General features: G+C 58.2%; 39 protein-coding genes (1 of these 39 running past the window's edge). 8 read left to right on the top strand and 31 right to left on the bottom strand.

Going from position 1 to position 57,671, the window contains the following annotated elements; genetic code table 11:
• The 3 genes from A6A03_RS20715 to A6A03_RS01000 all read right to left on the bottom strand — a co-directional run.
• A partial coding sequence (locus A6A03_RS20715; RefSeq protein WP_216636335.1) for a hypothetical protein occupies positions 1 to 248 on the bottom strand: 248 nt, incomplete at its 3' end.
• A 616-nt stretch (positions 249 to 864) separates the two neighbouring features.
• A complete protein-coding gene (locus tag A6A03_RS00995) occupies positions 865 to 1,689 on the bottom strand; it encodes an alpha/beta hydrolase (protein WP_066782704.1) in 825 nt (274 codons plus the stop codon).
• A complete protein-coding gene (locus tag A6A03_RS01000) occupies positions 1,643 to 3,403 on the bottom strand; it encodes an outer membrane protein assembly factor BamB family protein (protein WP_066782705.1) in 1,761 nt (586 codons plus the stop codon). Before A6A03_RS01000 ends, A6A03_RS00995 begins: the two co-directional genes overlap by 47 nt.
• Before the next feature lie 346 nt (positions 3,404 to 3,749).
• On the opposite strand from A6A03_RS01000, the gene A6A03_RS01005 reads away from it, so the two are divergent.
• Complete coding sequence (locus A6A03_RS01005; RefSeq protein ID WP_066782706.1) at positions 3,750 to 5,273, top strand: ArnT family glycosyltransferase; 1,524 nt, start codon at positions 3,750 to 3,752, stop codon at positions 5,271 to 5,273.
• A gap of 4 nt (positions 5,274 to 5,277) precedes the next feature.
• Here A6A03_RS01005 and A6A03_RS01010 read toward each other — a convergent pair whose 3' ends face one another.
• The 16 genes from A6A03_RS01010 to gmhB all read right to left on the bottom strand — a co-directional run bounded on the left by A6A03_RS01010 (position 5,278) and on the right by gmhB (position 29,135).
• Positions 5,278 to 6,948 carry a glycosyltransferase family protein gene (locus tag A6A03_RS01010; protein WP_066782707.1) on the bottom strand — a complete coding sequence of 557 codons (1,671 nt, stop codon included), beginning with the start codon at positions 6,946 to 6,948 and terminating at the stop codon, positions 5,278 to 5,280.
• Positions 6,949 to 6,969: 21 nt separating this feature from the next.
• Complete coding sequence (locus A6A03_RS01015; RefSeq protein ID WP_066782709.1) at positions 6,970 to 8,619, bottom strand: sialidase family protein; 1,650 nt, start codon at positions 8,617 to 8,619, stop codon at positions 6,970 to 6,972.
• The gene (locus A6A03_RS01020) at positions 8,616 to 10,028 is read right to left on the bottom strand and encodes an O-antigen ligase family protein (RefSeq protein ID WP_066782711.1); all 1,413 of its coding nucleotides are present in this window, start codon (positions 10,026 to 10,028) and stop codon (positions 8,616 to 8,618) included. Before A6A03_RS01020 ends, A6A03_RS01015 begins: the two co-directional genes overlap by 4 nt.
• A 725-nt stretch (positions 10,029 to 10,753) precedes the next feature.
• Positions 10,754 to 11,695: a glycosyltransferase family 2 protein gene (locus A6A03_RS01025; protein WP_066782713.1), complete on the bottom strand. Its 942-nt coding sequence runs from the start codon at positions 11,693 to 11,695 to the stop codon at positions 10,754 to 10,756.
• Complete coding sequence (locus A6A03_RS01030; protein WP_066782714.1) at positions 11,676 to 12,893, bottom strand: glycosyltransferase family 4 protein; 1,218 nt, start codon at positions 12,891 to 12,893, stop codon at positions 11,676 to 11,678. The genes A6A03_RS01025 and A6A03_RS01030 overlap by 20 nt, the downstream gene beginning before the upstream one ends.
• Positions 12,894 to 12,910: 17 nt before the next feature.
• The gene (locus tag A6A03_RS01035; RefSeq protein WP_066782715.1) at positions 12,911 to 14,098 is read right to left on the bottom strand and encodes a glycosyltransferase family 4 protein; all 1,188 of its coding nucleotides are present in this window, start codon (positions 14,096 to 14,098) and stop codon (positions 12,911 to 12,913) included.
• A gap of 106 nt (positions 14,099 to 14,204) precedes the next feature.
• Positions 14,205 to 15,122 carry a glycosyltransferase family 2 protein gene (locus A6A03_RS01040; protein WP_066782716.1) on the bottom strand — a complete coding sequence of 306 codons (918 nt, stop codon included), beginning with the start codon at positions 15,120 to 15,122 and terminating at the stop codon, positions 14,205 to 14,207.
• A complete protein-coding gene (locus A6A03_RS01045) occupies positions 15,122 to 16,444 on the bottom strand; it encodes a glycosyltransferase family 4 protein (protein WP_066782719.1) in 1,323 nt (440 codons plus the stop codon). Before A6A03_RS01045 ends, A6A03_RS01040 begins: the two co-directional genes overlap by 1 nt.
• Before the next feature lie 12 nt (positions 16,445 to 16,456).
• Positions 16,457 to 17,902, bottom strand: a complete 1,446-nt coding sequence (locus A6A03_RS01050) for a flippase (RefSeq protein WP_066782721.1) — start codon at positions 17,900 to 17,902, stop codon at positions 16,457 to 16,459.
• A 6-nt stretch (positions 17,903 to 17,908) separates the two neighbouring features.
• Positions 17,909 to 19,009, bottom strand: a complete 1,101-nt coding sequence (locus A6A03_RS01055) for a glycosyltransferase family 4 protein (RefSeq protein WP_066782722.1) — start codon at positions 19,007 to 19,009, stop codon at positions 17,909 to 17,911.
• Between the two features lie 226 nt (positions 19,010 to 19,235).
• Positions 19,236 to 20,402, bottom strand: coding sequence for an acetyltransferase domain-containing protein (locus tag A6A03_RS01060; protein ID WP_066782723.1), 1,167 nt, complete (start codon positions 20,400 to 20,402; stop codon positions 19,236 to 19,238).
• A gap of 104 nt (positions 20,403 to 20,506) precedes the next feature.
• A complete protein-coding gene (locus A6A03_RS01065; protein ID WP_066782725.1) occupies positions 20,507 to 22,990 on the bottom strand; it encodes a spermidine synthase family protein in 2,484 nt (827 codons plus the stop codon).
• 28 nt (positions 22,991 to 23,018) lie between these two features.
• On the bottom strand, positions 23,019 to 24,971 hold the full coding sequence (locus A6A03_RS01070) for a hypothetical protein (protein ID WP_066782730.1): 1,953 nt from the start codon (positions 24,969 to 24,971) through the stop codon (positions 23,019 to 23,021).
• A gap of 6 nt (positions 24,972 to 24,977) precedes the next feature.
• Positions 24,978 to 26,939 carry a tyrosine-protein kinase domain-containing protein gene (locus tag A6A03_RS01075; protein ID WP_066782731.1) on the bottom strand — a complete coding sequence of 654 codons (1,962 nt, stop codon included), beginning with the start codon at positions 26,937 to 26,939 and terminating at the stop codon, positions 24,978 to 24,980.
• A gap of 15 nt (positions 26,940 to 26,954) precedes the next feature.
• Positions 26,955 to 28,523 (bottom strand): RND family efflux transporter, encoded by a 1,569-nt coding sequence (locus A6A03_RS01080; RefSeq protein ID WP_066782734.1) that lies wholly within the window; start codon positions 28,521 to 28,523, stop codon positions 26,955 to 26,957.
• A gap of 9 nt (positions 28,524 to 28,532) precedes the next feature.
• Complete coding sequence (gene gmhB, locus A6A03_RS01085) at positions 28,533 to 29,135, bottom strand: D-glycero-beta-D-manno-heptose 1,7-bisphosphate 7-phosphatase (RefSeq protein ID WP_066782736.1); 603 nt, start codon at positions 29,133 to 29,135, stop codon at positions 28,533 to 28,535.
• Between the two features lie 828 nt (positions 29,136 to 29,963).
• Here gmhB and A6A03_RS01090 point away from each other — a divergent pair.
• Positions 29,964 to 32,288, top strand: a complete 2,325-nt coding sequence (locus A6A03_RS01090) for a DUF7402 domain-containing protein (protein ID WP_066782738.1) — start codon at positions 29,964 to 29,966, stop codon at positions 32,286 to 32,288.
• Positions 32,289 to 32,389: 101 nt separating this feature from the next.
• On the opposite strand, the gene A6A03_RS01095 is transcribed toward A6A03_RS01090, so the two are convergent.
• Genes A6A03_RS01095 through A6A03_RS01105 form a run of 3 tightly spaced genes read right to left on the bottom strand, consistent with a single transcriptional unit; the run spans position 32,390 to position 36,179 of the window.
• Positions 32,390 to 33,727, bottom strand: coding sequence for a glycosyltransferase family 87 protein (locus A6A03_RS01095; RefSeq protein ID WP_066782740.1), 1,338 nt, complete (start codon positions 33,725 to 33,727; stop codon positions 32,390 to 32,392).
• Positions 33,728 to 33,780: 53 nt separating this feature from the next.
• On the bottom strand, positions 33,781 to 35,379 hold the full coding sequence (locus A6A03_RS01100) for a hypothetical protein (RefSeq protein WP_066782742.1): 1,599 nt from the start codon (positions 35,377 to 35,379) through the stop codon (positions 33,781 to 33,783).
• Complete coding sequence (locus tag A6A03_RS01105; RefSeq protein ID WP_066782744.1) at positions 35,376 to 36,179, bottom strand: dolichyl-phosphate beta-glucosyltransferase; 804 nt, start codon at positions 36,177 to 36,179, stop codon at positions 35,376 to 35,378. Before A6A03_RS01105 ends, A6A03_RS01100 begins: the two co-directional genes overlap by 4 nt.
• A gap of 701 nt (positions 36,180 to 36,880) precedes the next feature.
• Here A6A03_RS01105 and A6A03_RS01110 point away from each other — a divergent pair.
• Positions 36,881 to 37,867: a GHMP family kinase ATP-binding protein gene (locus tag A6A03_RS01110; protein WP_066782745.1), complete on the top strand. Its 987-nt coding sequence runs from the start codon at positions 36,881 to 36,883 to the stop codon at positions 37,865 to 37,867.
• A gap of 477 nt (positions 37,868 to 38,344) precedes the next feature.
• Here A6A03_RS01110 and A6A03_RS01115 read toward each other — a convergent pair whose 3' ends face one another.
• From A6A03_RS01115 to A6A03_RS01140, 6 genes are read right to left on the bottom strand one after another with little or no spacing between them, the layout of a single operon-like run.
• A complete protein-coding gene (locus A6A03_RS01115) occupies positions 38,345 to 38,659 on the bottom strand; it encodes a DUF2470 domain-containing protein (protein ID WP_066782746.1) in 315 nt (104 codons plus the stop codon).
• A complete protein-coding gene (locus A6A03_RS01120) occupies positions 38,656 to 40,578 on the bottom strand; it encodes an iron-siderophore ABC transporter substrate-binding protein (protein ID WP_066782748.1) in 1,923 nt (640 codons plus the stop codon). Before A6A03_RS01120 ends, A6A03_RS01115 begins: the two co-directional genes overlap by 4 nt.
• A gap of 46 nt (positions 40,579 to 40,624) precedes the next feature.
• Positions 40,625 to 41,695 (bottom strand): iron-siderophore ABC transporter substrate-binding protein, encoded by a 1,071-nt coding sequence (locus A6A03_RS01125; RefSeq protein WP_066782750.1) that lies wholly within the window; start codon positions 41,693 to 41,695, stop codon positions 40,625 to 40,627.
• A gap of 54 nt (positions 41,696 to 41,749) precedes the next feature.
• Positions 41,750 to 42,817, bottom strand: coding sequence for a FecCD family ABC transporter permease (locus A6A03_RS01130; protein ID WP_066782751.1), 1,068 nt, complete (start codon positions 42,815 to 42,817; stop codon positions 41,750 to 41,752).
• Positions 42,814 to 43,680: a (2Fe-2S)-binding protein gene (locus A6A03_RS01135; RefSeq protein WP_245668748.1), complete on the bottom strand. Its 867-nt coding sequence runs from the start codon at positions 43,678 to 43,680 to the stop codon at positions 42,814 to 42,816. Before A6A03_RS01135 ends, A6A03_RS01130 begins: the two co-directional genes overlap by 4 nt.
• A gap of 21 nt (positions 43,681 to 43,701) precedes the next feature.
• Positions 43,702 to 44,745: a FecCD family ABC transporter permease gene (locus tag A6A03_RS01140; RefSeq protein WP_066782753.1), complete on the bottom strand. Its 1,044-nt coding sequence runs from the start codon at positions 44,743 to 44,745 to the stop codon at positions 43,702 to 43,704.
• Between the two features lie 787 nt (positions 44,746 to 45,532).
• Between A6A03_RS01140 and A6A03_RS01145 the strand changes: the two genes are divergently transcribed.
• Positions 45,533 to 47,002 carry a DNRLRE domain-containing protein gene (locus A6A03_RS01145; RefSeq protein WP_245668750.1) on the top strand — a complete coding sequence of 490 codons (1,470 nt, stop codon included), beginning with the start codon at positions 45,533 to 45,535 and terminating at the stop codon, positions 47,000 to 47,002.
• A gap of 8 nt (positions 47,003 to 47,010) precedes the next feature.
• Here the strand turns inward: A6A03_RS01145 and A6A03_RS01150 are convergent, their stop codons facing one another.
• Positions 47,011 to 49,419 carry a penicillin acylase family protein gene (locus A6A03_RS01150; RefSeq protein WP_066782755.1) on the bottom strand — a complete coding sequence of 803 codons (2,409 nt, stop codon included), beginning with the start codon at positions 49,417 to 49,419 and terminating at the stop codon, positions 47,011 to 47,013.
• Between the two features lie 850 nt (positions 49,420 to 50,269).
• Between A6A03_RS01150 and A6A03_RS01155 the strand changes: the two genes are divergently transcribed.
• Positions 50,270 to 51,394 carry a sensor domain-containing diguanylate cyclase gene (locus A6A03_RS01155; RefSeq protein ID WP_245668751.1) on the top strand — a complete coding sequence of 375 codons (1,125 nt, stop codon included), beginning with the start codon at positions 50,270 to 50,272 and terminating at the stop codon, positions 51,392 to 51,394.
• A gap of 48 nt (positions 51,395 to 51,442) precedes the next feature.
• On the opposite strand, the gene trhA is transcribed toward A6A03_RS01155, so the two are convergent.
• The gene (gene trhA, locus A6A03_RS01160; RefSeq protein ID WP_066782759.1) at positions 51,443 to 52,090 is read right to left on the bottom strand and encodes a PAQR family membrane homeostasis protein TrhA; all 648 of its coding nucleotides are present in this window, start codon (positions 52,088 to 52,090) and stop codon (positions 51,443 to 51,445) included.
• A gap of 1,425 nt (positions 52,091 to 53,515) precedes the next feature.
• A complete protein-coding gene (locus A6A03_RS01165) occupies positions 53,516 to 55,309 on the bottom strand; it encodes a S8 family peptidase (RefSeq protein ID WP_066782760.1) in 1,794 nt (597 codons plus the stop codon).
• Between the two features lie 142 nt (positions 55,310 to 55,451).
• Here A6A03_RS01165 and A6A03_RS01170 point away from each other — a divergent pair, with 142 nt between their 5' ends.
• The 3 genes in view from A6A03_RS01170 to A6A03_RS01180 are tightly spaced (at most 9 nt apart) and all read left to right on the top strand, a layout consistent with a single transcriptional unit that may run on beyond the window.
• A complete protein-coding gene (locus A6A03_RS01170) occupies positions 55,452 to 56,471 on the top strand; it encodes a lysylphosphatidylglycerol synthase transmembrane domain-containing protein (protein ID WP_066782762.1) in 1,020 nt (339 codons plus the stop codon).
• Complete coding sequence (locus A6A03_RS01175) at positions 56,468 to 56,875, top strand: HIT family protein (RefSeq protein WP_066782765.1); 408 nt, start codon at positions 56,468 to 56,470, stop codon at positions 56,873 to 56,875. Before A6A03_RS01170 ends, A6A03_RS01175 begins: the two co-directional genes overlap by 4 nt.
• Positions 56,876 to 56,884: 9 nt before the next feature.
• A protein-coding gene (locus A6A03_RS01180) for a hypothetical protein (RefSeq protein WP_066782768.1) crosses the window boundary here: on the top strand, positions 56,885 to 57,671 show its 5' portion. 77 nt of this gene lie beyond the right edge of the window; 787 of the gene's 864 nt are visible here — the first part of the coding sequence; its start codon is at positions 56,885 to 56,887; its stop codon lies off the right edge, out of view.

Genomic DNA, 57,671 nt, shown 5'->3' on the forward strand with positions numbered 1-57,671 from the left:
CCGTAGACTTGGGTGGTGTCAAAGCCGGTGCCGCTACCACCGCAGCTATCGCCGGCAAGGCCGAACACGGCCCCCTCGAGCGCCGCGGGACACGTGCCCGGTTGATGTACCCACGGCTGCCGGTTGGGAATCGTAGCTGAAACTGAGGTAGGCGGAACCAAACTGCCGATCAGCCAAAGAAGCACGATTGTGCTTACCAGCGAACCAGCGATCCGGCCAAGTTGCGGAGAGATATATTTTAACTGCACGGATGATCCCCTCCCCTTGCGTGAGTGACGCATGTAGTGTAAGGGAGGGAGTTTAACAGCTTTTGAATCTTTTCCAAACTCTGGTTAAGATTATGTCATTGTTAAGCGCTTGGTCATGGTTGATTCGGCGCTAAGGCTACAATCGCGCCATCAACCCTGCGCCAGTACAACACGCCATCATGGAAGATGGGGCCGCGCACCGGGGGATGCCAGAATTGATCGGAGACGTTTCGGTTGTGATAGTACAAATAGAATCCCGGTTCTAGCAGATAGCTGTCCTCTGGCGCTTGATGGTCTTCCGGGCAATAGCGCAGCACGCTGTTACGAGTTGGGCAGCGCCCTTGCAAAGCTCTTGGTCATTAACAGGTATTCAGTGGTGGAAATTGGATTGGTAAACGTGTCGCCGCCAATCGTGTGGTCGGTCATCCGTAGTGTGGTGAGGGCCATCCAATGTGATTGGAACAGGATCCCATTCCAAATCCAGCGGATGCTCCAGTCTTGATACAGCGCGCCCCGCCGTGGGGTAAGGCGGCTTCGACGTATCCGGTGCGTTGTGGATCGCCGCCAAGCTGATTCCAGCCGCTAGTGCGCGCCGGGCTAAACATGATAGCTAGGATCAGCACGGTGTCTGATCCAGCCACTCCAACAAACTTGCCATCGCCCCCCGATGATAGCGTTGCACCCAGTTCGGGTTGCTCCAGTCGATCGGGCCATCACGAATATCGAAGAGGGTATGCTCGGCGCCTTCGGCAATATAGAGACTCGCGCCGTCAGGCCAGCGCGCGTTGTGTGCGGCGACGGCATCGGGGCCAATCCGTTGCAGATCAGGCTCGCTATCGGCGACAATGACGTGGACTGGCGCGGCAATTGCGACAATCTCATCCGGGCCGAGCAAATTTGAGAGCAGCGCCACTCCGCATGGCGGCGTCGCAGCGACATACTCAGCAAATGAGGCTGCGACATAGCGCGTGCCAATACTCTGCGCCACAATAAACACCCGCCGCTGGTTGATGCCGGGTTGGGCCACAGCCGCGCGATAGGCGGCCAGCGCATCTGCCGCTTCACAACAGCCATAGGCGCCGCCGCTCTGACCCGTGCCGCGTTTATCGAACCGAAAGACGGCATAGCCGCGCGCGACCAGCAGTTCGGCCAGATAGCCGTAAGCGTCGCGATCAACCGGCCCGGAATGGTGGATGATCACCGCCAAGGGTGGCACAGCAGGTTGGCGCGGCAGCGTCAACTCGCCGGCAAGGGTTACGCCATCATCGGCGGTAAACAACACTGTGCGCCGCTCGGCGCTGATCGGGTCGAGGTTAGGAGTAGGCCGCGCCTCTGGGAGGCCGGTGGGGGCGCAGCCGGCAACGATCAGCAGTGCGATCAGCCACCATGCAGCGCTACGGAACCGTTGCGCTCTGCGGCTCCAACGCAATAATCGCACCATCAACGCTCTTCCAATAGACAACGCCATTCTCATCGATGGCCGGGCCGAAGACGGGTGGAGTGAAGAACCGATCATAAACGTTTTGACTAGCATAATAGATGTAGAATCCCGGCCCAAGCTGATAACTATCGTCGTTCGCGAAGTGGCTGGTTGGGCAATAGTGTTGGGTGCTATCACGTTGATCGCACGTTCCCGGACGGATGGTATTGGAAACAGCGATCAATTTACTGGTGAGAATCGGATTGCTTACACTGCTGCCGCGGCTGGGCGACCGATCGGTGATTTTGACCGCAGCCATTCCCATCCAGTGCGAGTAGAAGAGGGCATCGCTGGCCATGGTCATCGAGCCAAGTTCATCGACTGGTATGCGCCATTGCCAGCCGTTTTTATCGACGTCGATGAAGCGAATATCGCCATTACTTATGTTCATCTCGCCGACCGCGCCTTCTTCTCGGTTATCGCAATTGCTTGGCGAGAGACAAGATTGGCTGTTGCGCCACGTGACATAGGCAACCTCACTCCCGTCGCTCAAGCGCCGGATGACCGCTTGCGGCGGGGTTGAATAGTAGTCGCCGCCATTGCCGATGCCACCCCCTAAGACTGGCGCAACGTAACGTGGCTGGCCGTTGGCAAGATCAAGCACGAAGAACGACTGGTAGGTTGGATTCTGGGTGAGGAACTGGCGAATTTCGGCCAGCGTATCGGTTTGGCTGATTGGCGGCGCCCATGTCAGATCCCACATAAAGTAGGAACGGATCATCGCAACGCCATTCACCTCTGATATGGCCGGATAGGTATCAGGGAAAGCAACGCACTTACGCCGTGGGTCACGTCCTGCGTTAACCGTCCGGCTCCAGACGAGCGAACCGTTGCTCGCGCGCAGCGCGCGCACCGTTTTATCTTCGGCTGCAATGATCACCATACCGCCATTGGCGGCAGTGTACGCTGGCGAGGCAAGGATGCCGGCGCCGGGGTTGTATTGCCAGCGCAGCGTCAGATCGGCTGCATTGAGTGCAACGAACTGGCCGCTCGTTGCGCGATAGTTGGCGCAATCTTGGTTGTTGTTTGTGATAGATCCTACGTACACAACATCATCTACCAACAACGGCGACATCTCGATTGGGCCGCCCACGTCATACGAACCAATGATCGTTCCGTCAGTGGCATTCAGGCTATAGATGCGCCCGTTGGTCGAACCAACAAACACGCGCCGCAGGCCGGGATGATACGCGACAGTGCCGAGCACCTGCCCGCCAACCGAACGGCTCCACGCTAATGTGCCGTTGCTGGTGCGCAGCGCGCGCACAATCCCATCGCTATGGCCAACAAAGACCAGACCGTTGCCGATCACCGGCTGTACCCCTTTTGGCAAGGTCAGATGATCGCTGGCCGGGCCGGCGTCGCCGCCACCGGCTGGTCCGTTCCAAATCCAGCGAAACCGGTACGGGCCTTGGACGATGACCGGGGTGTAACTGGTGCGTTGGGGATTGCCGGCGAGTTGGTACCAGCCTATCGGTGATGGCGGCGGCGGGCCGATGATGAGAGGGAGAAAGGCGCGCGGTATGGTTTGCGAAAGGGTGCTGCCAGTGGTTGTAGGGGTTGGTGATATTTCTTGGTTGGTTGGCGAAATCACCGCAATGCTTGGCGTGTATGCGCATGCGGCTAATATGCTGATGAGGCATAGACCAGCAACAAGGCGAAGCAAGGCTTGCATTGGCGTCCCCTTGTATGAAGTGGCTGCTAGATCGTATGAAGCTTATTGGGTGGAGATGCAGGCTGGAAACACCTTTATTGTAATTGAATGACAGGATAACTGATTTAGTACTATAGTACCTGTTTGATCTTGGAATTATTATTTTCTTGTATAATCTCTAATATTCTTTTTATTTATATAGTGCTTGACATGTTAATCTTTTTGTACGATGATCAATGAAGAGTAATTGATAGGTATAATCCAAAATATTTATAAAATATTATTTTTACTTAGAATAGTGTTTGATGAAATAGTTTTCTTTGATTACAACATATACTAGAGTGCAGAGTTCAGCAAGGAGGGGGGTATGAACGACGCACTTTGTACTCGTAGGCGGCTCTCTATTCCGCTTCTCGTACTGTGTATATTAGTGCTATTTCTTGCCTTCCATAATCTAGCCGGTTATCCAGCCTTTACGGCTCTTGATGAGGGAATTCGGCTCTATTTTATCAGAAACGTGGTACAACACGGACGCTGGGCAATATTGACTCAAGAAGGATTTCAAGCATATTGGCGTGATTCGACCGGCCCAGTGGTCTTATTGCCGATTATGGCGCTGTTTCAGGTGTTTGGCCCTTCTCTGCTGCTGGCCCGTTCACTCATGGCGGCATTGTTGATCTTAAGCGCCGGAGCTGCCTATCTCTATACGACCTATTGGTATGGTCATCGTGTTGCGTTGTTAGCCACGCTGCTGTTTCTGATTGGCGGCCCGGAATGGTTAAACAGTGTCACGATGGGACGGTGGGTGTATGGTGAGGTGCCTGCACTGGGTCTCTTTCTTTTGGGATGTTGGCAATGGTCACAGGCATTGGCTGGAAGACGGGAGGCGTTAGCTCTTGCCAGCGGTGCGTTTGCGCTAGCTGTGCTAGCGAAAGATTTGATCGCGCCAATGATCATCATAGCGCTGCTTGTACTCTATGGTGCAAGCGTTGTTCGCGCTGTTGATCGGCTCTCATTTCGCGATGTGTTGTGGCCATCGCTGGCGTGCCTGATGGCATTCATTGCTTGGAGTTTGTTTCAAGCGTATGCAAGCTCTGTTCATGCGGCTATCAGCGGGCAGCAGAGCGATCTAGCGCAACTGTCGTTGAGCCGGATTGTGGTGTTATCGCTGCATAACTGTGTGCAGAATATTAAATTTCTGCGGGATAACGATGTTTTGTTGTTGCTGCCAGTTGTCGTGTATGTAGCATTTCTTCGCCAGCAGAGCGATAAACCCGGGCGATTAATCGTGCCAGTGTTTGTGCTGGTTTGGTCGTTCTGGTATGTCTTTTTCTCAATTGGCTGGCCTCGGTATGCGTATCCCATTTGGGCCTTGAGCAGCATGCTGCTGGCAGTTGCTTTGGCAGATCTATGGAAGTGGATTCAGCGTTGGATGGCGACGCAACATTTCGTTCATCAGGCTGCCAGTATCATGTTTATCGCTCTCCTCTTTGGGTTCATGATTATGTGGCCGTTTCAGAACACCATTCGTCGTTTGTTTGAGCCGGCTGATGATACGGCGCGTATTATGGCCTTGTACATTGATACCTATATTCCACCCAATGATCGGATTGTTTCCGGGCAGTGGGAGGTTCATTTTTATGGGAAGCATCTCTTCGTGCCAATCCCTGACGAGTATTACAATGCAAAAATTGCTGCTCAGACGCGCCGTTCGTTCCAAGTATCAAATTTTCGTACCATGCATGATTTAAATGCAATGTATATCCTTGATGGATCCGAGAATAGAGTAACGGAGATGGTATCGCCAGCCGAATTAATGCGTGACTATGACATAGTATTTGCTACTGGCGAATACTGTTTATACCGGGTACGTTCGCAACGGGGGCCATAATTTTTCATTCCTCCTTGCGTACCCGATACACCGAGACCGTCGCATTTTCATATACGATCTCTAATTCAGCGGCTCCTTGCTGACTGAGCTCGGCTCGCGCTCCGTCGCGATCGCGCATCACCACATACGAAACACTAAACTCATCCAACAGGCGCCGGCGTTGGCTGGCTGGCGTCGTTGGATCCAGCACTATCCGCGCATTCTCTCGTTTGGTGAAGAAGTCAAGTGTCCCTGCCCAGTGGGCAATATATGCCCGCGCATCGCTCCATACCGGCACAAACTGGCCAAATTCGATATCCGCCAGTACCACATCAGTGCTGGTCGTATGTTCTTGCAGCCATTGCAGGGCGGCGATTTCATCGTTGGTTAGGTAGTGCGGTTGTTCGTAGCGGGAGAGGTAGACGAAGCGCCAGCCTTGGATGTACACGCTAGTCACGATGCTCAAGCCAAAGACGGCGGCGAGCCCAAGCGCCAGCGCATACCGGCCTCGCCGGCGCAACGCCGGGATAAGCTGTTCGTCGATGAACCGGGTGGCGAGCAATACCATCGGCACTTGCAAGCCAAGCAGCATGTGAATTTGGAACTTGAGCGGCAGGTACATCAAGAGAAAGTGAACCACGAACCACGATGCAATCAAGATGTCGCGATCGTCGGTGCTGCGAAACATACGCCAGCGGAGACCGGCAAGGGCCAGCAAGAGCGGCACGCCGAGCAATATCACCAGCAATGCAGGGTTGGGGGTAAACACGCCAGCATTGTCAAATTGTTCCAGCTTGCGCCCCCACGTCGGTTCGTTGGCGACCATGTAGGCCAAATAGAGCGCCCCCGGCGCCGAAAAGACCGCCAGTATCACCCCTTGCCGGAAGAGCAGGCTGGGGAAGCGCCGGTCGCGCCACCAGATCAGCAGGCCAAATAGGCCCAAGGCGCTGTAGACAATGAGCAGATCATAGGCATGTTGCAACGCCAACAGCGCCCCCACGATCCCAGCGGCGACGGCGTAGCGCAACTGTTGCTTGCGCCACCCCAGCCACATCAGGCTGAAAATCGCGATGATCAAGGCTAGTGCCATCGTGAAGTGTGGAAAGGCTTGCATGATCATCAGCGTGTTTGGTTCCACGGTGTAGATGCTGATGGGGAATGGTGCGTCTGGCAAGTTGGCGATATATTTGACGACGACCCAGATCACGCCGAGGCCGCTGCTGGTGCAGATCAGCCAGAAGGCGATCTGGCGTTGGCGCGGTTGATCCACCATGAGCTGCAAAAAGATGAGCAAGCTGCCCAAGAGTGACAGGATCGCCACTAGACGCAAGATGGTGTAAGCTGTGATGTATGATACGCCGGTGATGACGCTAAATCGAGCCGTGACCCACCACAGCAAGTTGAAAAACGCTGGTTCGTTTGCTTCCGGTGTCAGCCGGTTCGCAGCGAGATCGGCCTGCGTAAAGCTGCGCATCCACGCGAAGTATTGGTTATGGTCGGCGATGCCGTCAACTACCCCCATAAATTGGCGATCGGGCGGCGCTGTCACAAAGGCAAACACAATCGGCGCCCAGATTACGATCATCAGACCTAACATGACGATCCCGTAGAAGCGCCATTCAGCGGTATCGATCAGCCACCGCCGTTGGGTTTGCTGGCCTGTGGCAGTTAACGGGTTTGGTTGGGTAATAGCCATGCTAGTTCTCCTGCGCGCTTCTTACTGGCGTGATCGCACAATCATAATTAGGCCGCCAATGATGCCGATGCCGGTCATAGTCAGTGCTAATGCTATCCCTATCGCCTGTAATCCCTTCAACTCCCAGTGCATCGGCTCTTGCAAAGCCGGCGCATTGCGTGCTTCGTCCGGTAACGCTATCGGGGTGGCGACGGGCGCAATGGCAATGCCGGCTGCTGCGGTTGGGGTGGCTGGGAGTGGGGTGGGGGTAAAGAGCGGTAAGCCGGGCCGGGCCGGCAGATTGAGTTGGGCCGTGCTGTACCAGATTTGGTGGATTGGTCGCTCGTTATCCCGGTTGCTCTCAAACAATTGCGACCGGGTAAACCAAACAGCATGGAGTTGGTTGCCGTTGTAGATGACCAACCGCGGCAATTCTGGATACAGTTCGTTTTGCATGATAATCCGCGGCGGGAGCCAGCGCGTGCCGTCAAACGTCATGTGGATCAGCGCCGGTGGATTGTCGATGTTGGCTACTCCCGTAAATCCAACCATCAGCAAATGGACATTATCGGCGCTATCGGTTGCTATACTGTAATAGTCAAGGTTGTTGTCATTGATGTTACGAGCGCGCACGTAGGGAATCTCGGTTGCCGGCAGCCATGTATTGCCGCCGTCCAGCGATCGTTGGAAGTACACCCGATCGTTGCGTACGCCGCGATAGACGACTGATGGATTCCCGGCTGAATCGACGGCAATGGCTGTTTGTTGCACTGCTTCAAGCGGCGGCCCATTCGATTCGCCATTGGTGCGCAGTTCGTTGCCTAGCTGCTGGCGGATAGCCTGCACCGCGGCGGGAGGCAACCTGAATTTGACCGGATCCGTCCATGTGACGCCGCCGTCGTCTGATCGGCGGTAGACGCCATAGTGCGGTTGGCCCTGCCCGGCGTACCAGTCGGCTCCTTCATCCCAGACAATATGAATCCGGTTAAAGGCATCGAGGCGCACCTGTGGCCGGTTTTCGCCATCGTCACTCTGCGAGAGATTTACCACTGGCGACCAAGTGGCGCCATTATCGGTTGAGCGACGGTAAAAGAGTTCACCGCACCCAAAGCAGCGTGGGTTTGTGTTGTCAGTGACAACATCGCTCCAAAAGGCGTGGAGGCCGCCGGTCTGATCGGCTGCTAGCGCGAGGTAGTAGCCGGTGTCACTGATTATTCGCCCCTCAGACCACGCTTGCGGTTTGCGAGCGTCGTTCCAGTTGGCGTGAGTATAGATAATGCCGGTGCCGGCCCGGTAGAGCAGGTGGAGATTGCCATCACGTCCGAGGGCGATCGCGGTTCGTACCGTATAACCACCGGTTCCCGGTGCAATCAGTTCACGGGCTGGTTCCCATGTGCCGTCAGCATTACGGCGCCAGTACATCAGCAAGTCAATCGTGCCGCCTTCCCGTTGGTCAACGATCAAGCCGCCGTACCAGACTACATGAACGCTGCCATCGGGGCCGAGGGTCATATCAGGCAGCCACGACCATCCATAGCGGCGTTCGAGCTGTTCGAGCGGCACTTGGCCGTATTGCAGCGGCGAGATTTCAATTGGAGTTGACCATAATCCTTGCCCGTAGGTAGAAGTTTGCGCGCTGGCTATGAACAGGATTGAGCACATCGCAACGAGCAAAACCAGTCGTGCCTTCATCGTGCCTGATCCCTCTGCGCTAATTGGTGAACGCTGATCAACAACCCTACAAATACCCAGCTATACATCGTATATTTATAGCCAGCTACCGTTTGGTTGTAGAGGAATGGGAGTATCCAGTCTCCCAGCATCATTGAGGATTGGGCGGCAATCCAGCCGGAGGTGGCCACAATCGCGGTCGTGCGCAAGATGCCCGGCGGTGCGAGTTGAATCGTGCGCCAACCGTACCAGAGGCTGGTGATGGCGAACCAGATCCAGATGCCGAAGCCGACCACGCCAAATTGCGCCAAAATGTCGAAGTAATTGTTGTGGGTCGAGCGCGCATCTTCGCGGAAGTAGGTCATATTATAGGGCGCATAGCCAGCGACGCCGGTACCGAACAACCAATGCTGCTGCGCAACCCACAGGTTGCGTTGCCAGATTTCTAGGCGTCCTAATCCTCCTTCTTCGATGTTGTCATTGACTACCTGATCGATGTAGACACGTCCCGGTCCGATTGCTAGGTTCAAGACAACAATCACTGTCAAAATAAAGAAGACACGGCGCGAGGCGAAGAAGGCCATCGCTAACAAGCCCACAATTGCCGGCAACCAACCTGAAATCCAGAGCGAATTACGCACTGCTGCCAGCCAGAGGTGCCAGACTAAGAAGGCGCTGCCGGCCAATCGCCATCCCCAATGCACGTTTGGCTGCAAATAGATTATCCCGGCGAGCGATAAACTAAACCATAGTCCCCACAATCCAGCGTCGGTGAGGAAGACGTGATTGATGTTGAACGTTTGGGCGATGGTCATCAAGCCGCCGCAGATAATAAACATGCCCAAATAGGCTTTGATCTGCCATTCATGCTGGATAAACCGCCCAACTAAGAGCGGTATGCTCAAGAGACCAAGAAAGGATAACAATGACGCAATCTGGGCAAAGCGAAAGTTGCCCATAACCCGCCAGTTGAGAATGGGGTCGGCCCACAAGATGCCCCAAGGTACTGAGAAGATGCAGATAAACATGAATGCCAGCAACGGTTTGTTGAGCGGCGACGGTACGAGTTGCCACGTCCGCCGTTTGAGCATGGCTAAGATCCAGATCCCGCTGAGGGCTAGCGTCAGCAACATGCTGATCGGCAGCTCACTGCCGTTGCCTGCCGGCACAGCGATTGGCCGCATAGCGAGGCCGGTGAGCGGTAAGATCAACACAAACCACTCAAACCGGTAGAGGAGCAAGGTGAAGCCGATCAGTCCAAGCGGCAACGCTAGCAGCGCCAACCCGATCAGTTGCCGATCGGTGCCGAACATCGCGCCGATGGCGAGGCTGTACAGCGCCAACCCGCCCACCACGCCGCCGATGATCAACGGGCGCGGCAGGCGTTCGAGCCAAGGCGGGGTTTCGATGTGGCGCAGAAAAGAAAGCATAGCCGTTACTACCTGAGTTTACCTATCGTTCTTGCGTGCGATCGCTGTGCGATGCCTCAACGCTCGCCTCTCCACTCCCCTCTCCCGCGCCAGTGGGAGAGGGACTGGGGGTGAGGGCCAGCAGCCCGCGCAGCGGGCTTCGTAATCCTAGCCCGGCCCTTCAGGGCCGGGTACCAGACAGATGTTCTGTCCGCCCCTGAACCCGCGCTAGTGGGGGTGAGGGCCAGCAGCCCGCGCAGCGGGCTTCGTACTCCTAGCCCGGCCCTTCAGGGCCGGGTGCCCGATCGGATGTTCTGGCCGCCCTTGAACCCAGCGGGGGAGGGTGTCAAACCTCCCCCAGCGGGTTGAGGGAGACAGAAATTTGGTTGCGTACAACTGTTGCTCACTGTGCGATGCCTCAACGCTCGCCTCTCCACTCCCCTCTCCCGCGCCAGTGGGAGAGGGACTGGGGGTGAGGGCCAGCAGCCCGCGCAGCGGGCTTCGTAATCCTAGCCCGGCCCTTCAGGGCCGGGTACCAGACAGATGTTCTGTCCGCCCCTGAACCCGCGCTAGTGCGGGTGAGGGCCAGCAGCTCGCGCAGCGGGCTTCGTACCCCTAGCCCGGCCCTTCAGGGCCGGGTGCCCGATCGGATGTTCTGGCCGCCCTTGAACCCAACGGGGGCGGTTTTACTCCCTCCTCCAGCGGGGGAGGGCTGGGGTGGGGGCTAATACATGACCTTGCTATCCTTAAAACCGCTCCGGCGCTACCGGTTGCTGTACCCGCCGTCCAATCGCTGCCCACAGCAGGCCGCCATCGCGCACAAATTGCTCGCCGGTGGGATGGTGACCGCCGCCGGCAGCTACCAAGAGGCTGCCAATCGTGACCTTGCCAAAAAAGATGATTTGCAATCCTATCCCTAACAGCAAGGCCGCAGCTTGGCCGTAGTGCTTGGCGAAGAAGCGCAGTTTGCTGAAGTATAGCTCAGCCTTCATGCGCGTGACCGCTTGTTTGCTGCTCTGGCCGCCGAAATGGATGATCGAGGATGAAGGCAGGTAGCAGATCTGCCAGCCGGCCCGCTTGATCCGGTAGCACCAGTCTACCTCCTCAGTATACATAAAGTAGGCTTCATCCAGCAAGCCGACTTGTTTCACGACCTCGCGCCGCAGGAGCATAGCCGCGCCATCGAGCCAGTCGGTTGCGTATGCTGTTGTGCCGTCTTTGGTTGGGTACCGCCGCCGCCACCGGATCTTTTTGCCGGTCAGTTCGGTCAGCAGGTTAGGGAACATTGCCCATGACGGCTGCAACGAGCCATCAGCGTTGAGTAATTGCGGCCCAACGACGCCAACTTCGGGGTGCGCGTCGAGGAAGCGCACCAGCCGGGTGATCGATTCAGGTTGGGCAATGGTGTCGCTGTTGAGCAGGAAGACGTATCGCCCGCTGCTGGCCCGGATAGCTTGATTGTTGGCAGTGGCAAAACCGCGGTTGTCAGGGTTGGCAATGATGAAGACATCGGGAAAGGCCGCGGCCACCGCCGCGACGCTGCCGTCGCGCGAGCCGTTGTCAACCACCCAGACCTCGGTCTCGATGCCGGCGGTAGCCGCCGGTAGCGCCGCTAGACAATCGAGCAGGAGTTGGCGGGTGTTCCAGTTGACAATAATAATGCTTACATCAGGCGCGGGCCATGTCATAGCGGAGCTTCCTTGGTTGGGCAACTTCTTCCAGTACGTCGTTTAAGCGTGGCACAATCACGCGCCAGTCGTAGCGCGCGGCCACCGCGTGCCGTCCGGCTTCACCGAGCCGGCGAGCGAGTGGCGGGTCGGTGAGCAAACGGCTGGTAGCGCGGGCAAAATCCATCGGTGTATCGGCCAACAGCAAGTGTTTGCCGTCAATCAGCTCTAGCCCTTCTGCCCCTTTGCTGGTGCTGACCACTGGCACCCCTAACGCGAGCGCTTCGAGGATCTTCAGCCGCGTACCGCCACCCTCTCGAATCGGCGTTACTTCCACCGCGTGGCGCGCAATCACGTCACGAATGTCGTCTACGTAGCCGGTATACTCAACCCCCGGCACGTCTGGCAGCGCTGCGCGTTGTTCATCGGTGACTCTCCCGGTGATGCGGAAGCGTGCTTGCGGATGGCGGGCACGGATCAATGGCCAGATAGTGCGCAGGAAGTAATCGACGGCGTCGAAATTGGCGCTGTACGAGAGCGCACCGGGGTAGATCAGTGTATCGGGTTCGGGCCGGTAGCCGTAAGCGGCGCAAGCGGCGCTATCAACCCCGTTGGGAATGACCGTAATCACCGGGGGAGGGGAACCAGCGATCTGGCGAGCAAGTTCCGCTTCCCGTTCGGAAACGGTAGTAACAGCCGCAAATGCCGGCAAGATTGTTGATATGTAGCGGCGATGCTGAGTAGCCGTCAGCAGGCTTCGCAACCGGCGTAAGCCGGATTGGTGGCGATAATCTTCGAGGATGGAAGCGAGCTCCAATTCCTCCAATACCAGTGGCGTATCGCGCACGAGGCAGGCATACGCGGCGACATCAATCTGCATTGCAAGCACCACATCCGGTTTCCAGCGGGTGGCCGCCGCCACTACTGCTTCGGCAAAGGCGTTGCTCCAGCGCACCCGCACCGACGCCGGCTTCGAGCTGGTGATGCTGCCTAGCCGGTCGCTCAAGGTCAGTGGCCGATCGGGCCGCTCAAAGGCTTGCCACGTGCGGCAGAGCCGGCTGATCTCGCTGGCTTGCACCGCCGTAGCCGGCCCTTGGCTGAAGGCCAGCAGGTGTAGTTCGTGCCGGGCCGCTAAGCCGCGCAGAATCGCCATTGCTCGTAAGCGCGAGCCGTTGTCGTCGGGTTCAGGCCACCACGTTGAGAGGATGAGGATGCGCATGGCGGTAGTCCTGTAGTCTAGTGTGATTCAATCGATGCCATCGTTTGTTTGTGTCGCTCAATCGCAGCGTAGTAGGCCGCGAGCGTCTGCTGTGCGGCCCGCTGCCATGAAAATTGTTGCGCGCGCTGCCAACCTGCTTGCCGTAGCCGTTCGACTGCAATAGGGTCGCTCAGCACTGTTGTGAGATGACGGGCCAAGGCTTGTTCATCTTCCGCGTCACCGATCAGACCGGCATCGCCTACGACTTCCGGGATAGCGCCGCGATCAGACGCAATCACTGGCGCACCGCAGATCATCGCTTCAAGGATCGGGATCCCAAACCCCTCAAACCATGATGGAAACACAAACGCTGCTGCCATACTAAATAGCGCGATGAGATCATGCCGTGGCGGGCGCAAGAGCAGACGAGCATACCCCGCCGCTACCGCCTCGCGCACGGCCGGCCACGGTTCACGGCGAGCGAAAAAGACAATTTCATACCGCTGCCGCAGCGATTCCGGCAAGAGTGGCCATGCGCGTGCAAGTACTGCCGGGTTTTTTAACCCATCGGCCAGTACAAATGGGCGTGTCAGTCCATACCGTTCCCGCACTTCAGCTAAGACCTGCTCATCGGTAATCCGGCGGACATCGGGTGGGGGACCATGCGGAATAACGCTGATCGCATCGGCATCATACCGGCAATAACGTAGAATATCGCGTTTCGCATGCTGCGAAACGGTCAACAAGCCGTGCGATCGGCTCACTGCACGCCGTGTCATCAGATGAAGATACGTCATCATCGTGATTGAACGCGGGTCTTTGTTGTGACCGGCAATAATCTCATGCCACGGCATGACGTTAATTGCATCGTGCAGGGTAATGATGGTGACAGCGTGACGCGGTCCAAACCCATAGTTGGCCGGAAAGTGAGCAACATCGATCTGGTCGGTAGCCATTGCGCGGCGTAGACCAACCATGTCATTCTCGATACTCGATAGGGCGTTGCGGTATGGCAAGGTACGGATCGTCACATTGGCCGGCAGATCGCTTAGCTCAAACGGCGCTTTGCGGTCGGCGTACAACACAAATTGCTCATTGCTGCCGGCAACAAACAGTGCCGGCAACAGATGCTTGAGATAGGTGTGAATGCCGCCGACTAACCCATGCGAGAGGTAGCGGGCGTCAATTCCAATCCGTAAGGTTTGTTTGCGTGTTGGCTGCTCCATATCTACCGGCTTTCATTCACACCAATCCGTGTCTTACTTAGACCGTGCCAATCCGTCGCCCCCGCGCCAATCCGTGTCCTGTTCCCCGCCTCTCGGCCAACGATACCTATCTTCCCATTACTACACCCGGCGCCGGCCCAAACCGTCCCCGCCAGAAATCGAACCACCCCAACCCCATCCCGATCCGGCCTTTGCGTGTCCGCCACTTGGGACGCAGCCACAAACTGAGGTACGTACGCAGGTCTTGCAGAACGAGCGCATCGAGCCATGTGCGCCAGTTGGCCCGCGTGGCCCGCAAGAAGAGCAGCCGGTTGCGCGTCATATAGTAGGCGAGATATTCACGGTCAAAGCGGGCGTTGAGCGGGATCTTATGCCAGACCTTGGCTGCCGGGGTAAAGTAGCAAGAGTACCCGGCCCGCTTGGCCCGCACACACCATTCGGTCTCTTCAAAGTACATAAAGAAGCGTTCGTCGAGCAGGCCAACCTTCCCCAGCGCCGCCACCCGGATCAACATCGCGCAGCCGGTGATGAAATCAACCACGCGGGCCGGATACTGGCCGTGATCCTCCGTTTCGCCGGCCATGCGGCAAATGCCGCGCCGCCAGTCGATGCTGCCACCTGCCGACCAGACCCGTTGGGGCGCATCGTGGTAGTAGATGATCGGCCCCACGGCGGCGATCGTAGGGTCAGCCTCGGCGGTGGCCACCAGCCGTTCGAGCAGATCTGGCGCTACTTCGGTATCGTTGTTGAGCAACAGTGCGTAGTCGTACCCCTGCGCTTGCGCGTAGCGTAAGCCAACGTTGTTGCCGGCGGCAAAGCCAAGGTTTGCCCCATTCTCGATCACGATCGCTTGGGGGAACGCACTGCGTACCTGCGCCGGGGTGCCATCGCGTGACCCATTATCGACCACCACGACCTCGTACCGGGCAGATGGATACTCCAGCCGGTAGAGCGAAGCGAGGCAGGCCAAGGTGTCGGCGATGCCGTTGTAGGTCAGCACAACAATGGCGATGCGCGGCTTCATCAGACCCTTCCTCGCACGGCGCCGCGCCGCTCGATCAGCGCGGTGTAATGGCTCAACAACGTCTGCATTTCGTCGTCAATCGATGGCGGTGGTTTGATACCATCTCGCAATCGCTCTAACAAGCCCTTTTCCGTCCGCAACCGCTGTAGTTGGCGGGCCAGATCGCGGCTATCGTTCGGCGTGAAGTGCAAACCATCAACGCCATCGCGCACCAGTTCGGCCATCCCGCCTAAGCGCGACGTAATCACCGGTCGTCCGGCGGCGTGCGCTTCCATAATGCTGAGCGGACTGTTCTCGTACCAGATCGATGGCACGACCACCGCATCAACTCTACTTAAGACGGTTGGCAATTGGTCGTGACTAAACTTGCCCGCCAGATGGATGTGCGGGTTATCGCCGATCAGCCGGCGCAGATAGCGGGTATACGCCGGGTGTTGCTCAGTATTGCCGAAGATGGCCAATTCAGCGGTCACATCACTGTGGGGTAGGCTTTTCAGGGCCGTAATCAGCACATGCACGCCTTTATGCGGTGCGATTTGGCCAATATAGCCGAGCCGTAGGATCGATCCGGAGCGGATAGGCAGGATATTGCGCAATCGTTCGCGAGCGATGCCGAGGCGTATCACTTGAATTTGCGGCAGTTGCGCGCCGAACAAGCCGGCTAAAAAATGCGATGGCGATATGATGAGATCAGCTTGCGCCAACGCTGCTCGCAATGTCTCACGCCGGGCCTGTTGCTCATCCCGGCCATCATTGCCGGCCAGCCTGATCCATGCCCTCCCGGCCCAGCCACCGCTGATCTGTTCCGGCAAGCGGTAACGGCGCCGGTCGAGTTGCAAACACCACGCGCACTCGGCAGGATCGTCCGGCGGTTGCCGGCAGAGCGAACCATCGCCGCGCAGCAGGGTGATACGCGGGCAGAGAAACCAGTAGTCGTGGAGCGTTACGACGGTAGGGATGCCCAGCGCATGCGCTGCCGTGATCGCGCCAGCGCCAATGAGATAGCCGCTGTGCAGGTGCATAACTTCCGGCTGCCAGACGCGCATCCGTTCGCGCAGCCACGCCTCGATCGCTGGGTTGGCATAGCTCCAGTTGGCTGGTGCATCGCGCAGACCAAGGTGTAAACGCCACACCGTAATCCCTTCGTAGCGATCAAGTTCAGCCTGCACCCCGAAGGGTTGGGTGGCCGCGAGCGTCTCGACACAGACCACTTCGGCCTCGTGACCACGCCGCAACAGCTCGTGCGCCAGCCGCATCGTGTACAGCTCAGCGCCGGCGCTATATTTGGGAGGGAAGTGATGAACCGCGAGCAACACGCGCATGATACCTTCCTCCTACCGGCGCGCCGCCAGTAAATTGCGCACAAAGGAAGCCTCTTCCCCACCGATCACCCGCAGCCCGATCAGTAACCCGCCATAGAGCGCACCGCCACCGGCAATAACGAGCAAAACCGGCCATTCGCGCGCCACATAGACCGCAACAGCCATCAATCCCACTGCAATCGCTGCCCGCCCGATCGGTTGCCAGCGCATGAGGCGTAGTTGGTCGCGTAACAGCCACACATATTGCACTGCCAATACCGCTTCGGTTAGCACCGTGATGATCGCTGCCGCCGGCGCGCCGTACCGTGGGGTAAAGATAAGATTCGCCGCGACATTGACAGCGCTGCTGACCATGATAGAACGCGCTACCAATGCCTCACGGTCGGCAATCACAACCACATAACCGAGAAATTCGGTCAAGAACATCAGCGGCAATGTCCAGATGAGCAAAGCGAGTAAGGGCGCGCTGGCTGCATAAGCGTCGCCAAACAGCAGCTTCACGATCGGTTCGGCGAGAATAAAGCCGCCAGCGGTAATCGGCAACGCCACAATCAGTAAATAACTCAGAATACGTTCGTAAATGCGCGGGAGATTGCCCGGATCGAGCTTGGCCTGCCGTGACAGGGAAGGGTACAACGCCGTATTCAGCACATTCGAGAGCGTGACGAGCGCAAAAATAAGATTGTAGGCTGCGTTGTAGTAGCCGGTAGTAGTATCGCCAAAGCTGACATTGAGCACCACCGTATCAAACCGGTACGACAGACCAAGCGTCAATCCGATCACGCCAAACGGGAAGGCAGCGCGCAACAAGCGTAACCATCGATCGCGTTGCCAACGTCCCGGACGGATGCCTAACTGCCAGATCGCTCGCACGACTAAGGTGGTCATTGTGGCGACGCCGATCATCGTGGCGATGATCAGACCATAGTAGCCAAACCCGAGCCAAAGGGCCAAGCCGCCGAGGATCACGAAGATCAATTGGTTCACGACTTGCATGCCGGCAGTGAGATCGAGCCGTTCGTAGCCGGCTAATATCGCTTCGCTGCTGCCATGCACGGCGTAGATGAGCAGCGTAATCCCGTTGAGGGCAATTGCGCCGATCATCAAAAGGGGCCGTTCGGTGACGATAGCGGCGCTTACGACCATGATCCCGGCGATCAATGCCAGAATGAGGCGCAGGCCAAGCACATCGGCATAGAGATTGCGAATCCGCTCGAGATGATCCGGTTCGCTCCGTAACCGGGCCACTTCACGCACCGTATAGGGCGCTAACCCGAGGTCGGCAATGAACAGAAAGACGCTGCCAAAGCCGATCACCGCGGCATATTGGCCGAAAGCCGTTGCCCCCAATTGGCGGACGATCAAGATCGAAAAGCCAAACGAGAGTACTTTGATCGCCAACTGGGCGATCATGCCAGCTACTGAATTGCGCAGTACGGTGCGGGCAAGTGTACTCATGACAATCTACCCTGCCATCATCAAGGACAACGTTGGTTTAGGCTCGGCCACCATCCGCTGCACTAATTCTTCCACCTTTGCCAACCACTGATCAATCGTAAACCGCTCTTCCATTAATTGGCGTCCGGCCTGCCCCATTGCTTCTGCGCGGTCTGGATTATCCCAAAGGGTGGCAATCGCCGCTGCCATCTGTTCGGCATTGCCCGGTTCAACCAACAGCGCCGTTTTGCATTCAATCACATATTCGCTCAACCCCGGCCGGCGGGTGGCGATCACTGGTCGCCCCATCGCTTGCGCCGCTTGCACCGAGGTGCAGCCGGCGCTCCATTGGGTGCTGGCCTTGATCGGCACTACGACGATCCGGCTTGCTAGATAACAATCGCGTAACTGATCCGGCGGCACAAATGGTTGCAGGCTGATGTTGGCCGGCAGGGTCTCGTTTTCGTGTCCCGCTTTCCCGCTTACCCAGCTACTCCCGACCCGCAGGTGGCAAGGAATGTGCGGTAGTTGGCGCATTGCTCGAATCAAGGTTGGGTAGTCGCGGTGCGAGAGACCAAGGCTCTGCACCACGCTGGCCGGCGGCGTAACCGGTCGTGGCCGGTAGAAATTGGTGTCCACCGGGGTATGCAAGGCGACCACTCGTTCTGCCGGCATTTTCAGGGCTTGTCGCATTCCGTCCGCTTCGGCTTGGCTAATTGCTGCTACCATATCCCAGCGCCATTGCAACCCCAACCCCTTGATCAAACGCAATTTATACGCCGACATACCATGGTGGAAGATGACCAGATGACGCACATTGCGGGGCAGTACGAGCGCCAATGGTATCCCCACCCGCTCGGAAAGACTAATCACCGCTTGGTATCGTTCGCGCTGCACCAGTTGCGCAACCTGCCGTGCCAACCGCAAATCCATCCGTAGCCATGACTCTAGCCGTTGTAGAATCGGGTTGGCGCGGACGATGCCGTAATCAATGTGCCGGCTACCAAAGCGGGTTGATAGTTCGAGGTAATCAACTCGCTGGTGTTTCCCATCGCGTACCGCTGCCGCAAGACCCGGCGCCGGCGGATTGGTTGCGATGATCAATGTACGTGGCAATTGATCGTTCATCGTTTATACCCTATCACTATTGGCTGACAGCCTGCTAAATGAACAGCAGTGACTAGATGACGCCATTGTCATATCGGTTCAGCCTGCACACCTCCTTCTCTAAAGCATGGATGTGGACTGCGGCAGTTCCATTGCCGCAATCTCTAGGATGGTACGGCCAGCCATCGCTACTCAGGACGGACGCCTGATCTTTGCGCGTTAGCAGCCAAGAGCGCAAAGCGCTTCGTTACAGATAGCTTAACACCCGCGGATACCGTTTACGCTGCCGGCGGTACCAGTAGCCGAGCGGCACCAGCACGGCCAGCCCGATCAACCACGCGCTGTAGCCCCAGATGATGCGTGGCCCGCTCAGCGGCAGTTGGTTCATGATGAGGGCGACGAGGTGGTAGATGATGATGTGGGTGACGTAGAAGAAGAGGGAGACCTGCCCGACCATGGGCAGCCAGCGCAGCCAGCCAGTAGTAAAGAGATTCGAGGTGGCGTAGGCCCATGCGAGGATCAGCGCCGCAATGCCGAGGTTGAAGGCAAAGTAGCTGAGGCTAGGCGGCGCTTTGCTCATGATCAACCAGTGAGCGGGGGTGCCGCCAATCGCAGCCACCGCGCCGAGATCGCCAAACCCGCTGCTGAGCCGCAGCACGAGCCAGAGGATGAGCAACCCGAACCCAATCTGCACCCAACTTTGCGGCTGGCGCAAAGCCGGGTGTTCTTGCCAATGCCCCAGCGCATACCCCAACCAGAGCAGCGGCCCCCATCCCAATACGGCAAAGCCGATCGCCGGGTTGGTGTCGTAGCTATACGTTAGCCAGAACGCTTGCCAGAAGGGTTGTGGCGCATTCGCTGCAAGGTCGTTCGCCATCCAGCCAATCCACGCTTGATGAATCAGCAAGGTGATGATGGCGACGATGCCAATTTGGCGTGGTGTTAAGAAGTGCCGCAAACCGGCGAGGATGATCATCGCTGCGGCGATGCTAGTCAACACATGCACGTAAGGTGTGGCGCCGCTCCAGAACCACGCGCAGATCGTCAGATCGAGCGCGAGAATGACCAGCGCCCGGATGAGCATAAATCTGGTGGTGGCTTGCGGCGGTTGGCCGCGCCGGGCCTGCGCCGCAGCGTAGAGCGCCAAACTATAGCCGCCTAGAAAGAAGAAGATCGGTGAGGCGAGATTAGTCAGCAACCCGCTCAGCCAATAGGCGGGACTTTGTAACACGACCGGCTGGCCGCCATACGACTCGGCCTGTAAGCTGGCCCCTACAAAGAAGGCGCTATGGTCGAGCGCCATCAAGATCAGCGCCACGCCGCGCAGTGCGTCGATCGCGACAATGCGCGCACTGCTGGCGCTGCGCTCGGCAACGGTTGGCTGCGCTTCGGCGACAAGACTGGCAGTGCGCATCGTCATCCTCCTTCGTATGGAGTGCGGCAGTTGCCCTGCCGCAACCTCTCATCACCCAATCGAACCAGCATGGTGTATTGGGATAAGCCCCACCCCGACAGCCATCATCTTGCGACTGGCTTCACCGGTGCATCAGCCGCAGCGTTCGCTGGTGCGCTGACAGTCGCCGGATCGCGCACCGCTACCTTCCACAGCGCGCCGCCAACCATAGCCGCTAGCGCATAGCCGGCGGCGCCGCTCAGCATTGCAGTGGTGAAATTGCTCGCCATGCTGACCACAATCACCAATACTGATCCAAGCACCGAGAAGACGCCGTTCATCCCCCATGCCCAGACCACCAGTCCCGGTGCGCGCGCATTGAGTTGGCGTAACCCTGCCGGGAAGGGGATGCCGAGCATGGTAGCCAGCGGCGCGATGATGAAGATGCTGGCGACGATCCGTGCCAAATCAGGCCAGTGCATCCACGCCGCGAAGATTGGCGGCAGGGCAACGATATAGATCGCTGTCAGCACCGCAATACCGATCAAGGCCAGCCGTAGCCCATTGGCGGTTTTAATGCGTTTGCTGCCCAACAGGCTGCCCAATGCGGCAAAGGCTAGCATACTAGCAATAGTCGTGGTTGTGGCATGGATGGGGTAGCCGATAAAGAGCGTAAAGCGCTGGATCAGCACGATCTGAATGAACATATAGGCGGCGCCAAGCAAGCTGAAATAGGCCAACGTAGCGATGGCGCCGGGCATGCGCAGGCCGTCGCGCTGGTAACGCGCCAACGGCAACACGATGAATGCTACTGCTGCGCCGAGCGCGAAGATGGCCATGGTCAACAAGATCAGGTTGCCGATCGGGAACCGGTTGAGCCGCCCTTCATAACTGCGATCGAAGTGCAGATTCTCCCAGCGAAAGTAGTTGTAGAAGAAGGGGTTGTCATCGGTCACTGGGAAGATTTGGAATGGGTAGGCCCGCTCAAACGCCCGCGGATCAGCCGCGTGCAAGTAGCCGGCGAAGGGAGTATCCAACTGCACCAACGGGTCGTGTAGCATGCTGAAGTTGTTCGCCGCACCCCATGCGCGCAGCCGTTCGATCTGTTCCGGCTGGAATGGCGACCGGCTGACCAGCAACGTGGCATTGACTCCGCTCTCGTTGGCAATAATCGCGATATGCGCCGCCGGATCCTTTACCCCCATCCGGCGCAGCGCTTCCGCCGCTAGCCCGGTTAAGCGCAGCATCTCGCGCGGCGGGTTGTTGACATCGCGCGTCCACGAGAAGATGCCGTTCGGGGTGAGCGCACGCAGCGCTTGTTCGAGCGAATCAACCGTGTAGAGGTATGACTCGGCGAGCACGTAGGCCCCGCCCGACAATGCGGCCAAGTTGTCGAGGCCGATGCCTTGAATGATGTCGTATTGCTGGGTGGTGCGGCTCAGAAAACTGCGCCCTTCGGCGACGATCAGCTCGGTTGAGGGGTGGTCAGCGAGCCGGCCAGTGTAGTCAGCGTACCGATCTTGCAACAGGCTCACGATCGTCGGGTTGAGTTCGATCGCAGTGATCTGTTCAGCGCGGTAGAGCCGGGCCAGCAGAATGTCAAGCCCGCCCCCCACCCCGATCAGCAAGGTGCGCGGGCGCTCGTTGCCGAGCTGGTAGGCGGCGCTGATCACCGCGTGGTCGAGGAAGCGGAAACGTTCCAGATCAGCATCGCTGCCATCAAACCGGTACATCCCGGTCATCGACGTGCCGTCAATCGTCACCAGTTTCAGCGGCAGCTCTGGCCGGTTTTCTAACGGGTAGCTTGAGCTGACCGCACCGACGATCATCGGTTCGGTGACAGTGATCTCTGGCATCACGTCCACCCGTCCAACCGGATCCCAGCGGGTAAATTCGGGGCCGGTTCCTTGCGCCTGCATCGCCCAACCCAGCTCCTTCGAGCCGGGTACAGCGAGGATGGGTGGCCGCGCGATCAATGCTACCAACACCAGCGCTTCCGCGCCAATGATGGCCGGCAAGAGCCAACGCTGGCGTGGTTTGGCTTCGTAGCCGAGCAGCACCGCTGCCACTGCACCGATCAACCCGATCAAGGCAATCACTGCCGGGCCGCCAATTGTCTGGATCACGAACAAGACGGTCATTGTGGCGATGCCTGCCCCCAGCATATCGGCAAAATAGAGCCGGTGGGCAGCGCCGGCCCAGCGCCCAAAGATGGCAGCAATGACCAACCCGCCGGTAAAGAAGGTGCTGAAGAGACAGAGAAAATAAATGCCGAGGCCGATAATTGCCCAGCCGAGCTGCGCTGCGCGCAGCGGATCGATGGCGATGGTCGTAATCGCGATCAGATTGCTCAGACTGGCAAGGCTAAAGAGCAATGCCAACGTGCCGAGACGCTGCTGGAGCTTGTCAGGCCCCCAACGGCGCACAGCAAGGAACGTTCCGGCTGCCCCGCCGCCGAGCAGGGCGATGCCGATCACCATATAGGTGAAGTGGTGCCAGATCATCAACGAAAAGATACGGGTGAAGGTGATTTGGAGGGCGAGAATACTGCCGCTCAGCAGCGTGAGGCCGAGGTACTTGCCGATCGATTGCAGTGGTGGAAACGTCATGCCATCACTCTCTTTACTGATGAACTTATCACGAGGCGTAGTCTGCGATCAACTGCTGTTGTCCGCTGGTTAGCCTGATCACCCGATATGACCTGCCGGCAATGTCACGCCGTTGCGTGGCTGGTTCGCCATCCGCGAGCATAATTGTGCGCAACCGCGTGTTGCGGTGTTCCTCTGGGAGCAAGACCGTGAGCGGCAAGGGTGCTGATGGGATGGTGATCGTGCCTCGTAGTCGTTGCCCGTTCCATTCGATATGGTTGAGATCGCTGGAGTTACGCGCTTCAATGAAGCGCAGCCACCGTTCGGCGGCGATGATGGGTACGTTGGCGCTGGTGGCGTAGCTCAGCGTTGTGTCAAGCCAGCGCGCCACTTCGCCGGCAATCGGATCGCCGAGCAAGAACGGATCGACATGGCATTGGAGCCCTAATGCTGCCGGGTAGCGATCGATGCTGGCTGCAATTTGGCTAATCGTCTGATTGGCGGCAGTTGCGCCGTCAAGCCCCACCTCGTACCCGGTTTGAAACACCGGCATCAGGTGTTCATCGACCAGATGGGTGGCTTGCTGATACACATCGATGATCGTGCCGTCTTCGGCAACAAATCGCAGCGGTAAGCCGCTACCATTCAAATACCCCATCGTCCACGTGCCGTCGGGTTTGCGCACTGCCGGGCCGCTATGGTAGTGATCGAGATTCATGCGAATGCCGTACCGCGCTTGCACCACGGCATTGTCTACCCAGCCGTGCCACAAAATGCGGTGGGTGCGCACGGTTGGCGGCAGCGGCCCGTAGCCAAGCTTGAGAAATTCGCTCCAATACCGGTAATAGCCTTCTTCTAGCCCATCTTCGACATACGGGTGCATGCCGAATTCGTGGCCGCGGGCGCGCCAAGCGGCGACATGATGCGGTCCCGGCAGCGGATCATCGCCGCCAATTGCCGAGCCGATCAGCGGTGTTCGGCTGAGCGTCCAGCGCAACTTGCGCGCTAATCGTCCACTGGCGTTTGCTGGCGGCGGGGTATAGTAGATCGAAGCGGTACCGTCGTGCCGTTCGACGATCGCTAACAACTGTTCGATATGGCTCACCCGGCTGCCGTGGGCATCGCCGGTGGCGATGATCGCACTGGGTGCATTGTCGGGCAGATACCAGAGCCGGGGGAGCGGCAGCGGGCTGATCTCGTCAATGACCCGGCTCAGCAAGCGTTGATGCTCATCGGCTTGCGGGATGGCGATGCGTTCGAGGTTGATCCATCCCGCAAAGAGGTCGCTGGCGCGCAGCCCCTCCATCAGGTCGCGTTCCTGATTGGCCCATGCCGGGTTGCCTTGCCGGATGAGGGCAATGGTCTGCGCCAGATCGAACGTCCAGAGTGCGGCTGTTCCCTGCCCGAACCGATGGATGGTTACGAGCGGATCGCCATTGCTCGCCGTCGCAAGCGCTTCCGCTCCGTGTAGTTCAACCCGGTCATACAAGGTATGGATCTGGAGCGGCCCGGCGATGCCGGTTGCCGGCGCCGGATAGCACGTATCATCAATCTGGCTGGCGCCGAGATACCTGACACCCAACATCTCGGCTAACGCCGGATCGGGGCGAATCGCGACTAAGCCGCCGCCGGCGCTGACAAATTGGCGCAGCCATCCTTGGCTGTCCAGACTGAGAGGTGCCGACCCCACCACAATCACGGCGGCGGTGATGGGGTGATCTAGTTGGCGCAGGCTGATCTGGCGTAAACCCAAAAACCCTTCGGCGCGCAGGATCTCGCCGAGGTACGCCGTGAAATCAGGGTGCGGCGCCGGATCGGCGACCAACGCCAAGGGCGCAAACCCGTTGGCAGGCGCTAGTGAAACAGGTGGTGACGGCAATGTGGTTGGCGCTGGCAGTGGCCATTGTTCGGCGCCATAGGCTACGATGCCTCCGAGACCTGCAGCGGCGAGGGTGCTGGTCAGAAACGCTCGTCGGGTGACAGGTCGCTGCAAGTAGTGCATAGTGCGTTACATGCGCCGGCGGCGACCGGCGATTGGGCGTCGCCGGGCCGGCGGTGGTGTTGCGGCTGGCGGGTTGGCGGCGCGCTTCCCTTCTTGTTGTGGCGCTGCCGGCCACACTGTCTCGCCTAAGGCACGTTCCTTCAGCCCATTGCTGTGCTGTTCGCTGCTAGACGGGGCCACCACGACTGCTTGATGTTCATGCACCGGCGGGGTCACAATCACGCGCGACGGTTCCGCGGATGGGGTCACAATCACGCGCCCAGCGACCGGTTCGACGCGAACAAAGCTGTTATTATCCGCTATCGAATCGGGTGTTGGCGCATTGGCAGGCTGCTCTTCCGATGATGCCGTTTCTGGTTGCCCCTTGCCGGGATTAAGCAGCCGCAACGGCATATCGCTCAACAACTGGCGGAGGTTAGGCAAGGGCAAGCGCGGTCGCTCGGTTTGCCCAGCCAACGTATGTTCATCGGTTAACATCACTGCGCCAAGCACACTATCGTTGCGTTTCAGCGTCAGCCGCTTAAGACTTTGTTGGATGTCGCGGCTGCTGTCTTCAGCAGGTTTGAGCGCAAGCACCACGCCATCAACCATCGGCGCCAGCAACGCAGCTTCAACGCCGCTAAGTGTTGATGGGCCATCGAAAATTAAGATGTCCGCAGCGCGTTGCAGTCCCTCGACCAACGCCGGCCATGGTTGCGATGGCGGCAAGGGGCGGCCATCTTCGCCGGTATTGCGGGCCAAGAGCAACACATTCTTCATCGGCGTGACTCGCAAACTCGACCACACTTGCGCTTCGCCATTGATCATAATCGGTTGCAGTACCGATTCGGGATCGCCGAACAGTTCGCTCAAGGCAGCCTGCTCGGTTTCAGCATCAACCAGCAATACCCGATAGCCCGATAGCGTATAGCAATGTGCCAAATCAATGACCAACGCGCTCCGTTCATGCGAAGGGCGCGGCCCGCTGACCATTAAAATGCGGGCATTGCGCGGCAAGCCGGCCAGCACAATCTGGGTGTGCGCCTCTTTCACGGCGCCGGCGCGCATGCGCGCTTCATCTTCGCTCAAACCAATCAACGGCCGCTTGCCGGGCACTGCGCCAAGAAAATTGAGGCCAAACCGGCTGCGCAAGTCGTTATGATTGCGCCAGCGGGTGTCAATGGCTTCGAGCACAAATGATGCCATCAGTCCTAACAGTAACCCGGCCAATCCAGCTACGGCAACTGTCAGGTTGCGCTTGTTCGGCAAGGGTGCTCCCGGCACTTTTGCAGCTTCAAAGACCGAGAGACTGTTGACCATGCTGGTATTTTGCAGCCGTAACAACTGGGTATACGCATTTTGCGCCGTATCGCGGGCCAGTTCCAATTCTTGCAGCCGGTTGCGCGCCTCGCGGAGATCGGTGGCGCTGGTGGCCTGTGCGAGCAGTTCGCGGGTCTGGTCGATCTGGCGATCAAGCGCCGTGATCTCGCGTTGCGCGCGATCAATCTGCTCATTCAGCAAGCTTCGCTGCGCTGCGACATTCTCAGGTGAATTCGGGCCGAATTGGATCAATTCGGTGGCGATCGCATTGGCGATGGCTGCCGCGCGCTGCGGATTCGTGTCGGTAATGGTAATCTCCAGCAAACTGGCTTGCCGGTTGACACTCGTTGCCAGCATGTAATCTCTGATCACTGGCCACGGGAAGGGCAAGCCAAGCTTTTCAACCACGGGGGCTAAAATGATCTCGCGCTTGGCCATTTCGCCATAGAAACTGGCTACGGTATTAGTCAGACCGATCATCTGCGGATCGGGTGCGGCAGTCGAGAGCGTATCACCGACGCGCAGGGTTGCCCGGCTGAGGTAGTAATCAGGCTGGCGCATGGAAAAGATCAGCGCAGCGCTGGCGGCGAAGAGAGCGGCGAGGAGAGCAACCCACCACCAGCGCAGCATGATGCGAATGTATGACCAGATGTCGCTCCACGTGAGCATGAACGTCGCTCCTTCTTAACTGGATGCCGGCAAGATAACCAGATCGCCCGCTTCCAGCCCGCTCACAATCTCTGCTTTGCCATCAACAATCAGCCCAAGTTGCACGTCAACCCGTTGTGAGCCGTTCTCGGTTGGCACCAAGACATGCGGGCCGCCATCGCGCCGGATGGCTTCGATCGGCAGCCAGCGCACCCCTTCACGTTGGCCGAAATCGATCGTTACCAGCGCCGGATCGCCAACTACGAGGGCAAGATCGCCGGCGTTGTACGTAATATGCAGTTCTGGCGTTTGCAGCGGGTTGTTCATCGCCGTTGTTTTGCGCACCACGCCGGTAAAGGTGCGGCCGGGGTAGCGCACAAACGTGATGCTCACTGTCGCGCCATTGGCGATTCGTTCAATATCTTCGGCGCTCAATCCGCTAACGGTAATCTGCAACCCAGAGTTATCCATGAGCCGTAACACCGGAACTTCGGCCTGCACCGGAAAGCCCACCAAGGCATCAACTGCCGTGATTGATCCGTCGAAGGGGGCATAGATCCGGCGCGCCTCGATCTGGCGTTCGATCTCTTTGATAGCCAGTTCCGAAGCAGCTAGGCTCTTGACCAGCAGCGGGTCGGGGTTGAGCCGCTGGCGCGCGGCATCGAGTTGGATCTGCGCCTGTTGCACAGCGCGTTGCGCGGCAGTCACTTCAAACTGATCGGGCCCGTTAATCAAGCGATCAAGTCGGGCGCGCGCTAATTCAACATCGGCTTCGGCGGCTTGCACGGCGGCGATTTCGTTGCCGCGGGCGGTGTCGTATTCAATCTGGGCGAGCGCAACCGCGCTTTCTGCGGCCCGCACTGCAGCGGCCAATTGATCGACCAGCGCGCGCACCTCTGGCGTATCTTCAACTTCGAGCCGGGCGCGGGCCTGCTGATAAGCGTCTTGCGCTCGTTGCAATTCGGCTTGCCGGTCGAGCAGCGCCCGCTCGGCGCGCGTCTTCACTGCCGAAGCGTCATTGCGGGTGCGGGCCAGCGCCGCTTCGGCCCGTTGCAGGGCGGCGCGCGCTTCGGCGATTGCAGTCGCCGAAGGCGGGGTGGTCAGTGCGTTTAGCCGGTCACGGGCCGAGGCCAGCGCCACTTCGGCGGCACGCACATCGATTTGCGCCCGTGCGGTTGCCTGATCGATCGCGCGTCGATCTTGTTCGGCATTGATCCGCGCTTGGCGGAGTTGATCTTCTAACGTGCCGAGATCGATCTCAGCCAGCAATTGGCCAGTGGTCACTTGCGCGCCGACTTCAACGTACAGATTGCGTAAAATGCCGCTCTGCCGGAAAGCGAGATCACGTTCAAGCACCGGTGTGACCTGCCCGCTTAGTTCGCGCCGGTCATTGAAGGTGCCGATCGCCACGGCGACCGTGCGGAGCTGTGGCGGCGCCGGAGTGGCAGTTGGCGCTGCCACGACCGTGGTGGCAGTGGCAGCCGGCGGCGTCCACGGCTCCGGCGTCGGTGCTCCAACCAGTGAGCCAATGCTACAGCCGCTCAGGCCAATCACGAGGCCCATCGCCAATGCGCTGCGAATGGCAATCTGTACGTAACGCTCCATAGCTCCCTCTTATTGTGGCAAGACAAATGCGCCGGGCAGCGGCAAGGTTGCAAACGGAGCACTCACCGCCTCTTCGGCCAACATCCAGCGCACCGCGCCTAACAGATCGGGGGCGATGAATGATGGCTGGTAGCGCCGCAATTCCGGCTTCTGCAATTCGCTAGCGCCCCGCCCTGTCTTCACAAGGATGGTCTGGCATCCCATGCGCTGCCCTGCTGCAATATCGCTGAGCGCATCGCCGACAAGGTACGCCTCGCGGCAATTGATCCGGTGCCGGGCAGCGAGATCCTCCAGCATCCCCGGTTGGGGTTTCCGGCAATGGCATTGCTCTTCGGGCCGGTGCGGGCAGTAGCGAATGTCGTCAATCTGCGCGCCGTGGTAGCTGGCGATGTCGCGCAAGCGGGCGTGAATCTGTTCGAGGGTTTCAATCGACATCAATCCGCGCCCAACCGCTGCTTGATTGGTGACGACAAAGATGCGAAAACCGGCATTGGTCAGTAGGCGGAGCGCAGTCAGAGCGCCCGGCAGAAATTGGAATTCCGACCAATCTTTGACGTGGTCTGGCCGGTTGTGATTAATGACGCCATCGCGGTCGAGAAAGACAGCGCGCATGAGCCCCCCCTAGCGCTGCAACTAGATTATAGCACGTAGTAGGTCGCAGGCTACGATGACAATGCTACAGTACACCTTGTGGCTGACGATCAGTTAACAGTGAAGCGAAGATATTGTGACAATGCGTTCATCTCGGCGTAAGGCGTTTCGCAACCGCTGACTGGTTTGGGCGCTTTTCTCGCGCGCCTTTTTTTTTCTTCATTGCTTGCTGTTCGCGTGTCGGCTGCTGGGATACCGGCAGTGCCCGTATTTGATGGTTGAGTATCTCTGTGTAATGTGTGGTTTGGGAAGGTTTTTGTTTATAAAAATCAACTTTTTCTTGAGATAAGGGCCATTTATTTGTGATCGTAATGTTGATTATTGGATATCATCGTTGTTTTTATGCGTTTATCCAGATTCGATACTGATACATGGCTATTGATTTCATTCATTGAATGTATTTTGTGTAAATCCTTTCTTAGCCTGCCTGAAGGGTAAAAAGTACTATGGTACTAGTGCTTTGTGTCGGTGTATCAATTACTATATACATATCTTGCTTCGTCGTTCCTATCGTGTGACTACTCCTCATCAGCATGGTGAGCAATGAGTATTGTTATCAGATGTTGCATGCTCTCAACGCCTGCACCGCTGCCGGCTACTGCTTTGTACCAGCACTGGCCTGCATGTGGCAATTTAGCCAAAGCCTCATTGTACCAAGTCTTATGCTCGCCTGATCTGGGGCAAAGCTCAAGATGACGCCGGTAAGAAAGCCTCCCGTCATCCGCGCAACGGCTCGTGTCGCGGTGATAGCTAGCGCCCCCTTCATCTGCCCCGCCTAAGGAGGTTGCAATGTTACGTTGGCAGTTCTGGCAGCGCGCATTTCGGGTGCTTGCGCTTGCGCTGATCATTGTTACGCTCCCGTTATGTGCGCGCGATGCGCACAGTGTCGCAAGCTCTTCCTACGCGGTCTATCTGCCGCTCGTAGCCAAGCAGACGATGCCGCCGATCGTGTTTGTCTCGCGGCAGATCATGCCTCAAGGCAGTATCTACTGGGATGTGCCCAAGGGCTTGGCGGGTGTCGGCCCGTATAGCCGGTTTGCAGTGGCGGCGCCGGGCAAGTTGATGGTGCTGGAACCCGATGGTCGCGTGCGGGTGTTGATTGACGGCGCCAATCCCGCTTCCACTGCACCCTACAACTTGATCGATGTCAATGCACCGGACGTTTCGTATGACGGAACTACGATTGTATTCGCTGGTCTCCCGCAGGGAAGGTATGAGTCAGGCGCGCTGACGAATCCGGGGGCTTGGCGCATCTACACGATTAAAGCTGATGGCAGTGGTCTGCGCCAAGTGACAACCTCGAACCAACGGCTTGATCTCACCCAATTCGGCCCGGCAGCCGGCGGTCTTGCCGCGTATGATGATACTGATCCGGTGTGGTTGCCCGATGGCCGGATTGTCTTCTCCTCGACCCGCTGGCCTGCTTATGCCCATTACAGTGGCGTTCGCGCCTCGAATCTGTTCGTGGTCAATCCCGATGGCAGCAATTTGCGCCGGATTACGTCAGAGCGCAATGGGGCCGATCGCCCGCTGGTCGACCCAATTACCGGTAAAATCGTCTATGCGCGCTGGTGGCGTAATCACCGCTTCCCGGTCAATGATATGTCCACCATTCCCGATCCCAATGGCGGCTATATTCAGCGCGACGGCTTGACGGCGAACCGGAATAATCCGGTTGGCGGCGAGACCATGTTTCGCAATGCTTGGCAGGCGGCCACCATCAATCCAGACGGGACTGAGTTGGCGATGTGGGCAGGCGTCTTCCGCAGCGAAGATGCGAACCATATCTACGGCGGCGCTTTCACGCCAGAGGGGGATCTGATTGCGAACTATTTTCCGATGTACAACATGACGGAAGCGGCTGGCTTTGGCGGCTTGCGCCGCTACCGTCGCGGCGCCGGCGGTTATACGCCGCTGATGGGGGTCGCTACCTTCACCCTTGACTACGTTAATCCCCGGAATCCAACCTCGTTCGGCATTTTCAAAGGGCAGTATGTGACCGATCCCGATGTGTCGAACAACTGGATGGTGGTGTCGCTGGCGCGTGATATTGGTCAAGACTATGGGCTGTATCAAACCCAAATCGATGGATCGGGCCTGCGCCTGCTTTACGATAACCCCGGTACTGCCGAGGTGCGGGCCCGTTTCCTCGCTCCGCGTCCGTTGCCGCCAATCATTCCCGATCGCATTACTCAAGTGCCGAGCCTCTTGCCGCCTACCGCCGCCGGGCCGTACGACAACGATGGCACGTTTATCTTTGACGCGCTCAATGTGTACGCCAATGGGCCGGTCGATATGGACATCGTGAACGCGCCGCCGGTTGGCTCTGCCCGCACCATCCGCTTCTTCATTGATCATCAGCGGACGAGTCCGGGGTCATTTCCGAATCTCGACTGGCCCATCCTGCTCAGCGAGCTGGCAGTCCAACCGGATGGGTCGGTGCGTAACTCGAATGTGCCCGCAAATGTGCCGCTCTTCGAGCAATTGCGCGGGCCAAACGGGACGGTGCCGCTGACAGGGATGCGTTCCAATCCAGATGGTGCAGCTCATGTGGCCGGAATGAATTTTGGCCGTCCGGGAGAACGGCAGCGTTGCGTTGGTTGCCATGCCGGCCATACCCTGATACCGGTGCCGCCTACCGATGAAGCGGCCCGGTGGAGCAATCTGGCGCCGGGAGCGACGATCAGGGTCTCGTCGGCGCTCGATTCGCGCTACGTGAGCGGGCTTACCGATCGGCGCGTGATGAAAGGCGAAGTGTGGCAGTATTGGCGGAGCGCTGCGAATCAAACTAGCGGGCAGTGGGTGACGTTGACCTTCCCGGTGCCGGTCACGGTGCGGCAGGTGCGTCTCTACAATCCGCGCAGTACGCCCAACACCGATCTCCAAGTGCATCAGGCCACGGTGCGGCTCTTTAGCGATGAAGCGGGTGCCATCGAGGTTGCCCGGCAGACAGTTGGGCCGCTCACGACCTTTGGCGCCGGGGCCGAGTTTGCTGATGTCCGGGTGCGCGTGGTGCGGGTCGAGATCGATCGGGTCAGCGGGCGAGTTGATGGGGTGACGTGCGCGAGTTTGGCCGAGATAGAGGTGATTGCGCGCGGCGAGGCGGGGAATTGACGCTCCGGTTGTTGCGCGGCGTGATGTGGCTGGCGGGTTGTCCTCACCCGGTCACATCACGCCAGTTCTGCTATCGAGCCAACCCAAGCATCGCGGCCAGCTTAGGATTTCAGTGCCGGCCTTACGTTGGCCAGATTAAACCAATGGCGCCAGTACGGCATGGAGGTTGACCGGAAGACGAGCGCGGCGATAAAACCAAACAGGATCACTAGCGCAACCAACCGCACATCGGCAAAAAAGTACTCGCGCAGATAGTCGCCGCTCAAGAACCACCATCCGCGCTTGAATTGCCACTGCCCCAAGCGATTGAGGGTGAGGTTCTCAAATGCGATAAGTGCATAACTGATTGCGAGCACGATCGCAAGCGGCATAGTACGCCGGGCATTCAAGTGTACCAAATAACCGGCTGTCACCGCCACGACCAAAAGCGTCCAAACAAGGTGGTGTTCCCACGTAATGGGTGAGAGCAGGTGCATGCCAAGCACCCATAGCCCAAATAACAGTCCGAACGCGGGATCGTTGGCGCTTCGTTGCGGTAGACTGGACACGCCCAAGACACCGAGAACGACCAGAGTCGCTAGCCAGCGCAATCCTTGCTCAAGGGGGGCGATGTTGAGAGCGCCGGTGAGCCGGTGCAGAAAGGCGGCTGGCGAAGCGTTATCGATCCAATCCACTTGGATCGGAATGCTGTTCATGAGACTGACGTTGATGAACCCGGCGATCGATGGTGGCCCCGCTACGAGGGCAGTCAATACAGTGAGCAGCACTAGTGATGCTCCAAAGCCCCAAATGGCCTTCCATTGGCGCTGAAACACAAACAAGCCGATCAAAAGCATTGGACTGATCTTGATCATCGCGGCAATCCCGATCATCACGCCGGCCAGAAACATTCGCTGCTGGAAGGCGCTGGCGAAGGCAGCGGTGATCAGCAACAGGATGAGAATATTGATCTGCCCAATATCAATCGAAAGATAGAAAGGGTACATATTTCCTGCGAGGATGACTACTATGGGCAGCGACCAGCGTTGAAACATCGGTAAACTCCTGCTTAGCAGCAGCAGTGTTCCGGCGAGGAAGATCTGGTTGATGATGACCCACACCTTGTATGCGAGCGGGTATGGCAAAGTGCTGAGCGGGGCGAGAACGATCGCTAAGAGGGGCGGGTAAAGGTAGTATTGTACTTCAGGATAAGCGACTGACGGGTGATTTGCGGTGAATTGCAGTGCTCTGCTATGGTCGTAGATGTCCTCGCCGGCGCGCAGCATTGCCGCGGCAATGTAGTAGGTCTGAAAATCCCCGCCTTGGCTTAGGCTCCGTCCCATGATCGGCAGGGCAAAGCCATCAACCGCATAGCGGGTAAGCGAGAACACAAGCACAATCGTCACGAGAATCGCGCAGATCCACTCTCCCTGCCCTAACGAACCGTGCTGATCACTCATCGTTCCCCCCTTGAATCCTATGGAATATCCTGTCACCTTTCCTAACGGTGGCTTCACCGGCTAGCGGAGAGGGTCAATTGCTCGAACCGGCGGTTGGCGCAAACAAATGCTGGTTGTTGGGGGAAGCTGTGCAATGCGGTGTGCGCTACGCCGGTGTGGGTGAAAAACCATGCTTGTTGGGCTGGCCCGTAGGAATCCAGATCTTCGATGAAGACCCTCCCGCCGCGCGTTTGCCGCTCACGGATCACATCGGCGATAGCTGCGACGAGGGCGCTGTCGTCGTTGACCCGCGCCGAGAGATCGATCAAACTGACGGTGTCGCATCCGTAGAAATAGTTGAGATATCCGCCAAACGACCAATCTGTCTCGATCAACAGATCACCGGTGCGCAGATGCTGGGCCACGCACGCCGCTGTTTCAAGGTTTGGATTTGGCACGGTCGCGCGCGGCCAAATAGCGGCCTGAAAGTTTCCCCACCCTATCAAGAGCACGCATACACCGGCAAGGATGGTCGTTGGGCGCGGCAGCGCCGGCGAACCCCAAACGACGGCAATGGCGGCGGCGAGAAACAGATTCGGCACCACAAACCACTTAGGCTCGTAGGGATCCCACCAGATGATGAAGGGCACAAAGAGGGCGTAGGTGGCGCCAAGCCACACGAGTTGCCGGTACGGTAGGTGATGCCGGCGCACTGCGAGCCAGATTGACATCCCTGCTCCTCCCAGTAGCGCCAGCAGGCTCAGCAGAGCAGGGATCTTGTCGATCGGCAACGAACCGCTGAGCAGGCGCCGCAATCCGATCCCGCTCCACAGGGGAATGATGCTGGCGATCGCACTGATCCCCGCCGGCACGATGCGATCTGGCGACCATGTGCCCCAGACCGGCAGGCGCGCGCCGCCATAGTTGGCCAACCAGCTCATGATCTCGGTAAGATCGCGATAGCCATAAACGAAAAACGCAACTGACAAGTAGCATAAGCTGAGGATAAGGCCGCATGCGCCGGCGATGGCTGCAACCGCGCTGAGCCGGTCGCGGAACGGTTGCTGGCGGTGGTTTACCAACGGGCTGATGGCGATCATTGGCACGAGGAACACGCATGCTTGCCACGTGAGAATGGCGAGCGCACAGCAGAGACCGGTGAGCAGACTGGTGGCAATGCGGGGCGGATACAAGCTGCTGGCGAAAGCGCCTGCGCTAAACGCTGCTGCCAATGGAATGTAGTAGATGTCGGTGCTAAAACTCCACTGCGCCCAAGAGAGGGCGAGCAATGCGATCCCTAACAGAGCGCCGCTTGGCGTCGCCGATAACCGCCGCAAGGCAAGGCTGGCAAGGCCAATGGTCGTCGCGCCCGCTAGGGCGGTGATGAACTTGAGGATCGGATCAACCGGCCCGGCATAACCCAGCGTTTGCGCCGTTGTATAAGCGAATCGCCCGATGATACCGTAGAGCATGTGATTCGGGCGGAAGATATCGTTGCCGCCGCGTGCGATCGCCATCGCTTCGGCGACGCCGTTCAAGTCGTGCTGGATGGAACCGAACGGCAGGTACAGCACGAGACCACTTAGCAACCCACCCCAGAACCAGTGCCATGGCAAGAGTGACATTTGGCGCTTGCCGGTATCCAACAGATGATCTAAAGGTAAGGTGCTCATAGCGTCCGGCCTCTCTCAGTGCTGAGGCTTGAGTCTGCCGGTTGCAGCGGTGAATCCTGATAGGCGCCACGCCAAGCGTTGAACCGGACCCGCAGCACGTCACGCAGGTTGCGCCATGAGTCGCGCACCGGATCAACCTTGGTTTCGGTACCGTAATGCCACAAGACCGGCACTTCAGCGATGCGATACCCGCGCTGGCGTGCCAGAAAGAGGAGTTCGACATCGTAGGCGGTGACGGCGGCTCCCTGTACCATCGGCGCATCATCACCGTATATCCGCACGCGCCGGAAGAGATCGTGAGCTACTGATAGTCGCAACGCTTTAAACCCGCATTGAGTGTCATTGATTCCCGGCAGGGCGATCATCTGCACCAGCAGATTAAAAATGCGTCCCATCAGATGGCGGTGGAATGGCTCATCGTACCGCTGCGCGCCGATCCCTTCCCGCGACCCGATCACCACATCGAATCCGGCGCTGAAATATGGCCATAGTTTTTCCCACTCCTCGATCGGCGTAGCCAAATCGGCGTCGCACAGCAGCACGTACTCGCCGCGGGCAGCGAGTGCGCCGGCGCGCACGGCAAACCCCTTGCCGCGGTGCTCGCAGCGAAGGACGTGGACGCCGGCATAGCTTGCGGCGAGGCCGGCAGTGCCATCGGTGCTACCATCGTCAACGACGAGGATTTCAGCGGGGAAGGATTGCCGGGCGAGGTAGGCGCTGATGGCTGCTAAGGTGGTTGGCAAGCGGCGGATTTCGTTGTAGGCGGGGATAACGACCGATAGAAAAGGGGGTGCGGCCATACACCACTCCTATGGTTGAGCAGACAGAGTGATCTAGTGGCACGGTGGAGGGAGGTTGCGCGAGAGGTTGGTGGTTTTGTTATTGTGATAATAATCACGAAAGATGATTTTTGAATGAAAAAGAAACAAGCGTTGATTAAAATATCAACATAGAAACATGTAAAAATTATTTGTTTTCAAGGAAGTATTCTTGTTAATTTTATCCATTGCAACTACATCACAGTATCTCGGCTGTAGAGTTCGTCCGGCAATGGCGTGGCTTTGGCGGCTGGTCAGATCAAGGTGCTATGCCTGCAATTCATCGTGGGGCTGTAGGCTATCGAGCAGGGAAGCATCCGCTCGTGCTACCGCCCTGCCATCAGATCAGGCAGGCATTCTTGCTGATGGGTATGTGATGCCTTGCGCCGTGGCGCAATGACCATTGCCACGCTAGGTCTCTGCCATGCCTTCCGTCGCCAGTGATCGCGCGACGTAAATAAATTGCTATCTCGTGGGCGCTGATGAGTGAAGTTTTTGTCATTCGCTTGCAGTACGCTCAGATTATACTGATGGCAGTGTGGATGGGCAGATCATGCCGTGGTCATTCGTTATTCGTTATTCGTTATTCGTTTGCCATCCGTAGATCAAGCTCTGCGATGCGGTGTTCGTAGCTTCAATGTGATGCAGAGAATGGTTCGATCTGAACGACAAGGGGCAATGCCATGATCATCTCGCGCACGCCGTTGCGGATCAGTTTTGCCGGTGGCGGTAGCGATCTGCCGGCTTTCTACCGCCATGAACCGGGGGCGGTGGTGAGTACGGCGATCAACAAGTATATCTATATCACCGTCAACGAGAAGTTTGACCATCAGATTCGGGCGAGCTATTCAGTGACCGAGATTGTCGATCAGGTTGATGACCTCAAACATCAACTGATCCGGGAAGCGTTGCGTCTGGTGGGGCGGCGGCATTCGATCGAGATTACCTCGATCTCCGATATTCCCTCACAGGGTACCGGTCTTGGTTCATCAAGCACGTATACGGTTGGTCTGTTGAATGCACTCTATGCCTTTATTGGCCGGTTTGCCGGCGCCGAACGGTTGGCCCGCGAGGCGTGCATTATTGAGATTGATCGTTGTGGCGCGCCGATCGGGAAGCAAGATCAATATATCGCCGCCTACGGCGGATTGCAGTTTATTCAGTTTAACCCTGATGAGACGGTGTTTGTGGATCCGATTATCTGCCGCGCTGAAACAAAGCAACGCTTGCAGCAGCGGTTAATGATGCTGTACACCGGCGCCACCCGCAAGACGAGCGATGTGTTGCGCGAGCAGCGCGAGAATACCGAGCGTGATGAATCGCGTCGCCGGCATTTGCGCCGCATGGTGGAGTTGGCGCGTGATCTGCGCCTTGCCCTGCACCACGATGACCTCGATGCGTTCGGCGAGATTTTGCACGAGGGTTGGATGCGCAAGCGCGAGTTGGCGAGCGGTATTTCGACGCCGCAGATTGATGATTGGTACGAGCGGGCGCGGGCTGCCGGTGCGATCGGCGGCAAGATCCTCGGTGCGGGTGGGGGCGGGTTTTTGCTGGTCTATGCACCCGAAGAGCGGCATGACGCCATTCGGGCTGCGTTACCCGAATTGCGCCACGTGCCCATGCAATTTGAGCCGCAGGGTAGTAAAATCATCTACGTGGAAGAGCGGTAGTTGGCTTGTGTCACCGAAGTTTTTCTTGCAATGTTGTTGGCTGGATAGTTGATCTCTGGTCATCATTCAGTGCTTGTGCGCTCACGTGAATAGTCTGTAACATACATTTTCCGATGTGGTCGCTTTTGTGCCCAGAAAAGAACTTGGGAGTCCATGTTTGGCAACAGCTCGTTGGGGATCGGCTAGCTTCCAGTCTCTCATGTTATGCAGAAGAAGCCGCAACCCTCCCCCACCGGGGTTGAGGGCGGACAGAATATTTGGTCGAGTACAACCATTGATTGATCGCTGTTCGATGCCGCAACGCTTGGCGTTGCGCTCCCCTCTCCCGTAACACGGGAGAGGGGCTGGGGGTGAGGGTGAACCAGCGCATCGCAAAGCCATCAATCGCATCTATGCTCATACGTTCTGTCCGCCCTTGAACCCACCGGGGGAGGGTTAGAAAGGAAGTTTGGCGCAAGACGCTATTCACCATCTTTGTTAAGAGCCGCCTGTTTCGTTGCTGTTCTTGAGGTTGATCCGTGCTTGCTCGATGAGCGCAATCAGGGCAGGGCGAAATTGGTTTGGTTTCTCAATGGGCCTATCAAAGGTGAAGCGTACCAACGCTACTCGCCCTTCAGCACGCAGAGTAAGCGCAATGCCATGACGATCAACACTCAGCAGGTCTGCCTCCTCAGCCCATCGCTGGTTTGCTAACCCATGGGCTAGATCGAGCAGCTCTTGCCGGTGATTATGATTGATGTGCGCTATCACTCCGCTGACAAATGTTGCTGGTAAGTTGTGCTCATCGCTCATTTCAACGCCTCTTCGACATCATTGAGTACTCTGAGCGCCGCCAATGGCCCGCCGATGCTCGTCCAAACTGTACCATCGACTTCAACCACTCGCCCTTCCTTAACAACATCTAGTCGTTGGAAGAGAGAGTTCTCTCGCGCTGTCTTGAGCGCGGTCGCTCCATCAGGATTGAGTACGCCGATAAACCACCAACCACTATCGAGGAGTTCTAGTTGCTCAAGACTCAGCGGATCGCTGTGTGCGCCGTGTGAGCCAGCCAGTCGACCAATTGCTGCTGGCCGGCTGAAGCCTATGTCTGCCAGCACTCGACTAGCAAACGTAGTGGGCATCATTACCACCGGTCCTTGTGGCATCCAGCGAATAATATTAGCCTCTGCGGCCTCGGCAGGTACGAGCGTCTTTACTGCGGCGACCCGTTGGTTGTAATTGGCGAGAAATGCCTCTGCTTCTGCAGTTCGATTGAGGATGCGAGCGATATTGGTAAACGCCGTCTTCCAATCATCGCTGGCGTTGTACGTTGCCACGACTGGGGCAATTGCGCTAAGCTGCGGCAGCAAGGTCTCGATCTGAGGAATCATTGATCCCGCTAAAATCAGGTCTGGTTCGAGAGCAACAATAGCCTCTAGCGAGGGTTCGGCGAGGGTTCCTACCGATACGATGCCATTGATGTGGGATCCCAAATATTGCGGTAATCCGGCTTGACCCCGGCCGTTGACAGCGCCAACCGGTGTTATTCCTAATGCGAGTGCGCTGTCGAGATCAAGTTCGCTTAAAGCAACGATGCGTTGCGGGTTCCGAGGCACGGTCACCGTTGTGCCACGTGCATCGGCGACCGTGATCGTTGCGTCTGTTCCTTGTCCGGCTGTGCTGCCGGTAACGTTGGTTGCCGGATCGCCGTCAATAGCAGCCGCTAATTGTGGCACTAGTTCGTTAAAGATGATCGGCAAGCTGAGGACGCTGCTGTACACAAGCGCCGGTCCTATCAGATTGCCTTCGCCAGAGGCGTCTAGCCAGATCACACGCCCTTCTTTCACCGCTCGAAGCTGTTGGTAGAGCGGGTTGGCTTCGATCTGGCTGCGCTGATCAGGTGTCGTGAGCCACAGCAAGACATCAGTATCGAGCAGATCAAGCCGTTCGCTACTGACAGTGCCGTAAAATGAGTCGCCGGCGATTGCCACCAATTCCGCAGGCAACACAAAACCGAGCGATGTGAGCACTCGTTGACGTTCGTGCTGCGGTCCAGAGAAGAAGAATTGGCCATTAGGAGCCGGTGCGGCAATAGCCGCTGTTGCGCCGGCAAATTCCGGGTGCTGTTGGCGAATCTCGGCAAACCGAGCCTCGGTGGCTGCAACGAGCGCTTCGGCTTCAGCGGCGCGTCCGAGTGCTTGGCCAATCACTTTCGTCTGCTCTTGCCAAGGCACGCCGAAATTGACGTATGCATCAGATTGGGCCAGCGTTGGGGCAATCCGGCTAAGCGTTGCATACTCTTCCGCAGTAATGCCCGCTGAGACGGCAACGATTAAATCGGGTTTCAAAGCGGCAATTGCCTCGATGTTCAACTCGCCAAAGGGCATATTCAAGACAGTTGGGGCTGTGCCGCTCTGCCGGCCGGCAGCCCATGGCCAGTATGCTTGTTGTGGATCGCCGAAGAAGTAGCGTACAGCCACCGGTTGCACCCCAAGAGCTATAATAGGGTCTTGATCGGTGTAACCGAGTGCAATTACCCGCTGCGGTTCGCTAGGAATGGTGGTGCTGCCATATTTGTGCGCAATCGTTACCGGAAAAACATTCGTCGCTGTAGCTGGCGCAGTAGTTGGAATCGGCGCCGGTGTCGCGGTTGGTTGTACGGCTGTGGGTCGTCCACTGCATGCCGCTAAGAGACTGAGAAGAACAATGATAAGAATGGTTCGTCGCAGCATGATGAGTCTCCTTGCATTCGAGCGTCAATGACGATGGGGCAAGTGTTTACGGTACTGTTTCAATCACTGGCGTGCTCGCCTTGGTATTGGCAAGATGTAAGAACAAATCATCAAGCACTTTGTTTGCGAGCAGATAGGTTTGTGAACGCCACCAGTATTCGGGCACTAAGAAGGCCTGACCAGCCCTCACTGCTTTAAGACTCTGCCAGACCGGCTGCTGCTCGAGCATGGTTATGGCATTGCGCTCCTTACTGGCTATCTCTGGGTCACGTGAGGCGTAGGTGAAATAGAAGATGGCATCGCCATCTGCCAGATCGAGCCGCTCGGTCGAGATTGGTATATACTGGCTCGTTCGATAGCGGGCCGTAGCCGCCTCACCGATCAGATTTTGCGCTTCTGGTCGTTCTAAACCCACATCGGAAAGGATTGCGCCGGGTGGTGTGTCCGGCATCCAGAGCGAGATGCCATAACTGCTTACCGAGAGCACCGAAATCTCGCGATCGATGGTCGTACCAAGGGCTGCCCGCAGCTCACCGATGCGAGTTTGGTAATTTGCCGCCATTGCGTCGTACCAGTCGGACATGCCTAGGACATCGGCCCATAGACGCATGCCCAGTTTCCAGTCGTTGTAGATCACCGGATCGGCAAAAACCAGTGGCGCAATCTGGCGGGCCTGATCGGCGTCGATCGAGTCTCCCGCTGTTGTACCGCCTACGGCGAGGATGAGATCGGGTTTGAGGAGGGCCACCTTTTCTAAGTTAGCAGGGTAGCCGACATCTTCGACTGCAGCGAGTAGTTTGGCGAATGGCGGGTGTAGTAATGGCAACTCGCTGAGGATCCACCCACTGGTGGCGAGCAAGGTTTTGCCGGCCAAGAGCGTCATTTCGACTGAAGCCATGTCAAGGGCGATGATCCGCTGCGGATCGCTGGGAATGCAGACGGGATCGCCCTCCAACAATTCATGCTCAAACAGCCGTTGTGCCGCAGAACAATTGCCGGTCGAAGCTACCAGCGGTGAAACGGTATCCGGTATAGTTGCCGGTTGGGTTGTTGGTTGACCACCGCAGGCGACAAGTACAGCGATCGTAATGAGGGTGATGGTGAGACGTTGGAACACGAGAGTTTCTCCTCAATCTGTAATGAAACGACCTGAACCTACGTTGTGTTGAGCTCAGCGATGGCGTTGCCGCCACAGTAAACTGATGAAGAATGGTGCGCCAACGACGGCAGTAATGAGTCCTACGGGTAATTCGATCGGCGCAAAGATAGTGCGACCCACGAGATCAGCCACAACGACAATCAATGCGCCAATCACGCCAGCGGTTGGCAGCAACCCGCTATGATCAGGTCCGACTAGTCGCCGGCTTATGTGCGGCGCCATTAATCCAACAAAGCCAATTGTGCCGGCAACAGCTACGGTGGCCGCCGCCAAGGCGACAGCCGTTAGCAGGAGCAAGCCGCGTCGCCATACAACCGGGATGCCAATCCCGCGCGCTACGTCTTCGCCCAAGTTGAGGGCATTAAGATCGCGGGCAAGCAAGAGCGCTAAGGGGATAAAGAAGACTATCCAAGGCAGGAATGCCCAGAACTCATGCCACGATCGGCCATAGACGCTGCCGGTCAGCCAGATCATAGCCCGCTGCACATCGTAGATATCGCCGAAGGTGATCATAATGGTGGTGGCTGCACCACAAATGGCGCCAAGGCCGATTCCAACCAGAATCAGCCGAATAGGCGAGTCGCTGCCACGCCATGCCAGCAGATAGATCAAAGCCGCTACGGTCACGGCGCCGCTAAAGGCTGCCACTGGAATAATGCTAGCGGGAACCTCGCGCACGATGACAATCAAGGTTACGGCAACTAATCCCGCCCCGGCGCTGATGCCAAGGATGCTGGGATCAGCTAATGGGTTGCGGGTCAATCCTTGCATAATTGTGCCAGCTATGCCGAGCGCGGCGCCAACCAGCGCGGCAACGAGCATGCGAGGCAGTCGTAGCGTATTGACAATGAACGAGTAATCGTTGTTGTCTACCGGCAAGTGTAGGACAGTTCGTACTACATCGAGCGGGGGTATTGGGTATTCTCCTACGCCAATATTAATAGTCATAGCTGTAAGCATGGCCAGCAACGCTAGTGTTAGCACTGGTGGCGTCCGGCGGTCGATGCGGAAGGAGAAGCTGCGAGTGCGCACCGTTAGCCATTGAATGCGCTGCCGGCGGCGTGATGTCTCGACCGTCATACTAAAACCTCCTCAACAGTCGCTTGCGCCTGTGCATCATGCACGATATGGGCAAGCAATTGCTGGCGTCGATCTGCCGATGTGCGGTGTGGGCAGGTAGCGCAGTAATCTCCACCATCGGTTTTGTACCAGTAGCAGCAGGTGGCGCGGTCGTGAACTATGCGACAATGTCCGCCATAACGGAGTTGGATTAAGCCAATTTGGCGGCTATTGAGTGGTGAGCTGCGTTCGCGGAGCAAGGCCGTGATCTCAGCCTCGATCTGGCTCAGGGTGATCGATGGATTGTGCGCCTGCATTAGCCAGACGAGCGTGCCAGCACAGCAGTCGGCAACATTCAACCATAAGCCGCGCGGTTTGCATCCGAGCCTGATGCAGAGATGATTGATCAGCATGCCGAGGTGCGCTTCGATGTGTGAGCGAAGTGCTGAGCGCAATGCTGTTGTATCTGGCAATACTGTTGCATCGGGATGGTTGGCGGCCAGATCAGTAGGAAGGGTGGCAAATCGGCTACTGAGCAGTGCCAATCGGCTAGCTTTACGCTCGTTGTCATAACCGGTCAGCGTGTTCGCCGCGCTGATGTCTGGCACCCGCCGGTCGATGAGAAAATACGCCATTGCTGTGGTTATGAGAGGCCACTGATAATTTTGGAGAATGGCGCTGGCCACAATCGCCGGCGCTCGCGTGTTCAGGTATGCTTCAGTTGCGGTGATAAGCGTCTCTAATTGGGCTGAGCCGGGCGCAAGATCGGCGACAGTGCGCCACTCAGTGCCGCTTGGTATGCCAAGCTGCGGTTTCAGATAAGGGCTAAGCTGCCGCACACGAATTAAGGTTTGTTCAAGCGGGTGGATGATTGCATTGCTCATCGTTTCTCTACCATCCTGTGCTCATCGTTTGACCCGCCAACGCACAAGGTAGACAAAGAATGGCCCGCCGATCAGGGCAGTCATGACTCCTACCGGTAGCTCGGTGGGGCGGAGCACTAGTCGCGCCGCTACATCCGAAAATACGAGAAAACTTGCGCCGATCAGCGCTGCGTATGGCAAAATCCAGCGGTAATCTACGCCAACAAGGAAGCGCACTGCGTGAGGGATCACGAGCCCGACAAAACCGATCGGACCCCCTACTGCCACTGCCCCGCCTGCGAGCAGTACTGTTGCAATGGCAGTTAGTCCTTTGACCCAGCCAGTGCGTTGGCCCAGCCCTTTTGCCACGTCGTCGCCAAGGGAAATAGTGGTAATCTGCCGTCCTAATGCTAGTGCTAGCACTAGTCCGGTAAGTAGATAGGGAGCAGCTTGGATGAGCAAGTTTAGATCGCGTCCAGCTACGCTGCCGGCAAGCCAAAAGCGTACCTCGTCTAGCGTGCGTTGGTTAAAAATGAGAATGCCAGTAGTTAGCGAAGAGAGGAGTGCCGTGAAGGCGGCTCCAGCAATAGTAAGCTTTAGTGGGGTAGGGCCGCCCCGCCCGATTGATCCGAGCGTATACACGGCAATGGCTGTTAATGTTGCGCCGGCAAAGGCGAACAGGGCATAAAGGTAGAGCGAGCCAATCTTAAGAAAATAGACCGCAGCGACGACGCCAAGCGCGGCCCCGGTTTCGATGCCGAGAATGCCGGGATCGGCCAGCGGGTTGCGGGTTAGTCCTTGCATCAGCGCGCCGGCAACGGCTAGGGCTGCGCCGACAAGCCCTGCAACTGCAGCACGGGGGAGGCGTAAGGTACGGATGATCAGGTGCTCGGTGCTTTCAGGATTGAAAGCGACGAGTGCAGTCCACACATCGGAGAAGGCAATGTCGGCTGCGCCAAAAGCAATGCTGCTCATCAGTGCGAGGCCGAGCAGTCCGGCGCAGAGCGACAGGCCAAGCAACAGCATTGGCCGCGAGCGAATGAAGCGGGTGGCACTATTGGCTGATTGGATAGTCAATGCACTCATAACCAAACCTTTTCGCCGTTATCGCAGAATGTGAGAAGCGCCGGTGATACGAGATACGGCTGGATCACATGCTTTGCTAACCGTCCTTGTAACCGGAATGGTGCCTTGTAGTAGGTGGGTCGGCGCAGTGAGGGTAAAACAGAGAATGATCAAAAGTCGCCAGCTTATCAGATCGGCAATGATGCCGGCGGGCGTCTTGTACATTAAATATGGTGGATCTCTCTGATACCAAACCTGCGATGACGAGTTGGCTGGGTGATAGCCTAACCACATTGGACTGAAAGACGGTAAAGCCGGTCCAGATCAAGGCTTGATCGCTATCGGAGAGAAAGCTCAATCTCAGATGGCTGCGATAAGATGAGGGCTGCAAGGCGAGGTTCCTCTGTAGCAGGCATGGCTTAAACGGTATATGTTCACCAGATACACAGGTGCGATAGTTGCTAATCGGCGGGCAGGCTGGTGACTGCCTTGTCGATCAACGAGGTTAAGAACTAGAGTTAGATTATACTAATTTTGTTAGTTTGTCAAGTTTATAGTTATAAAACCGTGTATATCGTCTCAACTACAGAATATGCCGCGTGGTGATGCGCGAGGTGTTTGTGGTGTGTGACTGCAGAGGGATGGCAATACTTAAGACCTGCTTTATTACGAGTGGTGATGCTTGATAGTGCAATGTGCTACCATAGAGACTGTGTGAATGGAACACTGCGTCCAACATGCACATTGGGCGGGGGGTGTGAGAGGTAGTATTGCCCTCGCACTAGGCTTCTATATTAGGAGGTGCCCCTTGGTTTATCGCTCCTTGCGCTTCGGTCTGGTCTCCCTCATCGTCCTCGCCTTCCTCCTTCCCCTCGCTATCACCACCGCTAACAATCCACCCTTCCGCCAATGGTTGCCCGCCGTCTTCGCGCCATCCGGCGAACCCCAGTATTGGATCAATGCGCCCTACTTTCCGGTGGCCAACGTTACCAATGACCGGTTCGATGAGATGGCGATCTTCTGGTTTGGCCAAGTCAGTTACACCAGCAACTATACCGATGTGCGGATTGGCTATAACAACGAGGCGCTCTACCTCTATCTCGCGGTTTTTGACCGGCAACTTTGGTACGATACCACTCCTGCTGCCGCCGATCTGACCGCGTGGGATGCGGCGACCGTCTTCATCGACACCGGCGGCGGCTCCCAGCTTGGGGCAACCAGTTACCGGCTGGTGGCCCAGTTTCGCGGCCCGCCTGAGCCGGATGCGCGCTATCAGTTGAGCCAGCGCGCCAGCGGCGGCAGTTGGGCGGCGGCTACTGTCGCGTTCAGCACCATCCCCGGCTGGCGCGGCGACTCACTCAATAACGATAACGATGAGGATCGCGGTTGGGCAATGACCTTCCGCATTCCCTTTACCAGCCTTGGTCTCGCTGGCCGGCCCGCCGATGGTACGCAGTGGCGGTTGGGGGTGATCGTGCATGACCGCGATAACGCTGCCGGCACGCCGATCGCCGATCAGGTCTGGCCGCCGAACCTCAACCCAAATCAACCCCGCACGTGGGGCGGTCTCCGTTTTGGCTTACCGGTCTACACCCCGCCGCCGGTCAGCGCCACGCAAGAGTACCTTCTCCGCCACGGCTTGAATGGCGTGACAGTGGCCGATGCCGGCGTTGGCGGGCAGAGTAGTACGGATGATCCGGATGATCCGGATGATCCGGAAGACAATATGTGCAATGCTGACGGCAATTTCTGGGATCGCTGGGGCAATTGGTCGCAGCCGGCGGATAAAGCTGATGTTAATATCCAAAATCAGGCTGATATTTCCGACTGGCCGTGTTTTGCCAAGTATTATCTCACCTTCCCGCTGAACAGCTTGCCCGCCGGGCGCACAGTGGTTTCGGCGAAGCTGATTCTGAGCCAGATGGGGAATGCGCAACCCCAAGACGCCAAGCCGTCACTGATCCAAGCAATGGTGGTGGGTGAGGATTGGAACCCTAATGCCCTAACGTGGAATAATGCGCCACTCGCGCGCGAGAACGGCGGCAGTTGTTGGATTGGGGTGATGTTCGACCAACCCGATTGGAACAATCTCCCGAAGTGCGAAATTGACGTCACGCGCGGCGTAGTGCAAGCGTATGCCAATGGCCAGCCGCTGCGGTTGGCGATCTATTCGGCGGATAGCGCCTACCACAGCGGCAAATTTTTTGTTACCAGCCGCACCGGCGATTGGAACGAGCAGAATCGTCCAACGTTGGTCGTGGTGTTGTCAAGGCCGTGACCCGGCGGTTACGGCGCCGGACGCAAGACCAAAGTTTCGCCCTCGATCGTGCCGCCAAAGCGCATCGGGATGTCTTCGACTCGCTGCCACCGCTCAAGGAAGTCGCTGTAGCGGCTGCTGAGCACGTTGCCTGATTGGCCGGTGGTGTGCATAAAGCGCGAGTTGGTGAGGTCGCTCAGATCGATGATCTGGCGGTACGAGGGTGCATTGTATTGCAAGTATGGCTCGGTAATGCGCACCGGCGCGACGTTGACGGTGAAGGTGTCGCCGCCGTTGGGGATGCGCCGCTCAAACAATCCGCGCAAGGCCCCCACTTGGCTGAACGGGTTGTGCGGGAAGACCGCTTGGTGGACGCGATCCCAGCGCCAGCGCGCTGGATCGCTCTCGCCTTGCGCCGCCGCCATCGCGGTCAGGCCGTTGCTCAGCGCCTTGGCTAACGTCGCGGGACAATCCTCCTGCACCCCAATCGTTGTCACATCGTCGCACCATTCGCGCTGGCCATCGAGCAACACTGCCCGTAGCGCCAGCGCCGGGAAGTCGCGCCGGTTGCGGTAAGTGGTGGTAAAAACGTCGCGCAGCTCGTCGGCGAAGATCGCTTCGAGGGCGGCGTAGTAGTAGCCTTGATAGACGGCGGCGGCGGCGCTGTCACCGCGCATCGCGCCATCCCAACTGCGCAACAGCTCAAGCGCGGCGGCTTCGCGGTCGCCGGCAGGGGTCACGTTGCGAAAGACCGGCAACAGCTCGCGGGCCTGCGCTGAAACGACATCCCCCAACATCGCCCGCATATCATCCACCGTCAGCCGGTTACCCTGCTCGATCAGCTCGATGATGCGTTGGGCGCGGAATGGGGCGGCCCACGATGTGCCGAGCAGGTAGGGGTAGTCGTCGCCAACCACCCGGTTGTTGGCAGTAGCGACATAATCTTTCGGCGGGTTGTAGATATGCGGCAACTCCTCGAACGGAATGTAGCCAATCCATTCGTATTCGTCCGTCCACCCCGGCGCCGGCGTTCTGCCGTCACCGTTACGCCGGATCGGCACCGCACCCGGCGCGTAATAGCCGATATTCCCGTCAATATCGGCATACACGAAATTCTGCATCGGCGTCTTGTAATCGCGCAACGCGGCGACAAACTCCTCCCAGTTCTGCGCGCGGTTAAGGTTGAGGAACGCGCGCATGGTCAGATCATCATCGTCGAGCGCCGTCCACCGAAAGGCGAGCGTGTCGGGCAGATCGCTCTGGACATCGCTGATGATCGGGCCGTGGCGCGTGATGCGTACCGTGAGCGTGATCGGGTCAGCGCCTTTGACTTGAATCACTTCGTTGATCAGCGTGACCGGTTCGCGCTGGCCATTATACTCGACATAATTTTGGGCGTCGATCCGTTCGATATACAAATCCTGCACATCCGGGCCGGTATTGGTCACACCCCACGCGATCCGTTCGTTGTGGCCAATCACAATCGCCGGCAAGCCGGGGAAGGTCGCGCCGATCGCGTTGATCCGGCCACCCTGCATGTGGGCCAGATACCAGATCGAGGGGATGCGATTGCCGAGGTGGGGATCGTTGACCAGCAGCGGCTTGCCGCTAGCCGTGCGCGAACCGCCGATCACCCAATTGTTCGAGCCAGAGAGCAGATCGCCGAGACCGGTCGTCTGGTGGATCGTCTCCCACAGGTCGAGCATCGCTTGGGCGGTGGCGGGTTGGATCGGCGGGCCGGCGTGGCCAATCGTTGTGAGCTCCGGCATGCCTTCGGGCAAGATCAGCGGCCCGTCGGTGGTATAGGTCTGCATCAGAAAGTTGGCATCTTCGGGGCCGACTTTCGCGATCAGCAAGGCGCGCATGACCTCATCGCTCCAGTTGCCGCCGAGATCCCATGCCATCATTTTGGCCCACACCAACGAATCGATCGGTTGCCACGGTTCGGGTTGCACGCCGAGGATCAGAAATTCGGGTGGCAGCGCCGGATTGGTGGCGAGAAACGCATTGACGCCAGCGGCATAGGCTTCCAACATCGCCAGCGTCTCGCCGTCGAGCTTCGCCAGCGCACTGCGGGCGGCACGGGCCACGCCGAGCGTGCGGAGAAACTTATCGGTACGCAGTGTCGTCTCGCCAAACACCTCAGACAGGCGGGCATGGCCGATCCGGCGCTGCACTTCCATCTGCCAGAGCCGTTCTTGGGCATGGACAAACCCCAAGCCAAAGGCAGCATCATTCTCGGTAGCGCCGGTGATGTGGGCCACGCCGTCGCGATCGCGCACAATCGTCACCGGCCCGCTGATCCCACGCACCTGAATCTCGCCGCTGGTTTGTGGCAACGACCGCCGCAGCCAGAGATAGCCGCCCCCGCCGCCAACCACCGCTACTAACAGCACTAATACCAACACCCAGCCGGCAATTCGCATCAGCAACCGCATTGTTGCCCCTCTACACTTCAACGCGCTTCAGTTGTGGCGGTGATTATAGCATAGGTTAGGGATGACGAGGAGCGGGGCACTGTGTGGGATGAATAGCCACGAAAAGACACAAAATGCACAAAAACGTACAATTTTTGCGCCTTTTGCGTCTCTTTGTGGCTATTCGGCGCCGTGCCCCCACCCTCGGCCCCTCCCCCGCTGGGGGAGGGGAAGCGACACCTTTCAAGTAGCCTGTTCCGCCGAAGCAGGAGATTGCTTCGGGCGCTACGCGCCCTCGCAATGACAAAAGATTGGCAGCGTCGCACCCCAGTTGTCATTGCGAGCCGCCGGAGGCGGCGAAGCAATCCCCCGCGAGTACGCGAGCGGAACCTTTCCGTCGAAGGAGGAACGTGCTGCGAGTGCTGGCGGTAAACAGACCCTCACCCCCTGCCCCTCTCCCGCGACGCGGGAGAGGGGCGCTGCTGTGTTCCGCTCAAGCGATGCCTCGTTCGTAGACAATGCAGCTCCCCCTCTCCCGCCGTGAGGTGGGAGAGGGGGTTGGGGGGTGAGGGCCGACGACAAAGGCGCAGCGCGGGCCGAGGCGCAGGAGCGCCGGACGGTTGTCCGGCTCTGCAGAGGACGCAGAGGGTTTTGAGATAGTGATCATCCTCCGCAGACGCAGAAATGAGCGATCCGCGCACTAACGTCGCTTGTTCGCCGTAGATCATCCTCCGCAGACGCAGAAATGAGGTACAGGTTGTGCCTTTTGTAGCTCTTTGCGGCTAGTCCACCGTAAATATCCTGACACCTCGTTGTAGCCGAGATGGTTTCTTGTGGTATAGTTATATACTATATTATTAGTACGATTGATGTGCTGGTCACCAGTAATCTCATGGCTGCCGAACCGTCTGACAATCCAGACCTGCCCCTGCCTCCCATCCCTCCCAACGAGGAGGAGCGGCTGCGCGAGCTGGAGAGCTACCATATCCTCGACACCTTGCCCGAACAGGTGTACGAGGATGTTGTCCGGCTGGCGGCTTATATTTGCCAGACCCCGATGGCGCTGGTCAATTTGATCGACCGTGACCGGCAGTGGTCGAAGGCGCGGCTGGGTTTCGCCGATAACGAGGTGGATCGTAAACTGGCTTTCTGTTCATATACGATCAATTACCCTGATGATGTGTTTGTGGTACAAGACGCGACCTGCGATCCCCGTTTTGCCAATAACCCGTTTGTGCGCGGCGATCCCTATATTCGCTTTTATGCCGGCGCGCCGCTCGTGACAGCAAATGGCTATGCACTAGGCACCGTATGCGTGGTTGATCTGCAACCCCACCAATTGTTACCCGAACAGGTTGAGATGCTGCGGGTGCTATCACGGCATGTTGTGCATCATCTCGAATTGCGCCGTGATCTGTTGCAACTCGAACAACGGTTGTTGGCCCACGAGCAAGAACGCCATTCGCTTCAAGCCTATTTGCACAGCCTCGAAACCCGGCTGGCCGAGGTGCAGCAGCAGGTGTTGACCGATCCGCTGACCGGGTTGCTGAACCGGCGTGGGTTTGATCTGCGCTTGAACGAGGAGTTCGATCGCGCCCGCCGCTATCAAGCGCCGTTATCGTTGTTGTTGATTGATGTTGACTATTTCAAAGAGTTTAATGACACGTTTGGTCACGTCGCCGGCGATGAGACGTTGCGTATCGTGGCGCAGGCGTTGAACGAAGGCAGCCGCAAGCACGACTTTATTGCCCGCTATGGCGGCGAGGAGTTTGCCGTGATTTTGCCCGCCACCGGCAGCGACGGCGCGTATGTATTGGCCGAGCGGCTGCGCCGGCTGGTGCAACAAGCGGCATGGCCGCTCCGTCCGGTGACGATCAGTGTGGGTGGGGCAAGCCTCACTGATGATATGTTGAGTGTCTGCGATCTGATCGATCGGGCGGATCAGGCGTTGTATGAAGCTAAACGAAGTGGGCGCAATCTGTGTGTGGTGCGGTAGACGCTATTCTGTTATGGAGTGCGGCAGTGCCACTGCCGCACTTGTTGCTTACAACACCACCGAAACCACCGCGCCAAAGTGCAACACGCTGCCCAGCAACACAAAGCCGTGCCAGATGTTGTGCATATAGCGGCGCTGCGAAAGCATGTAGAAGGGAGTTCCGGCAGTATATGCCACGCCGCCGGCAACCAGCAAACCGATGGTTAATGGGTTGAGTGCGGTGAACACCTGATCAGCGGCAATCACCACCAGCCAGCCGAGCGCAATGTAGATCAGGGTCGAGAGCAGGCGAAACCGTCCGGTCAGAAAGAGCTTCATCACCACTCCGGCCAGCGCCAGCCCCCAAACGAGGCCAAAGAGCGTCCACCCCAACGTGCCGCGCAAACTCACCAGCGTGAACGGGGTGTAGGTGCCGGCAATCAGCAAAAAGATCGCGCTATGGTCAAAGATTTCGAGGATTGCCCGCCGGCGCGGTTCGCGGCTGGCGTGGTAGAGCGTAGAAGCAAGGTAGAGCAAGGTCAGCGTCACGCAGAAGATCGTCGCGCCGGCGATTTGCCAGCCGTCGCCGCGTTGCCAGACCGTGCCGAGCAAGATCGCGCCGGCCAGCGCACTGAGCGCCGCTCCGGCGCCGTGCGTGATCACGTTGATCAGCTCTTCGTGCGGCGAGAAGTGTTCGGTTGGTTGGAGTGTCGTCATAAAGGCACCTGTGATGACTATAAAAGGGTTTTACCTCATCCGAATCGATCTCCTGCGAGCACGGTTTGCACCTACTCAGGCACGACCTCCGCTGACGCGGGAGATTGCTTCGGTCGGGCGGCAGCCAGCGGTACTGGCCGCCGCCACTCCCTCGCAATGACAAGAGGGCGCGCCGCCCTCGCAATACTGATCCCTCTCCCACCTTCCCCCGCTGGGGTTCAAGGGCGGACAGAGCGTATAAGCGCAGATGGGGTTGAAGGCGTTGCGATGCGCTGGTTTGCCCCCACCCCCTGCCCCTCCCCCGCTGGGGGAGGGGTGATGGGGAGTGCAGCATGGGGCTTTATGGCATCGTACAGCAATCAACGGTTGTGCTCGACCAAACATTCTGTCCGCCTCTAAACCCACGAGTGCAGGAGGAGGGCATTGCTGCAAGCCGCTCTCGCAGTGCCGTACCTGCCCACCTCGCAGCTCACCCTCTCCTGCCGTCAGGTCAGGTGGGAGAGGGGAACGGGGTGCGGGCCTTCAGCCCGCGCAGCGGGCTTCGTAACCCTAGCCCGGCCCTTTAGGGCCGGGCGCCTTGCTACCGCGAGGGATTGCTTCGGTCGGGTGGCAGCCAGCGGTGCTGGCCGCCCCCACTCCCTCGCAATGACAAGAGGGCGCGCCGCCCTCGCAATACTGATCCCTCTCCCACCTTCCCCCGCTGGGGTTCAAGGGCGGACAGAGCGTATAAGCGCAGATGGGGTTGAAGGCGTTGCGATGCGCTGGTTTGCCCCCACCCCCTGCCCCTCCCCCGCTGGGGGAGGGGTGATGGGGAGTGCAGCATGGGGCTTTATGGCATCGTACAGCAATCAACGGTTGTGCTCGACCAAACATTCTGTCCGCCTCTAAACCCACGAGTGCAGGAGGAGGGCATTGCTGCAAGCCGCTCTCGCAGTGCCGTACCTGCCCACCTCGCAGCTCACCCTCTCCTGCCGTCAGGTCAGGTGGGAGAGGGGAACGGGGTGCGGGCCTTCAGCCCGCGCAGCGGGCTTCGTAACCCTAGCCCGGCCCTTTAGGGCCGGGCGCCTTGCTACCGCGAGAGATTGCTGCGGTCGGACGGCAGCTAGCGGTGCTGGCCGCCCCTACTCCCTCGCAATGACACTTGGGTCTCTCATTGCGCGCCGAGTGCAAGGATAGAGCGCCGCTCGGCCCCCGCGCGGCGAAGTCTTACCTGTTTGAGTATGCAATGGCAGAGTATTCTCGGCTAGTGTCGCGCGTCCTGAAGAGGTTATGACTGTAGTCACAACGAGGATATGGAGTGCGGCAGTCAAACTGCCGCACTCCACAATGTTGCGTGTGAGGGTGTGCTGTCAAATGACCAAAGGCAACAATCTGCCCGTTAAACTGCCGCACTCCATAACGTCGCCGATAAGGGTAACTCTTTCCTTACCTTCTTACCAACTCATTGCCGAGCAAACCCAGCAACACCTTCCCATCTGGGTGCAGCTCGAAGCGCGCCCGCTCAAACCACTGCACAATCACCACTGTGCCGGGCCGGGTCTCTTCGAACTGCGGCTGCGAGAGCGGCAAGCCAAACAGGGCCAGACTCTCGGCGTAGCTCTTGCCGGGCCGGCCATCGAATTCGAGGCCGTTGCGTTGCCAGTAGCTAAGGAATGGCTCGCACAGCGCCTGATTCGTCTCGGCGAAATAGAGACAACCGGTGACCGGCCCACTGCGTTCAAAGGTGTACCAATCGCGTCCTTGCCGGCGCAGCAAGTCATCGCCCATCCGCGAGAGCAAGACATTGTAGGGCGGGACATTTTCTGGCCGCCACTCGAAGCGGTGGCGCTCGAAGTATTGCACAGTGACCGGGCGGCCATCGCTGCCGATTTCGGTAAACTCCTCGCTGATTGGAAAGCCGAAGATCGGTAGGCCGCCGTTTTGTTCCCAGTACGCGCGAAAGCCACCGCCGAGAGTATGGCCGGTTTCGGGGAAGAATAGCCGGCCATCGGACGGTGGTTCAACCCGGGTAAAGGGGTCAAAGCCGGGGTTCACGACTGGCGCCGGCGTGCCCAAGGGGCAGCCGCCATAGGTAGTGGCCGTTTGCACCGCATTCAAAACGTTCAACCGGCCATAGCCATACTCACCGTCGCGACCCGGTGCGCCGCGATCTTCGGCGGAGATTGCCAACACACAGCGCACGTCATTGCTGCTCAGATCGGGCCGTACCGTCATCACCAGCGCCGCTGCACCCGCCACAAAGGGGCTGGCGAACGAGGTGCCGGTGGCGGTCGCGTAGCTATTGCCCGGCAGCGTGGTCGCAATATCGATGCCCGGTGCAACGAGATCGAGATAATCGCCAGTATTGGAAAAACCGGTGACTTCATCGCTGTACCCGGTTGCGCCAACCGCAATCGTTTCAGGGTAGGCCGCCGGATAGTTGGGCGCATTGCCTTCGGCTCGCTCGTTGCCGCTGGCGGCAATGATTAACACCCCGCGTTCGGTCGCGTAACGCACGGCATCTTGCAACGCGGGGGAACTCATCGCCCCGCCCAAGCTCAGGTTAATAATGCGTGCGCCGTTGTCAGTGGCCCAGCGAATCGCGCTAATCACGCTCGAATCGCGGCAGCGGCCATTATTGAAACACGCCTTCACCGGCAAAATCTGGCATCCCCAGCAGATACCGGCAATACCCGCACCATTGTCGCCGGCGGCGGCGATCAAACCTGCCACCGCGGTGCCGTGGCCATTATCGTCGCTGGTGTTGGTGCTGCCGGTAATCGTATTGAGCCCGCTCAGCACCCTCCCGCTCAGATCAGGATGGCCGGCGTCAACCCCTGTGTCGATCACTGCGATGATGATTGGCCCGCCGGTCGTGATATTCCAAGCGTCGTAAGCGCCGATCGTGCCTAATGCCCATTGCTGCTGAATAAAGGGATCGTTGGGTGTGCGGGTAATGGCCCGTTCGTAATCAGGCACGGCGTAGATGATCCCAGCGAGCTCACGGATGCGTTCGCCGGCTAATGTTGCCGGCATCCCGGTCGGTAGGCGAACGAGATAGGTGTGATCGCCGATCAGTTTCAGGCTTTGGACGCGCAGCCGTTGGCTGAGGGCAACGGCTTGCTGGGTGTCGGCCAGTTTGACGATCCAATCAGTGGTAGGTGCGGCCTGTGCGGGTGGCGCCGGCACAAGGCTGATCAAGAGGATCAGCAGGCCATAGAGGGCGAAACGGGCAGGCATGAAGTTTCCTCGTGTGGTAGATGCCATACCTGCCGGTATTGTACTTGATCGCTCTGTCTACCGCTATAGGATTCTAGTACCCTTCATAGACGATCGGCCATCAAAATGCCCCCGGCGCTGCTATGCTATAATTGAAGCCGTTATGAAACAACACAAACCGACAACCTCCCTGCGCGCCGGGTTGCGCAAATCAATTCTCACCTCGCTCGTGATCGGTTTGGCGGTGGTGATCGTGATCAGCTTGTTTAGCGATCTCCGCGCCGTTGGCAACGATTTGCGCACCTTCGACTGGCTGTTGCTGCCGCTGATCCTGATTGGCACCGTCATCAATTACTGGCTGCGCTGGCTCAAGTGGGACTATTATCTGCGCTACCTGCGGCTTGACCGTAATATTGACCATGCAACGAGCGGTCTCATTTTTACCGCCGGATTAGTGATGTCGGTCACACCGGGCAAGATGGGTGAAGTGCTGAAGTCGTTTCTCTTGCGCCAACGCAATGGCGCGCCGATCAGCCGTTCGGCGCCGATTGTGTTGGCCGAGCGTTTGACCGACGGCATTGCCATGTTGTTGCTGATGGGATTGGGTTTGACCCTTTACCCGCCGGCACGCCCGTTGTTCGTGGCGCTGGTCGTGGCGACGATTGCCGGGATTGTGGTGGTGCAACGGCAAGAGTTGGCATTCGCCGTCATCCGGCTCGTGGCGCGTCTGCCGTTTGGCGCACGTATTGCACCGCGCCTCGAGACGGTCTATACCACGACTGCGCAATTGTTACACTGGCGCATTTTGCTTGTCTCGACGCTGATCAGCGTGATTTCTTGGGGTTTTGAGTGTCTGGCCTTCTTCGTGGTGCTCATGGGGGTCGGTAGCGAGCCGTCGTGGTTGCTACTTTTGCAGGCGACGTTTATCTTCGCGGCAAGCACGCTCTTTGGCTTAGTCTCGTTTTTGCCCGGCGGGTTAGGCGCTTCAGAAGTGAGTAGCGTCGGTTTGCTGATTGCGCTGGTTGGGGTGAGCGCCAGCGCGGCAACCACGGCGACGATCGTGATCCGCTTTTGTACGCTCTGGTTTGGGGTGTTGCTCGGGGTGATTGCGCTGGCATGGCTTGGCCGGCGCACAGGAACAGAAGACGATCTGGCTGCGCTGGATACTTCGGAGGTCGTATGACGTCGGTGTTTACCCGAATTGTGCGTGGTGAGCTGCCCGCGTTTAAGTTGTACGAAGACGATCTGACTCTCGCTTTTCTCGATATTAATCCGGCGGCGCGGGGCCATACGCTGGTCATTGCCAAGCCGGAATTACCCGGTTTGCTCGATCTGCCGCCCGAACTGGTCGCAGCTACGGCGCTCACGACCCAGCGCGTGGCACGGGCCATTGTCGCCGCGTTGCAACCCGATGGCTTTAATATTATTCAGAATAACGGCGCTGCTGCCGGGCAAGTGGTGTTTCACTTCCATGTCCATATTATTCCGCGGTGGGATGGTGATCGGTCAGTGAAGCTGTGGCGTCCCGGCACTGCTACTGCCGATGATCTGCAGGTGGTAGCAAGTGAGATTATCGCTCATATCTAGGAGCGGCCAATGAGCGGAACCGTCTCTTCCCCTTCTAGCCAACCACCGCCAACTACGCCATCAGGCCCGGATCAGGGTCGCCAACCGGTTCCGCCGGCCTCTGCTGAGACTCGTCCGATTCGCCAGCGACCGGCGCGCAATAACCGGCTGCGGGTGGGGATGGTTGTGCTGCTCGTGGTGTTGCTCTTGATTATGCTGGCGCTCGTGATTGCCGGGATTGGCGGGATGCGTTGGCCGGCCTCGTCGCAAAATCGGGTGACGCCACGTGAGCTTATTTTGCAGTCCCCCACCGTGGCCGCAGTTGCCGGCGGCCAGTCGTCGGCTCCAGCCGTCAAAGTTGATATTGCGCCGCGCTTTGCCGCTGCGTATGAACAGCTCGGCGGTTTGCGCCGGCTTGGTTTGCCGATTAGCCCGGCTTTGTTGCACAATGGTCGTGAAGTGCAGTGGTTTGAACGCGCGCGGGTTGAATATTGGCCGGAACTGAGCGGCACGCCCTACGAATTTCAAATTGGGCTCGTTGGGGTGGAATATGTTGCCGGACGTACCTTTCTGCGCCCCGAACCATTCACGTCACGCCCTGATCTCCGCTACTTCCCGGAAACCGGCTTTGGCGTCGGCGGTCTGTTTTTGCAATATTGGGAAGAACATGGGGGCTTGACATCGTTCGGCTATCCAATTAGCGCCGAATTTGATGAGGTGCAGCCTGATGGCCGGGCCTTCCGTGTGCAATATTTCGAGCGCGCCCGGTTTGAGTTGCACCCCGAAGCGGCGGGGACGCCGTATGTGGTGCAGTTGG

The organism is Chloroflexus islandicus (assembly GCF_001650695.1).
GTDB classification, from domain to species: domain Bacteria; phylum Chloroflexota; class Chloroflexia; order Chloroflexales; family Chloroflexaceae; genus Chloroflexus; species Chloroflexus islandicus.

Bases quoted from the DNA above. Each gene is read 5' to 3' on its own strand.
- A6A03_RS00995 (WP_066782704.1), bottom strand. From the start codon at position 1,689: ATGGTGCGATTATTGCGTTGGAGCCGCAGAGCGCAACGGTTCCGTAGC.
- A6A03_RS01000 (WP_066782705.1), bottom strand. From the start codon at position 3,403: ATGCAAGCCTTGCTTCGCCTTGTTGCTGGTCTATGCCTCATCAGCATA.
- A6A03_RS01005 (WP_066782706.1), top strand. From the start codon at position 3,750: ATGAACGACGCACTTTGTACTCGTAGGCGGCTCTCTATTCCGCTTCTC.
- A6A03_RS01010 (WP_066782707.1), bottom strand. From the start codon at position 6,948: ATGGCTATTACCCAACCAAACCCGTTAACTGCCACAGGCCAGCAAACC.
- A6A03_RS01015 (WP_066782709.1), bottom strand. From the start codon at position 8,619: ATGAAGGCACGACTGGTTTTGCTCGTTGCGATGTGCTCAATCCTGTTC.
- A6A03_RS01020 (WP_066782711.1), bottom strand. From the start codon at position 10,028: ATGCTTTCTTTTCTGCGCCACATCGAAACCCCGCCTTGGCTCGAACGC.
- A6A03_RS01025 (WP_066782713.1), bottom strand. From the start codon at position 11,695: ATGACATGGCCCGCGCCTGATGTAAGCATTATTATTGTCAACTGGAAC.
- A6A03_RS01030 (WP_066782714.1), bottom strand. From the start codon at position 12,893: ATGCGCATCCTCATCCTCTCAACGTGGTGGCCTGAACCCGACGACAAC.
- A6A03_RS01035 (WP_066782715.1), bottom strand. From the start codon at position 14,098: ATGGAGCAGCCAACACGCAAACAAACCTTACGGATTGGAATTGACGCC.
- A6A03_RS01040 (WP_066782716.1), bottom strand. From the start codon at position 15,122: ATGAAGCCGCGCATCGCCATTGTTGTGCTGACCTACAACGGCATCGCC.
- A6A03_RS01045 (WP_066782719.1), bottom strand. From the start codon at position 16,444: ATGCGCGTGTTGCTCGCGGTTCATCACTTCCCTCCCAAATATAGCGCC.
- A6A03_RS01050 (WP_066782721.1), bottom strand. From the start codon at position 17,902: ATGAGTACACTTGCCCGCACCGTACTGCGCAATTCAGTAGCTGGCATG.
- A6A03_RS01055 (WP_066782722.1), bottom strand. From the start codon at position 19,009: ATGAACGATCAATTGCCACGTACATTGATCATCGCAACCAATCCGCCG.
- A6A03_RS01060 (WP_066782723.1), bottom strand. From the start codon at position 20,402: ATGCGCACTGCCAGTCTTGTCGCCGAAGCGCAGCCAACCGTTGCCGAG.
- A6A03_RS01065 (WP_066782725.1), bottom strand. From the start codon at position 22,990: ATGACGTTTCCACCACTGCAATCGATCGGCAAGTACCTCGGCCTCACG.
- A6A03_RS01070 (WP_066782730.1), bottom strand. From the start codon at position 24,971: ATGCACTACTTGCAGCGACCTGTCACCCGACGAGCGTTTCTGACCAGC.
- A6A03_RS01075 (WP_066782731.1), bottom strand. From the start codon at position 26,939: ATGCTCACGTGGAGCGACATCTGGTCATACATTCGCATCATGCTGCGC.
- A6A03_RS01080 (WP_066782734.1), bottom strand. From the start codon at position 28,523: ATGGAGCGTTACGTACAGATTGCCATTCGCAGCGCATTGGCGATGGGC.
- gmhB (WP_066782736.1), bottom strand. From the start codon at position 29,135: ATGCGCGCTGTCTTTCTCGACCGCGATGGCGTCATTAATCACAACCGG.
- A6A03_RS01090 (WP_066782738.1), top strand. From the start codon at position 29,964: ATGTTACGTTGGCAGTTCTGGCAGCGCGCATTTCGGGTGCTTGCGCTT.
- A6A03_RS01095 (WP_066782740.1), bottom strand. From the start codon at position 33,727: ATGAGTGATCAGCACGGTTCGTTAGGGCAGGGAGAGTGGATCTGCGCG.
- A6A03_RS01100 (WP_066782742.1), bottom strand. From the start codon at position 35,379: ATGAGCACCTTACCTTTAGATCATCTGTTGGATACCGGCAAGCGCCAA.
- A6A03_RS01105 (WP_066782744.1), bottom strand. From the start codon at position 36,179: ATGGCCGCACCCCCTTTTCTATCGGTCGTTATCCCCGCCTACAACGAA.
- A6A03_RS01110 (WP_066782745.1), top strand. From the start codon at position 36,881: ATGATCATCTCGCGCACGCCGTTGCGGATCAGTTTTGCCGGTGGCGGT.
- A6A03_RS01115 (WP_066782746.1), bottom strand. From the start codon at position 38,659: ATGAGCGATGAGCACAACTTACCAGCAACATTTGTCAGCGGAGTGATA.
- A6A03_RS01120 (WP_066782748.1), bottom strand. From the start codon at position 40,578: ATGCTGCGACGAACCATTCTTATCATTGTTCTTCTCAGTCTCTTAGCG.
- A6A03_RS01130 (WP_066782751.1), bottom strand. From the start codon at position 42,817: ATGACGGTCGAGACATCACGCCGCCGGCAGCGCATTCAATGGCTAACG.
- A6A03_RS01135 (WP_245668748.1), bottom strand. From the start codon at position 43,680: ATGAGCAATGCAATCATCCACCCGCTTGAACAAACCTTAATTCGTGTG.
- A6A03_RS01140 (WP_066782753.1), bottom strand. From the start codon at position 44,745: ATGAGTGCATTGACTATCCAATCAGCCAATAGTGCCACCCGCTTCATT.
- A6A03_RS01150 (WP_066782755.1), bottom strand. From the start codon at position 49,419: ATGCGGTTGCTGATGCGAATTGCCGGCTGGGTGTTGGTATTAGTGCTG.
- trhA (WP_066782759.1), bottom strand. From the start codon at position 52,090: ATGACGACACTCCAACCAACCGAACACTTCTCGCCGCACGAAGAGCTG.
- A6A03_RS01165 (WP_066782760.1), bottom strand. From the start codon at position 55,309: ATGCCTGCCCGTTTCGCCCTCTATGGCCTGCTGATCCTCTTGATCAGC.
- A6A03_RS01170 (WP_066782762.1), top strand. From the start codon at position 55,452: ATGAAACAACACAAACCGACAACCTCCCTGCGCGCCGGGTTGCGCAAA.
- A6A03_RS01175 (WP_066782765.1), top strand. From the start codon at position 56,468: ATGACGTCGGTGTTTACCCGAATTGTGCGTGGTGAGCTGCCCGCGTTT.